This window comes from Pseudoalteromonas sp. TB25 (assembly GCF_000497995.1).
Taxonomy (GTDB): Bacteria; Pseudomonadota; Gammaproteobacteria; order Enterobacterales; family Alteromonadaceae; genus Pseudoalteromonas; species Pseudoalteromonas distincta.
In genome coordinates this window covers 1-46,376 of sequence record NZ_AUTI01000317.1, presented here as the reverse complement: position 1 = coordinate 46,376, position 46,376 = coordinate 1, and the positions used below count along the sequence as shown (strand labels likewise).

The 46,376-nt window shown below is 40.0% G+C and carries 38 protein-coding genes, 2 pseudogenes and 1 riboswitch; of the genes and pseudogenes, 21 read left to right on the top strand and 19 right to left on the bottom strand.

What is annotated here, in order from left to right:
* The 4 genes from L652_RS0111980 to L652_RS0111965 form a co-directional block, all read left to right on the top strand.
* Positions 1-1,642: assimilatory sulfite reductase (NADPH) flavoprotein subunit (locus tag L652_RS0111980; protein ID WP_024603471.1), on the top strand; the 1,642-nt coding region annotated here is incomplete at its 5' end.
* Positions 1,643-1,703: 61 nt separating this feature from the next.
* Positions 1,704-3,401, top strand: a complete 1,698-nt coding sequence (cysI, locus tag L652_RS0111975) for an assimilatory sulfite reductase (NADPH) hemoprotein subunit (protein WP_024594733.1) — start codon at positions 1,704-1,706, stop codon at positions 3,399-3,401.
* A gap of 43 nt (positions 3,402-3,444) precedes the next feature.
* The gene (locus L652_RS0111970; protein ID WP_024594734.1) at positions 3,445-4,185 is read left to right on the top strand and encodes a phosphoadenylyl-sulfate reductase; all 741 of its coding nucleotides are present in this window, start codon (positions 3,445-3,447) and stop codon (positions 4,183-4,185) included.
* Positions 4,186-4,328: 143 nt separating this feature from the next.
* The gene (locus L652_RS0111965; RefSeq protein WP_024594735.1) at positions 4,329-4,877 is read left to right on the top strand and encodes a DUF4124 domain-containing protein; all 549 of its coding nucleotides are present in this window, start codon (positions 4,329-4,331) and stop codon (positions 4,875-4,877) included.
* On the opposite strand, the gene L652_RS1000000125720 is transcribed toward L652_RS0111965, so the two are convergent.
* The 4 genes and pseudogenes from L652_RS1000000125720 to L652_RS0111945 all read right to left on the bottom strand — a co-directional run bounded on the left by L652_RS1000000125720 (position 4,878) and on the right by L652_RS0111945 (position 9,137).
* The gene (locus L652_RS1000000125720; protein WP_024594736.1) at positions 4,878-5,132 is read right to left on the bottom strand and encodes a hypothetical protein; all 255 of its coding nucleotides are present in this window, start codon (positions 5,130-5,132) and stop codon (positions 4,878-4,880) included.
* A gap of 137 nt (positions 5,133-5,269) precedes the next feature.
* Positions 5,270-8,018: pseudogene (gene acnA, locus L652_RS01000000123750) on the bottom strand (aconitate hydratase AcnA).
* Between the two features lie 205 nt (positions 8,019-8,223).
* Positions 8,224-8,652 carry a hypothetical protein gene (locus L652_RS0111950; RefSeq protein ID WP_024596965.1) on the bottom strand — a complete coding sequence of 143 codons (429 nt, stop codon included), beginning with the start codon at positions 8,650-8,652 and terminating at the stop codon, positions 8,224-8,226.
* Between the two features lie 101 nt (positions 8,653-8,753).
* Positions 8,754-9,137: an RNA-binding S4 domain-containing protein gene (locus tag L652_RS0111945; protein ID WP_024596966.1), complete on the bottom strand. Its 384-nt coding sequence runs from the start codon at positions 9,135-9,137 to the stop codon at positions 8,754-8,756.
* 256 nt (positions 9,138-9,393) lie between these two features.
* Between L652_RS0111945 and L652_RS0111940 the strand changes: the two genes are divergently transcribed.
* Both L652_RS0111940 and L652_RS0111935 read left to right on the top strand, forming a co-directional pair.
* Positions 9,394-9,681, top strand: coding sequence for a hypothetical protein (locus tag L652_RS0111940; protein WP_024596967.1), 288 nt, complete (start codon positions 9,394-9,396; stop codon positions 9,679-9,681).
* Positions 9,682-9,736: 55 nt separating this feature from the next.
* Entirely contained in the window at positions 9,737-10,402 is a 666-nt protein-coding gene (locus L652_RS0111935; RefSeq protein WP_024596968.1) for a hypothetical protein, read from the top strand.
* 9 nt (positions 10,403-10,411) lie between these two features.
* Here L652_RS0111935 and L652_RS0111930 read toward each other — a convergent pair whose 3' ends face one another.
* From L652_RS0111930 to glnA, 5 genes are all read right to left on the bottom strand, one after another.
* On the bottom strand, positions 10,412-10,870 hold the full coding sequence (locus L652_RS0111930; protein WP_010554789.1) for a cyclic nucleotide-binding domain-containing protein: 459 nt from the start codon (positions 10,868-10,870) through the stop codon (positions 10,412-10,414).
* Positions 10,871-10,899: 29 nt separating this feature from the next.
* Positions 10,900-12,285 (bottom strand): nitrogen regulation protein NR(I), encoded by a 1,386-nt coding sequence (gene ntrC / locus L652_RS0111925; protein WP_024596969.1) that lies wholly within the window; start codon positions 12,283-12,285, stop codon positions 10,900-10,902.
* 14 nt (positions 12,286-12,299) lie between these two features.
* The gene (gene glnL, locus L652_RS0111920) at positions 12,300-13,343 is read right to left on the bottom strand and encodes a nitrogen regulation protein NR(II) (RefSeq protein WP_024603470.1); all 1,044 of its coding nucleotides are present in this window, start codon (positions 13,341-13,343) and stop codon (positions 12,300-12,302) included.
* Between the two features lie 82 nt (positions 13,344-13,425).
* Entirely contained in the window at positions 13,426-13,947 is a 522-nt protein-coding gene (locus tag L652_RS0111915; protein ID WP_024596971.1) for a DUF4124 domain-containing protein, read from the bottom strand.
* Between the two features lie 113 nt (positions 13,948-14,060).
* Positions 14,061-15,467, bottom strand: coding sequence for a glutamate--ammonia ligase (glnA, locus tag L652_RS0111910; protein ID WP_010554792.1), 1,407 nt, complete (start codon positions 15,465-15,467; stop codon positions 14,061-14,063).
* A 507-nt stretch (positions 15,468-15,974) separates the two neighbouring features.
* Here glnA and typA point away from each other — a divergent pair.
* Both typA and L652_RS1000000124380 read left to right on the top strand, forming a co-directional pair.
* On the top strand, positions 15,975-17,798 hold the full coding sequence (typA, locus tag L652_RS0111905; RefSeq protein ID WP_024596972.1) for a translational GTPase TypA: 1,824 nt from the start codon (positions 15,975-15,977) through the stop codon (positions 17,796-17,798).
* 188 nt (positions 17,799-17,986) lie between these two features.
* Entirely contained in the window at positions 17,987-18,583 is a 597-nt protein-coding gene (locus L652_RS1000000124380; protein ID WP_024596973.1) for a hypothetical protein, read from the top strand.
* 281 nt (positions 18,584-18,864) lie between these two features.
* On the opposite strand, the gene L652_RS0111895 is transcribed toward L652_RS1000000124380, so the two are convergent.
* From L652_RS0111895 to L652_RS0111885, 3 genes are all read right to left on the bottom strand, one after another.
* Positions 18,865-19,593, bottom strand: a complete 729-nt coding sequence (locus tag L652_RS0111895) for a CBM9 family sugar-binding protein (protein WP_024596974.1) — start codon at positions 19,591-19,593, stop codon at positions 18,865-18,867.
* A 67-nt stretch (positions 19,594-19,660) separates the two neighbouring features.
* Entirely contained in the window at positions 19,661-20,740 is a 1,080-nt protein-coding gene (locus L652_RS0111890; RefSeq protein ID WP_024603469.1) for an MBL fold metallo-hydrolase, read from the bottom strand.
* Positions 20,741-20,814: 74 nt separating this feature from the next.
* A complete protein-coding gene (locus L652_RS0111885) occupies positions 20,815-21,471 on the bottom strand; it encodes a DUF2959 domain-containing protein (RefSeq protein ID WP_024597208.1) in 657 nt (218 codons plus the stop codon).
* Positions 21,472-21,558: 87 nt separating this feature from the next.
* Here L652_RS0111885 and L652_RS0111880 point away from each other — a divergent pair, with 87 nt between their 5' ends.
* Both L652_RS0111880 and dtd read left to right on the top strand, forming a co-directional pair.
* Entirely contained in the window at positions 21,559-22,464 is a 906-nt protein-coding gene (locus L652_RS0111880) for a virulence factor BrkB family protein (protein WP_007582159.1), read from the top strand.
* Positions 22,465-22,902, top strand: a complete 438-nt coding sequence (dtd, locus tag L652_RS0111875; RefSeq protein WP_024597209.1) for a D-aminoacyl-tRNA deacylase — start codon at positions 22,465-22,467, stop codon at positions 22,900-22,902.
* Here the strand turns inward: dtd and L652_RS01000000123745 are convergent.
* Positions 22,891-23,608 (bottom strand): annotated as a pseudogene (locus tag L652_RS01000000123745) (methyltransferase). The gene dtd and the pseudogene L652_RS01000000123745 overlap by 12 nt on opposite strands.
* A gap of 246 nt (positions 23,609-23,854) precedes the next feature.
* Here L652_RS01000000123745 and L652_RS0111865 point away from each other — a divergent pair.
* Positions 23,855-24,748, top strand: coding sequence for a bifunctional GNAT family N-acetyltransferase/hotdog fold thioesterase (locus L652_RS0111865; RefSeq protein ID WP_002961136.1), 894 nt, complete (start codon positions 23,855-23,857; stop codon positions 24,746-24,748).
* Between the two features lie 72 nt (positions 24,749-24,820).
* On the opposite strand, the gene L652_RS0111860 is transcribed toward L652_RS0111865, so the two are convergent.
* The 5 genes from L652_RS0111860 to dapA all read right to left on the bottom strand — a co-directional run bounded on the left by L652_RS0111860 (position 24,821) and on the right by dapA (position 30,204).
* On the bottom strand, positions 24,821-25,858 hold the full coding sequence (locus tag L652_RS0111860) for a phospholipase A (RefSeq protein ID WP_024597211.1): 1,038 nt from the start codon (positions 25,856-25,858) through the stop codon (positions 24,821-24,823).
* A gap of 373 nt (positions 25,859-26,231) precedes the next feature.
* Positions 26,232-27,353, bottom strand: coding sequence for a succinylglutamate desuccinylase/aspartoacylase family protein (locus tag L652_RS0111855; protein ID WP_024597212.1), 1,122 nt, complete (start codon positions 27,351-27,353; stop codon positions 26,232-26,234).
* Positions 27,354-27,358: 5 nt separating this feature from the next.
* Positions 27,359-28,564 (bottom strand): PLP-dependent decarboxylase, encoded by a 1,206-nt coding sequence (locus tag L652_RS0111850; protein ID WP_024597213.1) that lies wholly within the window; start codon positions 28,562-28,564, stop codon positions 27,359-27,361.
* A complete protein-coding gene (locus L652_RS0111845; protein WP_002958799.1) occupies positions 28,564-29,304 on the bottom strand; it encodes a 2,3,4,5-tetrahydropyridine-2,6-dicarboxylate N-succinyltransferase in 741 nt (246 codons plus the stop codon). The genes L652_RS0111850 and L652_RS0111845 overlap by 1 nt, the downstream gene beginning before the upstream one ends.
* A 15-nt stretch (positions 29,305-29,319) precedes the next feature.
* Positions 29,320-30,204, bottom strand: coding sequence for a 4-hydroxy-tetrahydrodipicolinate synthase (gene dapA / locus L652_RS0111840; protein WP_002958800.1), 885 nt, complete (start codon positions 30,202-30,204; stop codon positions 29,320-29,322).
* Positions 30,205-30,394: 190 nt separating this feature from the next.
* Positions 30,395-30,595: riboswitch (Lysine riboswitch) on the bottom strand.
* Between the two features lie 191 nt (positions 30,596-30,786).
* Here dapA and L652_RS0111835 point away from each other — a divergent pair.
* From L652_RS0111835 to L652_RS0111810, 6 genes are all read left to right on the top strand, one after another.
* Positions 30,787-31,485, top strand: coding sequence for a DNA-3-methyladenine glycosylase I (locus tag L652_RS0111835; protein ID WP_024597214.1), 699 nt, complete (start codon positions 30,787-30,789; stop codon positions 31,483-31,485).
* An 8-nt stretch (positions 31,486-31,493) separates the two neighbouring features.
* Complete coding sequence (locus L652_RS0111830) at positions 31,494-32,885, top strand: YdiU family protein (RefSeq protein ID WP_024603468.1); 1,392 nt, start codon at positions 31,494-31,496, stop codon at positions 32,883-32,885.
* Between the two features lie 396 nt (positions 32,886-33,281).
* A complete protein-coding gene (locus tag L652_RS0111825; protein ID WP_024597215.1) occupies positions 33,282-34,337 on the top strand; it encodes an OmpA family protein in 1,056 nt (351 codons plus the stop codon).
* A gap of 292 nt (positions 34,338-34,629) precedes the next feature.
* On the top strand, positions 34,630-37,227 hold the full coding sequence (gene acnB / locus L652_RS0111820) for a bifunctional aconitate hydratase 2/2-methylisocitrate dehydratase (RefSeq protein WP_024597216.1): 2,598 nt from the start codon (positions 34,630-34,632) through the stop codon (positions 37,225-37,227).
* 200 nt (positions 37,228-37,427) lie between these two features.
* Complete coding sequence (locus L652_RS0111815) at positions 37,428-38,060, top strand: 2OG-Fe dioxygenase family protein (RefSeq protein WP_007579988.1); 633 nt, start codon at positions 37,428-37,430, stop codon at positions 38,058-38,060.
* Positions 38,061-38,069: 9 nt separating this feature from the next.
* Positions 38,070-39,305, top strand: coding sequence for a cysteine desulfurase-like protein (locus L652_RS0111810; RefSeq protein WP_024603467.1), 1,236 nt, complete (start codon positions 38,070-38,072; stop codon positions 39,303-39,305).
* A gap of 20 nt (positions 39,306-39,325) precedes the next feature.
* On the opposite strand, the gene L652_RS0111805 is transcribed toward L652_RS0111810, so the two are convergent.
* On the bottom strand, positions 39,326-40,030 hold the full coding sequence (locus L652_RS0111805; protein WP_024597217.1) for a 2OG-Fe(II) oxygenase: 705 nt from the start codon (positions 40,028-40,030) through the stop codon (positions 39,326-39,328).
* Between the two features lie 33 nt (positions 40,031-40,063).
* Between L652_RS0111805 and L652_RS0111800 the strand changes: the two genes are divergently transcribed.
* The 4 genes from L652_RS0111800 to L652_RS0111785 form a co-directional block, all read left to right on the top strand.
* A complete protein-coding gene (locus tag L652_RS0111800; RefSeq protein WP_024597218.1) occupies positions 40,064-40,462 on the top strand; it encodes an acyl-CoA thioesterase in 399 nt (132 codons plus the stop codon).
* Positions 40,463-40,825: 363 nt separating this feature from the next.
* Positions 40,826-41,800, top strand: a complete 975-nt coding sequence (locus tag L652_RS0111795) for an aldose epimerase family protein (RefSeq protein WP_024597219.1) — start codon at positions 40,826-40,828, stop codon at positions 41,798-41,800.
* Between the two features lie 187 nt (positions 41,801-41,987).
* A complete protein-coding gene (locus tag L652_RS0111790) occupies positions 41,988-44,735 on the top strand; it encodes a TonB-dependent receptor (RefSeq protein ID WP_024597220.1) in 2,748 nt (915 codons plus the stop codon).
* Positions 44,736-44,927: 192 nt separating this feature from the next.
* The coding region (locus L652_RS0111785; RefSeq protein ID WP_024603466.1) for a tryptophan halogenase family protein at positions 44,928-46,376 on the top strand (1,449 nt) is incomplete at its 3' end.

The window sequence follows — 46,376 nt, the reverse complement described above, 5'->3', positions numbered from 1 at the left end:
TGCAGGAGATGCTGCAGCGCTAACTATTTTATATGGTTCGCAAACGGGTAACGCAAAAGGCGTAGCAAGCAAAATGAAAGAGCAGGCTGAGTCGCGCGGCTTAGCGGTTAAATTGGTTAGCATGTCAGATTACAAACCAACAGCCCTGAAAAAAGAAAAGTTTTTAACCATCGTTGTATCTACTTACGGTGAAGGTGAGCCACCAGAAGACGCAGAAACACTCTATGAATTTTTAGCAACTAAAAAAGCACCAAAACTAGACGATGTAAAAATAGCCGTTATTGGTTTAGGTGATTCTAGCTATGAGTTTTTCTGCCAAACAGCAAAAGACTTTGAAGAGCGTTTAAATAAACTAGGTGCACAGACCATATATCAACGTGCTGATTTAGATGTAGATTATGAAGAAGAAGCTGCAACATGGATTGCGGGCGCAATTGACGCATTCGAACCTGATTTAAAAGCGCAACAAGAGGCCGCTGGTGGTCAAGTTGTATCAATGCCATTTGGCGCACCAACTTCTGCAGCAAGCCAATATACAAAACAAAATCCATTTGAAGCAGAGCTATTAACTGTTCAAAAAATTACCGGTCGCGACTCAACTAAAGATGTACGCCATGTTGAAATTTCGCTTGAAGGTTCTGACATTACTTACACGCCAGGTGATTCATTAGGTGTGTACTTTTTAAATGACGATGTATTAGTTGATGAAGTACTTACACTTACTCAAATAGATGCAACAAGCATTGTAAAAGTAGGTGATGAAGAGCTAAGCGTACGCGATGCACTTATTGAAAAACTAGAGCTGACTCAGTCATACCCTGGTTTTGTAGAAAAATATGCAACTGCTACGGGCACGCCAGAGCTGCTTAAACTAGTTGAAGATAAAACTGCAATGCGCGCATACATTGAGCCTCGTCAAATATTTGATGTGATTCGCCAAAACCCAGCAAAGCTTGATGCGCAAACATTAGTAGATTGCTTACGTAAACTACAAGCGCGTTTGTACTCAATTGCATCTAGCCAAAGCGAAGTTGAAGACGAAGTACATTTAACACTAGCTCTAGTGCAGTTTGATGCATTTGATAGCGAGCATTTAGGTGGCTGTACTGGTTACTTAACTCGTCGTGCTGAAGAAGGTTGTAAAGTTAAAGTATTTAGCGAACACAACGATAATTTCCGCCTACCTACTAACGATGATACACCTGTGATCATGGTTGGCCCAGGTACCGGTATTGCGCCGTTCCGTGCATTTTTACAAGAGCGTGATTCGCGTGAAGCACAAGGCAAAAACTGGTTGTTTTTTGGTAACCCACATTTTACTCAAGATTTTTTATACCAAGTAGAAATACAGGGTTATTTAAAATCGGGTTTACTTAACAAAGTAGATGTAGCATTTAGCCGCGACCAAGCCGAAAAAGTATACGTACAAGACAAATTACGCAGTAACAGTAAAGACGTGTTTGAATGGTTAGAAGCTGGCGCTCACTTTTATATTTGTGGCGATGCAAATCGTATGGCAAAAGATGTACACAACGCCTTGCTTGATATCGTTAAAGAAAACACAGGTAAGAGTAACGAAGACGCAGAGCAATACTTAAAAGATTTGCGTAGCGCAAACCGCTATCAGAAAGACGTGTATTAATCACGTTTCTTATTTTATTTAACAGCTAACAGCCGTCACTGTAACAAATTTAGGATTTAAAATGAGCGAACAAGATAAAAACGTAAAACTTTCTGATAACGAACGTTTGAAAAGAGAAAGTAACTTTTTACGTGGCACCATAGAAAAAGATTTAAAAGATGAAATTACTGGTGGTTTTACTGCCGACAACTTTCAGCTAATTCGTTTTCATGGCATGTACCAACAAGATGACCGCGATATACGTGGTGAGCGTGCTAAGCAAAAGCTAGAGCCGCTACATAATGTAATGTTACGTGCGCGTATGCCTGGCGGTATTATTAAGCCAGAGCAGTGGCTAGCAATCGATAAGTTTGCAGATGACAAAACAAGCTACGGCAGTATTCGTTTAACAACGCGTCAAACGTTTCAGTTTCATGGTGTGCTAAAGCCTAATATTAAAGGCATGCACCAAATGCTTGATAGCGTAGGTATAGACTCTATTGCTACAGCGGGTGACGTTAACCGTAATGTGCTTTGTACTACTAACCCAGTTGAGTCTGAGTTACATCAAGAAGCTTACGACTGGGCTGCAAAAATTTCTGAGCATTTATTACCAAAAACGAAAGCGTATGCCGAAATTTGGTTAAATGGCGAAAAAGCAGAAACCACAGAAGAGCCAATTTTAGGGTCTAATTACTTACCGCGTAAATTTAAAACAACGGTAACTATTCCACCTAACAACGAAGTTGATGTGCATGCGAATGACTTAAACTTTGTGGCAATTGCTGATAACGGCAAGCTTGTTGGTTTTAACGTATTAGTGGGCGGTGGCCTTGCCATGACGCACGGCGATACAGCAACTTATCCGCGTAAGGCTGATGACTTTGGCTTTATTACGCTAGAAGATACCTTAAAAATTGCAGAGCATGTTGTATCTGTGCAGCGCGATTGGGGTAATCGTTCAAACCGTAAAAATGCAAAAACTAAATACACACTAGACCGTGTAGGTGTTGATGTATTTAAAGCAGAAGTAGAAAAACGCTCAGGCGTTACGTTTGCACCAAGTCGTCCGTTTGAGTTTACTCACCGAGGCGATCGCATTGGTTGGGTTGAAGGCATTGATGGTAAGCATCACTTAACGCTATTCATTCAAAGTGGTCGTATTTTAGACTACCCAGGCAAACCGCTTAAAACAGGTTGTCGTAAAATTGCAGAAGTTCACCAAGGTGACATGCGTATGACGGCAAACCAAAACTTAATTATTGCTGGCGTACCTGCAGATCAAAAAGCCGTGATTGAAGAAATTGCACGTAGCCATGGCTTAATTGACGACACAGATTCGCAGCAACGTAAAAACTCTATGGCGTGTGTTTCGCTGCCAACGTGCCCACTTGCAATGGCCGAAGCAGAGCGTTACTTACCAAGCCTAGTAGAAAAAACTGAAGCATTACTTGCTAAGCACGGTATACCAGATGACAGCATTATTATGCGCGTTGTTGGTTGCCCGAACGGCTGTGGCCGCGCAATGCTAGCCGAAGCTGGTTTAGTGGGTAAAGGCCCAGGTAAGTACAACGTTTACCTAGGTGGTAATTTAGAAGGCACACGTATTCCTAAATTGTACCTTGAGAACGTAGGCGAAGACGTTTACTTAGAAGCATTCGATAAGCTAATTGGCCAATGGGCAAGCGAGCGCAATGACGGTGAGTGTTTTGGTGACTTTGTTATACGCAAAGGCATTGTTGCTGAAGTAAAAGTATCAGTAACCGATTTTCACGCTTAATTAAATACCAGCGCTTTGGCGCTGGTGAGGTTTGGAATTTACCATGAGTGAATTTAAAAACATTTTACAGCTAGATAAACAAAGCCAAACGGCTATGTTAGCTGATGCTAATGGTTTACTAGCGAATATGAGCGCAGAACAGCGCGTTGCATGGGCGCTTGATAACTTGCCTAATACGGCTTTTTTATCATCTAGCTTTGGTATTCAAGCGGCAGTAATGCTGCATTTAATGACCTCACAACGTCCAGATATTCCTGTTGTATTAACCGATACCGGCTATTTATTTCCTGAAACGTATCAGTTTATTGAGCAAATGAGTGAGCGTTTATCACTTAACTTAAAGGTGTATAGAGCGCCGCTTAGCCCAGCATGGCAAGAGGCTAAATTTGGTAAACTATGGGAGCAAGGCGAAGACGGCATTAAGCAATATAATCAGCTTAATAAAGTAGAGCCGATGACCCGTGCGTTAAAAGAAATAGAAGCAGGCACGTGGTTTAGTGGTCTGCGCCGCGATCAATCATCTACACGTGCTGATAAACAGTTTGTAGAAATTAGCCGTGGTACCGTTAAAGTGTACCCGATTATTGAATGGTCTAACCGCGACGTGTATCAGTATCTTACTAAGCACGATTTACCTTACCACCCATTATGGGAGCAAGGTTATGTGTCGATGGGTGACGTACATACAACACGTAAGTTAGAACCAGGAATGACTGAGGAAGAAACCCGCTTTTTTGGTTTAAACCGAGAATGTGGACTACACATGGATGGTGATGGTATTTAACGCCACTACAGTGTAGTTAAATTGCAAATAAAAACGCAGCTTCGGCTGCGTTTTTATTTTTTTATTAGGGTACAAAAAATTGCCTAATTAAGTATTTTTTATTAGACTCAAGGCATTAAAGGATTAATTAAAGCAGGAACGCTATGAAATACTTTACCTACTTAGCTATATCAATCATGGCTATTGCAGTCATCTCTTTGTTTTATATAAAAAAGCCCGATGGTCAAACATGGCTTTCTGCATCATCAATTAGCAGTGAATCTCAGCAAATTAAAGAAAAAATGGTCGCGCTATCTAGCAATACTTTGGACCAAGCAGTGCAGGGCGTTAAGCAAGCTGGCGATAAAATTGCGAGCAGTATTTCTGATGAACCAATGCCTGAAAGTACCACCTCAAGCAGCAAAATTTTTAAGTGGCAAGATGAAACAGGCCAATGGCACTTTTCTGATACACCTAACCCGCATGCAAAAAGTATTGAAGTAAAACTCGATCCTAAAGATATTACTGTTATTGCAGCAGAAGACACGTCTATTTTAAATACCTCTCCAAGTACAAATACAATGTCGGCTGCACCAGAGGGGATCAGTATTTTGAACCCAGACTCTGTTAAAAAGCTATTTAATGATGCCGAAAATGTAAAAGACAAACTAGAAAAACGTAATAAAGAAATTAATAATTTAAGTGCACTCTAATTATTTAGAGTGCGTGCTTTTATGGTTTTTTAAATAACGTTTTTCGGCTTCCATCAATAATACGGTTAAATATATTTTAGTGGGAAGTGACAGCAGCACGCCTACAGCAATGCATGCCGCGGCTATAATTATTCCTTTAATACCATGATTAACAGTGAAGTAACTCGACGCAATTAAAGTGTGGCCAGTCACAATGAGGCACAACCCAAGCACTATTGATGTTTTAAGCAGCCTAATTATCATTATTTGCGACATAGTTACCTCACTAAGAGTTACCTTAGTGTAGGCATGCTTTAAAGGCTTAGCATTGATTTAAGACAACAAACAGCACACATAAAAAAGCCCAGCTTATTACTAAACTGGGCTTTTAAATGTATTAACTACTGTTTTTATTAGTCGAGCATATTACGCAGTACATATTGTAAAATACCGCCGTGTTTGTAGTAATCCCACTCTTTAGGGGTATCAATACGTACATCAGCACTCAAGGTTACTTTTTTACCTTCGGCATTTGTAGCAATAACGGTTACTTCATCGGTTTTATCGTACAGGCCATCAATATCAAATTGTTCTTGCCCTGTTAACCCATGTGACTCGTAGCTTTCACCTTCTTTAAATTGCAGAGGTAATACACCCATACCAATTAAGTTAGAGCGATGAATTCGCTCATAGCTTTGTGCTACAACCGCTTTAACGCCTAGTAAAAGTGAGCCTTTGGCCGCCCAGTCACGAGATGAACCCGTACCGTATTCTTTACCCGCTAAAATAATGAGAGGCGTATTATTTTTTTGATACTCCATAGCTGCATCGTAAATGCTTGCTAAATCGTTTTCTGGTTGTGTACGTGTTACACCGCCCTCAGTACCCGGGGCAAGTAAGTTTTTAAGACGTACATTGGCAAACGTGCCGCGCATCATTACTTCGTGATTACCACGGCGTGAGCCATACGAGTTAAATTGCGATTTTTCTACACCTTTCTCTTGCAAGTATAAACCTGCTGGCGCTTCTGCTTTAATAGCACCTGCTGGAGAAATATGGTCAGTAGTTACTGAATCCCCAAGCTTAGCTAAACAACGTGCGCCCTCAATCGTTGGAATACCCGGAGGTTCTACTTTCATACCATCAAAAAATGGTGCTTTTTTAATGTAGGTAGATGCGTCATCCCAATCATAAAGTTTGCCATCAGGTATTTGAATTTGCTGCCAGCGGCTATCGCCTTCGTAAACGTTAGCGTAGCTTTTTTCAAACATTTCTTTAGTTACTGTTTCTTTAACTAGGTCGCTCACTTCTTTAACGCTTGGCCAGATGTTTTTAAGGTAAATATCGTTACCATTAGCATCTTGCGCAAGGGGTTCGTTGTATACGTCAATGTCGGTTCTGCCGGCAATGGCATAGGCTACAACAAGTGGAGGTGAGGCTAAAAAGTTCATTTTCACATCTTGGTGAATACGCCCTTCAAAGTTACGGTTACCCGATAAAATAGAGCTAACCACTAATTTATGCTTTTGAATCGCATCTGATATTTCAGTCGCTAGTGGACCTGAGTTGCCAATACACGTAGTACAGCCATAGCCTACCAAGTTAAATCCTAGGCTTTCTAGGTCGTCCATCAAGCCTGCTTTTTCTAGGTAGTCGGTAACTACTTTAGAGCCTGGTGCAAGGGATGTTTTAACCCAAGGTTTTACATTAATGCCTAATTGCTTCGCTTTTTTAGCGACTAAGCCTGCGGCTAAAATAACACTTGGATTAGAGGTATTGGTACAGCTGGTAATTGCGGCAATAACACAAGCGCCATCATTTAGCTCAAACTCTTGGCCTTTAAATTTAACTTTAGCGGCACCCATAAACTGTGCTTCGTCTACTGGCTCATCTGGATTTGTTGTTGGGCCTTCACTTTCAATACGAGCTTGCTCTTCATCGCTTTTATCGCGACGAGCCATACGCTCATCTTGAAAGCCTTTTAAATGCTCGCCAATTACTTCACCCGCTTTATTTAGGGCAATTCTATCTTGTGGACGTTTAGGGCCTGCAAGGCTTGGTACAACATCGTCTAATTTAAGTTCGAGTGTATCGGTGTAGCTCGCTTCGTCGCCATCGTTACGCCATAAACCTTGGTGTTTAGCATAATCTTCAATTACCTTTAGGTGTTTTTCGTCGCGGTTTGTTAAGCGAAGGTAGTTAATGGTTTCATCATCAATCGGGAAAATACCACACGTAGCGCCGTATTCTGGTGCCATATTCGCTATGGTTGCTCTATCGGCAAGTGGTAGGTCGGCAAGGCCGTCACCATAAAACTCTACAAATTTACCCACTACACCATGGTTACGCAGTATTTCGGTTACTGTTAATACTAAATCGGTTGCGGTTGTACCTTCAGGTAATCTGCCGCTTAGCTTCATACCGACTACTTGTGGAATCAATAAACTAATTGGCTGACCAAGCATAGCCGCTTCGGCTTCAATACCGCCTACGCCCCAACCAAGTACACCTAAGCCATTAATCATGGTTGTATGAGAGTCGGTACCTACGAGAGNGAGTGTCTGGGTAAGCGAATTTTTTGCCATCGCGCTCTTCATTAAAAACAACACGGGCTAAATACTCTAAATTCACTTGGTGAACAATACCGGTTGCTGGTGGCACTACTTTTAAATTATCAAAAGCGGTTTGTCCCCAGCGTAAAAATTCGTAACGTTCTTTATTTCGGTCATATTCAAGCTTGGCATTTAAATCAAATGCACCATCATTACCATAACCATCTACTTGTACCGAATGGTCAATAACAAGTTCAGCTGGCGATAACGGATTTATTTTTGCAGGATCGCCACCTAGTTTTTCCATTGCGTCACGCATCGCGGCTAAATCAACAATAGCGGGTACACCGGTGAAATCTTGCATAACTACGCGAGCTGGAGTAAAGGCAACTTCAGATGCAGGTTTTGCTTGAGGATCCCAATTAAGGAGGGCTTGAATGTCTTGTTCTTTAATATTTGCGCCGTCTTCGTTTCGAAGAAGGTTTTCAAGTAATACTTTTAAGGAGAAGGGCAATCGTTTCGCTTTGTCGCCAAGTCCTTTTAGAGAATGAATATGATATTGCTCACCGTTTATTGTGAGCTGATGTTGGGTATCGAAACTATTATTCATTATTTGCCCCTTTATGAATTATAAAAATATTTTGAAGAGTGACCTCTGTAGTACTTGAGTTGCAAAGTGCATACCAATGTAAAAAGCCGTCTTTAGAGAACGAATTTTATACAATTATTATAGTAGAGATGATGCTGAAAAATTTAATTTCAAGAGATGATTTGAAAGACGAGGTAAGGTCAAAAGTTATTTTGACCTTTATTAATTACTGTAACCAACCTTGTTGCTTAGCTTTAATACTTAAATAAAGTAGAGCAATGGCAATTATGATTACAAAAACAGGCATAAATACAGCACTTGCGCCAAGCAGCTCAATACTGTTTATAACTACAAAGTTATAGTACTGCTGTAGTAAAATAGCACCGAGCGACAGTGCAAAAGTAGGTATTGCAAGAGAGTTTTTAGTAAGTAGAAACAGACAACCCAAAGTGCTTCCAAATACAGCTATAGCAAAGGCAATAGTTGACCAAATAGGAACGTTAGAGTAGGCAGCTTGTTGATCTAGCGGTAGTTTACCTATCATTTCGGGTGTCATCATCATGTGCATAGCAAATGCAATAACGCCAAGTAAGTTCCATACAAGTGCCGCCCATACAGCGGGTTTAAACCAGGTGGCTGGTGTGTTTTGTGACATATTATTACCTTGTTTTTATTATTATTAGCTAGGTAATTAAAGAGCAAAAAGGCCAACTATACAAGGTGGCCTTTTTATATAAAAAGAGGTTTTTTAAATACTTAACCAAATGAAATAGGACGACGACCTGTTTTATCGTCAACTTTTGGCTTTTTAGTGCGCTTGCGCTTAGCTTTAGCTGGCTGATTTGTTGGTTGTGGTGCAGCTTGCTTTGATTCTGCTTGAGTTTGTGCAGCAGGTTTTTCTGCAGGAACTGCATCTTCACTTAACGCAAGTTGAAAAAACTCACCATCGAATTCTAGTACATCGCCACTGTATAATTTTTTCCGCTTTATTGTACAAATTTCATGGTTAACACCCACATAGCCTTCAGTGATTAGGTTTTTAGCTTGGCCGCCACCTTCAACTAAGTTTAATACTTTTAATAATTTACAAAGCTCAATCGGCTCTTCTTCTAACTCTATTTCTATATATTCTTCGTTCATATTTGCTCTCGGTGGGGTAACGCACAGGCTTTAGTATAAAGGCTTACAGCGACTTTTGCACCAAAGCAAGTAACTTTAGATAGCTGTAATACACAATTAGTTATGAAAGTTTTTAGGTATTTTATCTGTCTTTAAAAAAACTGAAGCAATTAAAAGTTAAGCTTCGTTGCAATCTTTTTTACGTATGGCTCGCTAATTGCTAAAACTCTGGCGGATTAATCAATGTGTAATGAATACATATAAAACGGAGTAGAAAATGGGCGTAAGATTAGCAATGAAAAAAGAGCTAATGGGCTTAGATAATTCAGATATGTTGACCGCAGATGATGTTAGGTCACATCTTACTAATCAAGTAAAAGAGCAAAAGGAAAATGCTGAACGTGGTTTTTCTGTGATTTCAAAATTTAACGATCACCATAGTCGTTTAGTGAGTGGCGATATGAAAAAAAAATCGGTACTTGAATTTCAACGCCATCGTTTATTTAAAGAAGTTTTATATACTCGCAAAAGTGTGGATGCTTGGTTGGATAGCCAAACAAATTAAATTGCTATAAATAGTTACCTTTAATAGACTACAAGCGTAATCAAAAGGGGTAACTATGAAAAATGGAATTTTAATGTGTGTGTTGGCATTACCATTAGCTGCGTGTCAACAACCTACCGTGTATGTATTTAGTGAAAACTTGCAAGATGAACAGAGCAATCAGCTCGATGCTGCGCTAAAAGCACAATCGCTCCCTTATGAATATGTAGAGCTGGCAATCCCACCTGACTTTGGTGAAGCCACATTACTCTTATCAAGTGATAAGATTTATTCTAAAGAAACTGAGCAACTTGCGGCTATAATGCAGGGGCTAGGTTACGAGCCACAAGTTAACTATACAACGCGTTCAAATCATTTTTATGGTGATGGCAACATAGGTTTTTATTTAAAAAATGTAGTGGCGGGTACAACCTTTGTTATGCCTAAAAGGTTACGAACAACTCAATGCAGCGAAGACAAGTACAATGATTTACTTGTCACATTTACAGATAAATATGCTGACTTTACCTTACCCAGTGGCGCTGTTGTAAGGTTAGGTTGGGAGTTTTCATATGGTTACGTTGTCATTTATTACAAAAATTATTCGCAAACATACAGTCACTCACAACCACTTGTAAATACCCCCTTTGGTGCCAAGCCTTCAGATACTTACACTTTTACTGCGCACGTTAATAAGCCCAGTTGGCTTGATTGCTCATTGCAAATTGTTTATATGGATTGAGTGATAGAGTTAACCGTGAGTTTCTATATGTTCACTAAGTTTTGCAATACGCAAACTCATACCTTCTATAATTCGGTCTTTAATTTTTTCACGGATAACATTAGGTAAGCGGGTGAGTGCTTCAGGGGTAATAGCAAGAACTATGCTGTCGGTTTTAGCGCGAGCGCTAGTACTACGCTCTCGGTTATTTATAAAGGCACCTTCACCTATAAATTCACCGGGCTCTATAGTGCCAAGTTCTAGCAAATGATTATGTTTAAATACTAATAACGCGCCGCTAAGTACAATGTACAAACGTTTGTCGTTATCGTATTGCTTAAATAAAAATTGATGCTGGCTTACTAAATACAACAGGCCGAACGACTCTAATAAGACTTGGCGCTCGCTGAGCGTAAATTCCTTAAAAAAGTGCAGCCTGTTTATAATTTCCATTTGTTTAAACAAAGGAATATGTTCGATTAGCTTCATCAATAACCAAATGTGTTAAAAGCGTTTAATCAGCTAATATTGCGCTCTTTTAATTTTCGGGTCAACGTGTTGCGTCCCCAACCAATTTTTATAGCAGCATCTTGCTTATGACCAGAACAATTAGCCAAGGCGGTTTTAATTAAACGAGTTTCTAGCTGGGCTTGAATGTCAGGCCAAATATTTTCTTTGCCTTGTTTAAGCTCTTGATTAAGCCATTGCTGAAACGCATCTAGCCAATCACCTTCTTCTTGGGTCGGCGAAGCATCCAGAATCTCCGGCGGTAAGTCTTGCTCGCTTACAAGCTCACCGGGTGCCATAACTGTAAGCCAGCGACACGTGTTTTCTAATTGGCGCACATTGCCTGGCCAATTAAATAAACGTAATTGCTCAGTCGCTTTAGGGCTCAGCACTTTGCTTTCTACTTGTAGTTCTTTAGCACTTTTATGTAAAAAGTGCTGCGATAAGCTTTCTATATCTTCAGTGCGCTCTCGAAGAGCGGGTAAACGTAGGCGCACAACATTAAGACGATGAAATAAATCATCCCTAAACTTGCCCTGTTTAACTAAATCTTCAAGGTTTTGGTGAGTAGCCGCAATAATACGGACATCTACTTTTATACTTTGATGGCCACCAACGCGATAAAATTCACCATCGGCAAGTACGCGCAATAAACGTGTTTGTACATCAAGTGGCATATCACCAATTTCATCTAAAAACAGTGTGCCGCCATTGGCTTGCTCAAAGCGGCCTTTACGTACGCTATCTGCGCCCGTAAATGCGCCTTTTTCGTGGCCAAATAACTCTGACTCAACAAGCTCTTTTGGAATGGCTGCCATGTTAAGTGCAATAAATTGATTTTCTTTACGTGGACTATGATTGTGCAGCGCACTGGCGACAAGTTCTTTACCTGTGCCAGATTCTCCATTTATTAATACGCTCATGCTAGAAGCCGATAGTTTACCTATCGCTCTAAACACTTCTTGCATTGCGGGCGCTTCACCAATTATGTGAGCACTTTTAGGTGGAGCTTGCTTTCGTTTAGTTTTTTTAGTGGAGTTTGCTCTGCATGCGCTTTCGACGAGAGCTACTGCTTCGTTTAAATCAAACGGCTTAGCTAGGTATTCAAAAGCACCTTTTTGGAATGCATTAACTGCTGAGTCTAAATCAGAATGGGCGGTCATTATAATAACCGGCAACCCAGGGTTTTGCTCTGCGATAAGTTCAAGCAACGCCATACCATCCATGCCTGGCATTCTAACGTCAGAAACTAAAACAGTAGGTTGGCTAAACTTTAGTGCGCTTAGTACATCTTGCGCATTAGCAAAGCTCTCCGTGTTAAACCCTGAACGGGTTAGTGCCTTTTCAAGTACAAAGCGAATTGAGGCATCATCATCTACAAGCCAAACTGTTTTCATGCAAACTCCAAACATTAATCTGCAAAGGGCAGATAGATATTAAATTCAGTATGTCCAGGCCAGCTATCGCATTCTATATAGCCATCATGTTGATCTATCAGCGTTTGCGCTATTGAGAGTCCTAATCCAGAGCCACCTTCTTTATTGGTGATCATAGGGTAGAACAGTGTTTCGCGTACACTGGGATCAATTCCTGGTCCGTTATCAGATATTTGGATCAACAAGGCTTTTTTAGGTGCTTTACCTGGGCGACGATGCTGATGATTAATGCGGGTTTTTATTGTTATTTCACCGCCATCTACAAGCGCCTGTTGGGCATTTCGTACAATGTTTAATACTACTTGCTGAACTTTGCCTTGATCAATGTATACATCAGGAATACTTGGGTCGTAATCTTTAACCAAGCTAATGTTAGAACAATTATCTAACGTACTTAGCCTTGCAACTGATTCAAGTGATTGATGTATGTTGCCATACGATTTTTGTGGAAGTTGATTGGGCCCCAAAAGCCTATCTACTAATTCACGTAATCGGTCGGCTTGCTCAATGATGAGCTCAGCACATTGATCTCTTTCTTGTTGATCAACCTCATACTGCAATAACTGCGCCGCTCCGCGAATCCCACCTAAAGGATTTTTAATTTCGTGCGCTAAGCCTCTAATTAGGTTTCGGGCAGCTTGGTATTGATGCATTTGATTAGACGCTTGGTCGTGCTTAATTTCGTCATCGGTTTGGCGCCACTCAAATAAAATATAAAGCGAGCCANCTACTTTCGCATGGCGAGAATCGCTAAAAACCACGTCAGCTCTATGCTGCTGGCAATCTACACCTTCAACTAGTGAGTATTGTTTAATACGCTCTAAATCGATTGAATGGTAGTTAAAAAGGCTATCAAAAGGTTGATCTAATAGGCGTTTATTACCAAGGCCAAGCAGTTCACTGGTACTGTTATTGGCATATATTACAATAAAGTTTTTATCAAGTAATATGATAGCGGTTGTTTGATTTTGCCAAATGGCATCGAGTAGCTCAGGGCTAAAGTTTTTATTATTAATCATAGCTGCACCATTTTAGTGCGTTGATGTTTGCAAGCAAGTTATACGGTAAAATACACTGCTGCACGTTGAGTAATACCCCAATTTAATTACTTAGGCTTAGCCCTTTTCGGTGCATAAAAAATATACAGGGCTCGCTTGTAGCAATAACTTGGTTTTTACTATTAAAAAGCTTTAATTGTAGTGTGTGCTGACCACGTTCTACATCCCTTATTGCAAAGGTTGAGCTGTCACTGGCAGGGCCGTGTGCTTTACCATCAATAAAAAGTTGTATAGTAAAACCAGTTTCAAAGCGTGGTTTTATTCGGCTAGTAACATAAACAGTGCCGGTATTTTCACGAATAGTCTGGTTATGATCAGGTGAGGAAATGGCAATACTAAAGGCCGCTTGTTGAGGCTGGGGTTGCTCGTCAAAAATGTCAGTATTTGTTGCAGGTATATTAAGATCTTGGCTGGTAAGCTTTACCTCTTTAGCACCTTTATGAGGGGTGTCTGAGAACACTAATACGCCATTTTTATCTTTCCAAGCGTATATTTTTGTTTCACCGGCATAACTATAATTACTTAATCCTAAAGTAATTAATAGTAATAAAATCTTGTTATTCACTCTGCAGCCCTGCATTTTTATCGGTAACTTAACTTTAGTGGAGATTGACTAATTTTACCATTAAAAAAGCCCGCAAAGCGGGCTTGAGAACACACATATTTTTTACAGCTTAATTAACAGCTGTAGTACATTTCAAACTCAACTGGGTGAGTTGTCATGTTAAGCTTTTCAACTTCTTTAGACTTAAGTTCGATGTAAGCATCGATTAAGTCGTCAGTGAATACGCCACCTTGAGTTAAGAATTCACGGTCTGCGCTAAGTGCAGATAGTGCTTCGTCAAGTGATGCTGCAACAGTTGGAATTTCTGCTGCTTCTTCAGCTGGTAAGTCGTATAAATCTTTATCCATAGCATCGCCAGGGTGGATCTTGTTTTTGATACCATCAAGGCCAGCCATAAGCATTGCTGAGAAAGCAAGGTATGGGTTAGCTGTTGGATCCGGGAAGCGTACTTCAATACGACGACCTTTTTCAGATGGAACCACTGGGATACGGATTGATGCAGAGCGGTTACGTGCAGAGTATGCAAGCATAACTGGTGCTTCAAAACCTGGTACTAAACGTTTGTACGAGTTAGTAGATGCGTTTGCAAAAGCGTTAATTGCTTTAGCATGCTTAATGATACCGCCAATGTAGTAAAGTGCATCTTCAGAAAGACCGCCGTACTTATCGCCAGCAAAAAGGTTAACACCGTCTTTAGCTAAAGACTGGTGACAATGCATACCAGAACCGTTATCACCAACAACTGGCTTAGGCATAAACGTTGCTGTTTTACCATATAAGTGAGCCATGTTATGGATAACATATTTCATTTCTTGGATTTCATCCGCTTTTAATACCATTGTATTAAAGCGAGTAGCGATTTCGTTTTGACCTGCTGTTGCTACTTCGTGGTGATGTGCTTCTACTACTTGGCCCATTTCTTCTAGAACTAGACACGTAGCTGAACGCCAATCTTGGAAGTCATCAACAGGAGCAACTGGGAAGTAACCGCCTTTAACACCTGGACGGTGACCAGTGTTGCCATCTGCATATTCTTTATCTGAGTTCCAAGCAGCTTGCTTAGAATCAATTTTGTACATAGAACCAGACATATCTGATTTGTATTTAACATCGTCAAATACGAAGAACTCTGGCTCAGGGCCAAATAAAACAGTGTCTGCAATGCCTGTAGAACGCATGTAATCTTCAGCGCGCTTAGCAACAGAACGCGGGTCGCGCTCATAACCTTGTAATGTAGATGGCTCTACTACGTCACAACGTAAAATTAATGTAGCTTCTTCAGTGAAAGGGTCTAATTTGATTGACTCAGGAACTGGCATTAATACCATGTCTGATTCGTTTATGCCTTTCCAGCCTGCAATTGAAGAGCCGTCGAACATTTTACCGTCTTCAAAAAAGTCTTCATCAACTTGGTGATGAGGAATAGAAACATGCTGTTCTTTACCCTTAGTGTCAGTAAAGCGTAAATCAATGAACTTAACGTCATTTTCTTTAATAAAATCTAAAACCGATTGTGACATGTGTCCTCCAACTATTGGGTTTTGTTATTGCTGCATAATTGCTTTGATATTTACTAAGCTGTTTTTGTGCCATTATTGTAACTGGCTGTTTATAAATTAAAAAAATATCATTGCATCAAAATGGAATATATAAACGCACTGCTTTGGTGCGTAAATATTCCATTTCGGTGCAAAATTTACAGAGCGTAATTTGTTGTTAATTTAATCAGCTGGAATTAGCATAACCTAAATGCAAAAGAGTAACAAAAAGATCGGAAAAATAGTCAAAAAGAGGTTTTTTTGAAAAATAATTGAAATTTAATTCATATAATTGTCATATAAAAAACAGATACTTAGTAAAAGTATTGAGAAAGTTTTAAAATATGTATTGGATAAACTTTCATCCATGTCATTAATGAGGGATAATATGCGCCCTTTTAAATCCTATGCTGGGACATCTCGCGAAAGCGTGGATGAGTGCGTAGATCTTGCAGGATCATTGAGAATTTAATTTCTCTGAGTAAATATATGAGCATCGAAAAGTTAAGAAATATAGCGATTATCGCGCACGTTGACCACGGTAAAACAACTCTGGTTGACAAACTACTTGAGCAATCAGGTACATTAGAAACACGCGGCGGTAACGAAGAGCGCGTGATGGACTCAAACGACATTGAGAAAGAACGTGGTATTACCATTTTGGCTAAAAACACAGCCATTTCTTGGAACGACTACCATATCAATATCGTAGATACCCCGGGACACGCCGATTTCGGTGGTGAAGTTGAACGCGTACTTTCGATGGCTGACTCAGTATTATTACTTGTTGATGCTCAAGAAGGTCCAATGCCACAAACGCGTTTCGTTACGCAAAAGGCATTCGCGCAAGGCTTAAAGCCAATCGTAGTTATCAATAAAATTGATAAGCCAGGTTCACGTCCTGATTGGGTTATGGATCAAATCTTTGATTTATTCGACAACCTTGGCGCAACTGACGAACAGTTAGACTTTAAAGTAATCTACGCTTCAGCTATCAACGGCTGGGCAACGCTAGATTTAGACGAACCATCTGAAAACATGGAACCTATGTTCAAGATGATCGTTGAAGAAGTATCACCACCGGATGCAGATCCTGAAGGTGACTTCCAAATGCAAATTTCTCAACTAGATTACAACTCTTATGTTGGTGTAGTTGGTATTGGTCGTATTAAACGTGGTTCTGTTGCTCCTAACCAACAAGTTACTATTATCAGTGCTGATGGCACTACACGTAATGGTAAAATTGGCGCAGTACAAAGCTACCTAGGTCTTGAACGTATCGAAACTGATAGAGCTTACGCTGGTAACATCGTAACTGTAACAGGTATTGGTGAGCTTAAGATTTCTGACACAGTTTGTTTCCCAGGAAACGTTGAAGCATTACCACCACTAAGTGTTGATGAGCCAACTGTAACAATGACATTCTCTGTAAATAACTCACCTTTCTGTGGTAAAGAAGGTAAGTTTGTAACGTCACGTAACATCCGTGAGCGTTTAGACAAAGAATTAGTACACAACGTAGCACTTCGCGTTGAAGATACTGCTAGCCCAGATAGCTTCCGTGTTTCTGGTCGTGGTGAATTACACCTAGGTATCTTAATCGAAAACATGCGTCGTGAAGGTTACGAGCTTTCAGTTTCTCGTCCAGAAGTTATCTTACGTACTGTTGATGGCGTTCTAGAAGAACCGTTTGAAACAGTAACTATTGACTGTCAAGACGAGCACCAGGGTTCTGTTATGGAACAAGTTGGCCTACGTAAAGGTGAACTTACTAACATGACTCCAGATGGCAAAGGCCGTATGCGTTTAGATTTCATGATCCCTAGCCGTGGTTTAATTGGTTTCCAAACTGATTTCATGACGCTTACTTCGGGTTCTGGTCTTATGTACCATACGTTCGATCATTACGGTCCTCACAAAGGTGGCGACATCGGTGTTCGTAAGAACGGCGTAATGATTGCAAACGCAACGGGTAAAGCACTTACTAACGCATTATTTAACTTACAAGAACGCGGCCGTTTATTCATCGGTCACGGTGTTGAAGTATACGAAGGTATGGTTATCGGTATTCATAACCGTGATAACGACCTTACAGTTAACGCCCTTAAAGGCAAGCAGTTAACTAACGTACGTGCATCTGGTACTGATGAAGCGCAAACGCTTTCTCCACACCTTAACTACTCACTTGAGCAAGCGCTTGAGTTCATCGATGATGACGAGCTAGTTGAAGTTACTCCACTAAACATTCGTATCCGTAAGCGCCACCTTACTGAAAACGAACGTAAACGTGCGGGTCGTGCACCTAAGTCATAATCTATTAATTTAGAATAATGATTTTAAAAGCCGCTGTATTGAAAAATACAGCGGCTTTTTGTGTTTTGGGGTTGGTAAATTTTGGTTTCGAAAATCTTTGGCAATTATATAATGAATGTCGATAACTCTTTTTATTAGGTAGATGATTTTTTTAGTAACATGCGTACTATTTCACTGGAGCAAGTGTGATGAGTTCAATTAATGTAAAGTTTGAATCACGTTCAGCCAAAGATAATTTTAGAGTCGCTACTACTAGCTATGAGTTAGCTAGGCGAGCAAGTGAAGAATGGGAAATCGAGCATCACTGTATAACAGGAATCGTGTTCACCGCATTTTCAATCGAGGCAATGCTTAATCATTTTGGAAGAATTTTATTCAATGACTGGGATGCTAATAAATTAAATAGAAATGCATCACACAAAAAATTATTTCGAGAAGTAAATCTACCAAATTATCTAGGAACAAAAGTATATCAAACTGCCAATAATTGTTTTGTACTTAGAGACTTGCTAGCTCACGGAAAAACAATTGAAGAAACTATCATTATTGATGTTCCCAATGATATTGGCAGAGATAAAGTTGTTCATAAAGTAACTTCAATACGAAGTAAGGCACATAGAAATACTAATTGCGAAGTATTAGAAACATTCATCGAAACTGCAAAAAACATAGAAAAAGATATTCAAGACAATGGGTTTTATCCGAACCAGACGCATTTACCAAAAAAAGATAGAGAGAAACTATTAGAATGCCCTTTAAGTGTAAGTGGAATACATACGTGGTGACACAGCAAGCAACCGGAATATTGTTACTAAACCAATTTCTTATCATGTGTATTGTTTCGCTTTTTCTTCTCCTTTTCCTCTAAAAGCGCAGCGCCTCTTAGCCTCTTTGTGAATAATTTACTTAAAGATTTTTTGCACAAGGAGAAGGGAATGAGCAGTGAAAGAGAGAGCTGAAACAGCCGATAATGCAAAGTACCAGTATTTGTTGGTGGGATTTTTTTGCGTTGGGTTTCGCTTCGCTCAACCCAACACACGTGTTCAATTATTTTATTGGTAGTTACTTACTTTTTAGGGAGTAGAGTGATTTTGCCAAATACATCTGCATCTATAAAGCCACGATTTCTGTCGCCGTTTACTGGCTGTACTTCGTGTGAGCCCATAAAGTGTTCGCGCACGTCGCTGCCATCGTTATCGCAATACGCTAGCATAAAGCCGATTACTTGCTTTTCGCTAAGTGTAATTGGGGTATTTTTAGCACCTTCTTTATAATCATTAGGGTAGAGTTTTATCGCTACTTCCCACGTGATGTTAAAAGGTGCGGTGGTGTTACGCTTCCAGTTACTGACTAGGTGGTCGGTATATAAATGGGCTTTTTTATCAGGGCCGTAATCGGCAGCTTGGTTATCAAGGCCAATATGATACGCCAAAGCGGTGTGATTAAATTGGTGGTTTCCGCCCGATGCATCGCTATCAATAAATACTTCAAGCGCATCGTCATCCCAATATTTATAGGTTGGATCTGCGTGTGTATCTATTAAAACATCATCCACAATATCGGCTTGTAGGTATAAATAGTTTTGATCCCACAATAAACGATAACGCCCTTTAAAGTCGGCATCGTTTGTTGGCAGTGTGCCATCCATTAAATAAGGCATGTCGTGCCAAGTGGCTTTATCCCACGCACTTTCTGATACGCCATCAATAGTAATTGGAGTTGATGTATGTTCAACATCAATGGCCATTGCAGGCGTGCTTAATAAAAAGCTTAAGGCGAGTGCTAATTTTTTCATTAATTTCTCAATTTTATTGTGGATTTGTCTTAATGTAATAACAATCTTAAAACAGCTAAGTAAATAGTTACAGTGAAATACTTTCGCCTTCGTTTAAAATATACAGCGGTGTTTTAGCATCCATATTTTTAACCATGTGTAATAAACGTAGCAAAGCAGAGTGGCTAGTATGGTCGCCCATTTTCCAACTTGAGTTACCGTATCCCCACGGTATCATTACTTTGCAGTTAAGCTCTTGTGCTGCGTTAAGCGCGTCTTCTGGTGTAGTGTGAACGTAGCGATAAAATTTGCCACTTTCTTTACTGTAGTAAGATGCGATTGGTATTAAGCACACATCTATATCGCCATATTTTTGCTGTATATCTTTAAAGTGTTTTGAGTAGCCCGTATCGCCTGCAAAAAATAAGGTACTGCCGTTTTGTTCAAGCAGCCAGCCATTCCATAAGTCTTTATTGTTGTCTTCGTAAATAAATGGCACTAATACACGAGCGCTAAAATGATGAGCTGGCACGGCATTAATAGCTAAATCGTCAATATTGGTTGTTGAGTACCACGGCATTTCGCTAATATTAAAACCGCCGGTGGGGAAGTTGTCGGCCATACCGAGTGGTGTTAAATAGCGAGGTTCATTGCCAATGCTTTGTATGTCGGCCTTATTAAAATGATCGTAATGAATATGCGAATATATTACCGCATCAATGTTTTTTAGTTCTTGTTCACTAGGCCAAGCGCCTGCTTTACGATAAATGCCACCGCCGAGTTTAAAGCCAAGTGCGACTGGAGAATCAAACTGATTTTTTACCGGATCAAACAGCACACTTTGACCATTTGGGGTGTTAATTACAAAACTAGCGTGACCAAGCCAGCGCACAGTATAGCCGGTGCTAAGTTGTGGTTTAGTTTGCTGGCCTTGATACTGGCAGTTTTCACTGCCGGTTTTGCATAGTAAGTCTGGGTGGGCTGGGTAGCAGTTTTCAGTGCAGGTGGTGGGATATGTTTTTTCACCTGTGTATAAATTTTTATAACGACCGTTCTTATCATTAATAACAACAACCGAGTCGGGGTTGGTTATACGATTAATATTATTAGGTGCACCGCAGGCAGTTAGTATACATAAGAGCATTGTTGCGATTAAAAAGCTTTTCATTATAAATCCCTTTTAGCATTCCCTTTAATATAAAAAAGCCTGCAATTAAGCAGGCTTGTTAAAGTAACAAATGATTAGCCTGCGCTATTCATTTGTTCAATAAATTTGTTTGAATCGGCAATCGATTTGTTCATGTCGTTCATCAACAATTGAATATCGCGCTTAAGGTTAGTGAATTCACCTTTAATAGCCGATACCGCTTGTGCATTTAAGTTATGCTTTAAGTATAAAACGTTATCATGAAGCGAGGTTAATACTGGCTCCATTTTACTCTCTGCGCTGCGCATTGAGCGTAATAGCTGATCAAATTGACGCTTAGTCGCGGCTAGCTTTTTGCTGCTTTCACGCTTAAGTGATGCGCTTTTGTATTGCTCCAACTCATCGCCCCACTCATCAAATAGCGCTTCTGCTACGTCTTCTACTTTATTGATGTTAGTTGATACTTCGTTAGCGGCATTTAAGCTCGACTCATAATCGTCGTTTAACTGATTATAAGTGTCTTGTAATTCGCCACCATTAAAATCGATTAGAGTCGTTAAGCGCTCTAGTGCCGATTTAAATTCTTCTTGTGACTCTTCTTGAGAGTCTTTGGTTTCTTCTACGCGGTCAATAAGAATATCGCGTTTGTGAACACCCACTTTTTCCATTGCAGAGTAATAAGCTGATTGGCAGCCAGTTAAAGTAAGTGTTACTACAAGCATTGAAACACTGAGTAATGTTTGTTTTTTCATTTGAATTCCTGTTTACGTGCGTTAGTGCTGTAAATTATGGCGCTGATTGTTATTATAATCAAAACTATATAAGCACAAGTCAATTGTATGAATGATAAGCTCTCACATTACAAACAGCAAGTTAAGTCCTTTATACGCCAGCAACCTGGTTGGTGGATGCAGTATTTTAATCGTTGTATAGACGATCAAATAACGGTTAATGCAGGTTACCTTGCTTACGTGACACTTCTGTCGTTAGTGCCATTAATTGCGGTGGGTGTTGCTATATTTTCGGCTTTTCCGGGCTTTGAATCTACTCGCATGGAAATTGAGAGCTTTTTGTTTACCAACTTTGTCCCTACTTCTACCGATGTTATTAGAGAGCACATTAGCTCCTTTGCGGGCAATGCCAACCAAATGACGGCAGTAGGTATTGGCTTTTTAGCTGCAATAGCCTTACTGTTAATACGCAATGTAGATGCCACATTAAACCGAATTTGGCGAATTAAGAAAAAACGCCCAATGATGATCTCATTTGCTGTGTACTGGATGGTTTTGAGCTTAGGGCCTATGTTGCTCGGAGCTAGTATTGGTGTTACCTCTTACATTGTATCGTTGGTATCGTTTGCAGATCAGGGTATTCCTGGGTTTAGCGGATTTTTGTTAAAGTTATTGCCGTACGGGATTTCGATGGTGGGCTTTATTATGCTCTACACCTTAGTGCCTAATACGCGTGTATCGTTCAGAGCGGCAATACCTGGCGCTTTTTTTGCGGCACTTTTATTTGAGCTGACTAAAAAAGGGTTTGCACTTTATATTAGCCATTTTCCTTCGTACGAAGTTATTTACGGCGCAGTAGCAACCATTCCTATTTTGTTTGTATGGGTGTATTTATCGTGGGTCGTTGTTTTGCTTGGCGCTGAATTTACTGCGTGTATTAGCCCAAATGATATTCCAGAAACACCAGAACTTGAACTAGAAGATGATGAACCAGCAGTAAAGGACACAGTTTAAATGCAAGGTTTAATACAACGCGTAAAGCATGCCAAAGTAGAAATTAACAACCAAGTAGTAGGTGAAATTAGCCAAGGTATATTGTTGTTGCTGGGCGTTGAAAAACACGACGATACGCAAACGGCCGATAAGCTTTTACACAAGGTAAGTAATTATCGTATTTTTACTGACGAAAACGACAAAATGAACTTAAGCCTTAAAGATATTAAAGGTGAGTTACTGGTGGTTTCGCAATTTACGCTAGCGGCTGATACTAAAAAGGGTATGCGCCCTAGCTTTTCATCTGCGGCAACGCCAAGCCAAGCTAATGAGCTTTACGAGTACTTTGTTGCTCAAGCTAAAGAGTTGGGGCTTACAATAGCCACCGGTGAGTTTGGTGCCGATATGCAAGTAAGCTTGTGTAACGATGGGCCCGTTACGTTTAACTTATCTGTTTAAGTTTTTGGTTACCACGACAATATGATTTACATAGCCCGTAATTTTTTGCGGGCTAACATTACAACCAAATACATCGAGTAATAGCTGTTGAAGTTGCTTTAATTGCGACTCATGCTGCGATAAAAAGTTAATAAATAGCACACCGTTGTTATTTAAAGCCGAGTAAATTTTTTTATAAAATGCCTCTTCAAATAAAAATCGAGGTGCATCTATCTGGCTAAACAAATCTAAAATAATCCAATCAATATTTTGCGCACTTTTTAAAATCTGTTGCGCATCGGCGCAAAGCAGTTGCTCATTTTTATTTGACGAAAAAAATTGGGTATAGCAATCAATAATATCGGCGTTTTTTTCAACCGATGTTATTTGTGCTTTAGGGTATTTGTATTGTAAATAATTACGAATTGCTCCGCCGCCGAGGCCTAGTTCTAACACTTTTTGTGGCGGNCGGCTTAAGAGCCTGCCAATGCTTACCTAGGCATAATAAATGTGGAAAAAGTAATAAATCCGGGTTATTTAAATCAATAACAGATTGAAGAGTGTCGTTAATCAGTAACCAGCGTAACGGCTCGTGCTCACGTACTTGAATGTGATCGCCACTGCATTTATGCCAATAGATTAACTGACCAATGCTGTGGCTATTTTCAATAAATTGATCGCCCAGCAAACCCGTCAGTGAATTTATATAATTGATTTTTTCCATCATATTCTCAGCATAAACTAGCAACGTTAAAGCGCAATGGCCTTTGCCATTATTTTTTACGTTATTTTACAGCCATCACCAAAGTCGTATTTGCAGTTTTTTTAAGATGGAGTATGGTATTTGCCATAAATAATACCAACGGACTTAATTATTTAAGCTTTTTAGTTTGGTAGATAATCAATACTATTAGTATAGCGCCGTAGCCTTTTTTGACTTTTATTTACGGCCTATATAACAACAGGAGTATGTATGTTTCAGGTAAGCACCCCACAAAGTAGCGAAGATTGGCAAGCGTATTACCAATTGCGTTGGCAAGTATTACGCGCGCCTTGGGGCGAGCCTCGTGGCTCTGAACAAGACGATATGGAACAAGACTCTGAGCACCGCTTTATAAAAAATAAAGAAGGCGAAGTGCTAGGTGTAGCACGTTTGCACTTTAACAATCATGAGCAAGCACAAGTGCGCTATATGGCGGTTGCAGAGGGTAATCGTAACCAGCATATTGGTAGTCGCTTACTGCACGAGCTTGAAAAAATTGCATGGGTTCAAAACGCAGGCGAGCTTGTATTGTTTGCACGCGAACGAGCGCTTGAGTTTTATAAACGCCACGGTTACGAATTAAAAGAAAAAGCGCACTTAGCGTATGGCGATGTTCAACACTTTAAAATGGTAAAGCAAAAACCGTCTGAGCCAGGTTGGTTTCGTCACCCTAATTGGACGCAAGTACTACAAAATACGTGGCGTGAGTCTATTCCAATTAGTGACGCGATGGGTATTAAGGTAGAAAGCTATACCGATTGGCAATTTACAACCAGCGCCGACCTAGACGCTAACTTAAACCTACATAACACTATGTTTGCAGGTTCTATTTATAGCTTGGCCACGCTAACAGGTTGGGGCGCTACGTACTTAGCACTTAAAGAAGCTGGGCTTGAAGGTAATATTGTATTAGCCGATGCTAACATTAAGTACTTAAAACCGCTTACTACCGACCCACGTGGTTGTGTTGATATACAAACCTGTAAGGGCAAGTTAAGCGATTTAGAAACCGATGGTAAAGCAAGTTACGTAGTGCCAGTAACTATTTACGATGGTGATAACGTGGTTGCAGAATTTGAAGGGCAGTTTGTAGTAAAAAAATAACTGTTTAGCTGTTCAAAACACAAAAAAGCCAAGCAATACTTGGCTTTTTTGTGCGTAAAACTTAGGGAAGTATTACAGCAAATCGGTTAATAATATACCGACACCAATACGTTCTACATCCGCATTGTAATCAATTAAGCTTTCGCCATAACCGTTAAAGTATTGTGCATAACCACGAACGCGACCCCATAACGGAAATGACCAGTCGAGCTGAATTGCACCACGATTATCTGAATTTAAATTGTTACGCGTCATAAAGCTAAATTCATGGTCATGAAAACGATACGCGCCGCTAAATTCAAAGTAACCCATGTATTTGTATATGTCAGGGTTGTCGTCGCCATTGGCTTCTAAAATATCTTCTTTTTCGTCCTCAGCTATGCGATACCAAGGTTTAAAGCTAAAAACAAAGCCTCTATTTTCCCAAATAAAGTCTGCATAAATACGGTTCCACGAACGTGAGTTTGGTTGGCTTCGACCATTTGACTGATGCGAGATACCTAATGCGATTGCCATTTCGTCGCCCCATAATACGTTTTCTGGGTCGAGGTAATTAATCCAAAATATCTCTGGTTCGTAGTTTGTTTCACGAAATGGAGACGAAATTTCTGAGTTATAAATTTGCCAATATGATTGCAGTGTAAAGCCAAAAAATATGGCTTGGTCTTTATCCGAAAAATCATCGTAAAGAGGCACTTTTATCGATAGCTGATATTTGGCTTCTAGATTGTCGAGCGGTTCGCCGTCGCTATCATCTGTTAGTGCATCAAAACCATCAAAAGGGCGATCGTTTGGGTGTGATACGTACGAAAGCGGTAAAATATAGTTACGCTTATGTGGCGTAATTACATTTCTATTTTTTTTACCTACTTCTTCACGGGCTTGGCGTTTATCAAGCGCGGTAAGTTGTTTATTTTCTTCAAGAGCTGAACACTTTTTACGAAGGTCGTCTAATGTCTGTTTACCATCTCCGCCAATTACCTCATTTAAAATACACTGTTTTACAAGCTCGATGTCGTTGTCTTGCTCGTTTGTAGCAACTTCTTCTTCTTGTGCGAAGGTAGCGGTACTAATTAAAGCAGAAAGAGTTATCCAGTGGCGCCAGCTCATTGTAATTCCTTGTGAGTTTGGGTTGTTGTATGCGTTAATTTAATTATAACGTCTTTTTACATATGTAACGGTGAACTTTTACTGAATTTGTATTCATAACAAGGTCCATACGTATACAAAGTAAATATAGATCAAAAGAAAAGCGGCCTAAGCCGCTTTTCTAATGCAAATTAACTACTTTAGTTAATTTATACCAATTTTGTTAAAAACATGATCATTCTAGCGTATTAAATAACTCACTAACTACGTTAAAAATTATTTATATAGAACAACTATGTACCATAATTTTAGCCTTGTTATTAAGCTATTTCCTTATCGCTATAATAGATCACTAATGTAATTGGTATTACTCTCACGCAATGAGAAGGGTGAGCTAAAGCTCAAATATGTTAGTAAAAAACTTATAAAGCTCGGTACCTTGATTAACACTCGCTGAGGCAAAGTGCAAAATAGCAATTGCATCGCAATCAAGAGTAAGTGTTTGCAATGGTTGCTCACTTAAGTAGCGCTCCATGCGTAAAATATTGGCAATAGGCTCACCGGCTTTAATGTGCCCGCCAAGTGGGGCTAAGTATTCAACCATGCCGCCAATAGGGGCGTAATAGGCAAAGTAGTCATCTAAATTACATGCATAACGAGTCATATTAACTGGCGTATGCGGTGCGTTTTGTAATACGCCTTTGTGATTTAAGTAACTTAAAATGCTGTTTGCATCGTTTAATGCTTCTTTTAAGTCTATTTTTTCTTGGCTGCCTAGCTCTACAGTAAATGCTTCTACAGGTATTGATAATTCACGACCTTGTCCGCTAAGTGCATCACTTAAATGCCACCATGGGCAAAAGTTAGCTTCATCCATAGCGCCGTCAAAATCACTAGAAATAAGCAATACATGCTCAATATTAAAGTAACGTGCGCTGTCGGTTGCATAGGTTGGGCAGTACAGATGCTTGCTTGAAATAGGGCCTGTGTGTAAATCGAGTACTATATCAGCCTGATGAGCGAGCTTTTGTAAGTTAAGCGCAATGCGTTTACCCGTATTGAGTAAATAAGCAGGGCCGTTAAGTTTGCTGTTTACTTCGTCAATAAGTGCCTTTTTGAAGTTACTTTTTAATGTGGCGTCGTCATACTGAGTATGATTTTGTGCAAACTGTGCTACTAAATTTTTATTGTAGTGATACATGCGATTCCAATTAGTGCCCGTAATCGGATCGAACCTGCCAAGGGTAAACTCGCCAGATTTTTGATTACAACCAATCGGATTGGCATAAGGTACAAGGGTAATATCGCCACTAAGGTTTAAGTTTTTTAACTGCTCAAGCAGCTGAAAAATAACTGCGTTACCTTGCACTTCAGCGCCATGCATATTGGCCTGAATGTAAACACTTGGCCCTGTGCCATCGCCTTTTAAACGATACACAGGAATTGTAAGTGGTAAGCCGTTTGCAACTTCCCCTACTACAATGTTCTCTTGGCTAATGTGTGTTGTATTACTCATACTTGTTACCTTAAATAATGGCTGGCATTTTCGGCTTGGCGAACACAGGTAAGTGTACCGTTTTGCAAGGTGTACTCAGCAGCTAGCTCATGGCATAAAAAATACGGCATACTTTCGGTAAAGCCGTAAGCACCGCATTGGCTAAACACTAGCCAGTCGTGCTCATTTAAATCGCTTGGTAAGTTATGTTCACCCAAGCAATCAAGCGCTGTACAAAGTGGGCCATATAAAGTGACCGCTTGAGTTTTAGCACTGGATTCACGCAGTAATGCAGCAGGAAAGTCCTGGCTGGTAACAGCAGGGCGTAATAAGTGATTTATACCGCCGCTTAAAATTACTTGTTCTTGATTGTAGTTTTGTTTGCGCTCTACTACTGGGTTTGCGTAATGACCGCATTCGCCAACGGCATAGCGACCAAGTTCCATCCATAATTCTTCTACACCCGCATCATTTTTAATTTTAGCTAGCGCAGCAATTAAGTCATCCCAATCAAGTGTTGCTTCGTTTTGTGTATAAGGAATACCTAAACCGCCGCCTAAATCGAGAATTTTAAGGCTAATATTTAAATCGCTGGCAAGTTGGCTAAGAGGTGCAATCATTTGTGACCACAAGTCGCTTAGTTTTTGAGTGCTAAGCATGTTGCCCCACTGAAAAATATGCAGGCCGTCAAATTTAAGCGCAGGGTAGTCAGCTACATTGAGTGCTTGCCACTCATTACAACCCAAACCAAACGGCGTAAGGCTGTCGCCGCCCAGTGGGTTTTTTTCACCTTCAGGCCAGCGTAATTGTACACGCAGTAATACTTGTAACTGCGTATTTTGTAGTTGCGCTTGTTGGTTTAACCAACGTACTTGATTGAGGCTTTCTGCTACGAATATACGCACGCCGCGCTCAATAAAGTGTTTTATTTGTTTAGGGCTTTTTGCAGGCCCTGTGTTGAGCACGCGCTGCGAGCTAATACCTTGTGCTAGTACTTGCTCAAGCTCACCTTTACTTGCTACGTCAAAATTAAAGCCAGCACTGTCTAAGCTTTGAATAATTTTAGACAGTGGGTTTGCTTTTACCGCGTACCACAGCTTTACATCGGTTTGCGCAACTAAACGCGCAAGATGCGTGTTTAGTTGATCTAGGTCGTAAACAAAAAAAGGTGTATCAAGTTGTTGTGTAATAGTATTTACAGCGGTTTTGATAGGCGTGCTCAAAAAGCTCATTATCGTAAAACCTCTTCAAGCAATAACGATGCATCGCTTTTCTCGTCGCGGTATTTAACTATTAACGCACACGACATGCTTAGGCCTTGCTCGCGCGCCCATTCGTTTGATGCAGGGCGAGAGCCCGGTATTACAATCGCGTACTCTGGGATTGGCTCGCCTTTATCTAGTTGGCGCTCGTTTACGCAGTCGTATACTGGAATAGTTGCTGATAAACGCACGCCAGGGGCAAGTACTGCGCCTTTTTTAATGACTACGCCTTCAACAATAATACAGCCTGCACCAATAAATGCGTCATCTTCAACCACTACTGGGCTTGCACCAATTGGCTCAAGTACACCACCAAGCTGAACTGCAGCACTTAAATGTACGTTTTTACCTACTTGTGCACAAGAACCCACCAATGCGTGGCTATCTACCATTGTGCCTTCGTCGATATATGCGCCAATGTTTACATACGCTGGTGGCATAATAATCGTGCCTTTAGCAACATAAGCACCACGGCGAACACTTGAGCCACCTGGTACCATACGGACGCCATCATCAGTACTAAATTCTTGCGGAGCTAGGTTATGTTTATCAACAAAGCCGCCTGCAAATTCAGTATTAGTGCCATTTTTGAAGGCTTCTAAAATGCCTTGCTTTACTTCTACGTTAGCTTGCCATTGGCCGCTTTCGTTTTGTGATGCAGCGCGTACTGCGCCCGATTCTAAATTATTTAATAGTTCTAACCAGCTCATTATAAAAACCTGTATTTAATGCCAAGATAAAATGGTGTTGTTTGCAGTTGTAATGCAATCGGTTTGAGTTAACTCAAGATGTGTTAAAGGTGGACGAAGTTGCGGGCTGCTTAAGCGGCCTTGCAAATGCATCAGTACCTTTACGGGAATAGGGTTTGCGACAGCAAATAGGCTATTAATAGCGCTTGACCACTGGGCAAATAAATTAGGGTGTTGACCACTTAAACTGCGCTTAACAAACTCGTGAGTTTGTTCAGGCCATGCGTTTGCAGCTACCGACACCAAACCTTTTGCGCCAGCTTGAGCAAAATAAGGCATTAGCGCATCGTCGCCACTAAAAATAGCTAAATTAGGCGCCGCTTGGCGGTAAGCTTCAAACTGAGCAATACTGCCGCTCGCTTCTTTTAACGCCCATAAATTTTTATTGTTTTGTAAGTTTTGAATTGTTGCCGCTGGGATGCTAACAGCGCTTCGACCGGGTACGTTATAAAGCATACATGGATGAGCGCTTGCATTTAGTAGGCTTTCAAACCAATGAGTTTGACCTATAGCGCCAGGCTTTGCATAAAGCGGTGAGCCAAGTAAAAAGCTATGAATTGGGAGTGTATTACAGTAGTTAACCCACTCAATTTGTTGCTTTAAGTTACTACCGCCCACAGCTACCATGAGTGGTACTGTTGGTTTTAGCTGGCATACGTGCTCAACAATGGCTTGTTGCTCTTTTAGCGTTAGTGCTAAACCTTCGCCCGTACTGCCAAGTAGCAAAATACCGTTATGTGCCGCTTCTTGATCGCTAACCAACTTAGTTAACGTGTTGTAGTCAACATCGCCGTGTTGATCAAATGGCGTTACGAGCGCGGTCCACAGTGAGTAGTCGTTTAAATTGAAGTTGTTGATCATCTCTCACGAACTTATAATTTGTACCAATTTTATTAAAAACGTGATCATTTTAGCGATAACTAATTTAATGCAATTGGTATTATTCGAAGAGTTAAAAAGCTTTATGGAAGGAGCCGCATTAACGTCGTTCGAACTAATAATTCGAAGAGCGAATGGGCTTAAAATAATAGGGCGCACGGCCTTAATATTTAAGACCAGAAGCTCTCCACCAAACTAACAAGTTGCTTTTTATAAGCAGCTATTGGTGACAGTCGCTAGGGTTCAACCTAGTCGCCCGAAATAAACACCTCGCAAAAGTGGTTACTTCTCGGCGTTAATTCCCCTCACGTATGCTTGCTGGAGTTTGCGCTCCTAACATACGCTACCTGAATAACGCACCTCTTCTAGCCCTTTGCACCTGTTTGTAGAGTAAAACTTACAAACCTGTGCAATTTAAATAGGGTAATTACGGCGATTAAAGCATTTTAGCCGTCTAGGTGTCAAGCGACTAAATACAGATTAATTCATCGAAAAGAGGGGTGGTTACGTATTAGGTGCTTTTCTCGTACACTAGCAATATAAGTAGTGAGGTATTTAATTAGTATGGAAAAATTTAGCGATATTTATAAGCGAGCGGTAGAGCGAAAAGGCTCTGAAAAAATGCTTAAGTTATTACTTGCAAAACCGCTATCTAAAAAACAACTAAGCACGTTAAGTGACGACGATTGGCTTGAAGAATTTACTCGAAAAGTATTTCAAAGCGGCTTTTATTGGTCAGTCATAAATAATAAGTGGGCAGGCTTTAGAGAGGTTTTTTGGGATTTTAGCGTTGATAAGTTATTAATGATGCCACCAGATATGCTGGAACAAAAAGCAACGGATGAGCGCATTGTTCGTAACTATAAAAAAGTAAAAACAATTACCGAAAATGCTTACATGATCCACGAAATAGCAGGGGAACATGGCAGTTTTAGCCAGTTTATCGCTAATTGGCCGACAGACGATATTATTGGTTTGTGGGCATATTTAAAAAAGCATGGTTCGCGTTTAGGCGGAAATACAGGGCCTTATGCGCTGCGAGCACTTGGTAAAGATACATTTTTACTATCACGCGATGTAGAGAATTATTTGCGTGCCCATAAAATTATAGACGGCGGCTTACAAACTAAAAAGTCACTAAATGCAGCCCAAGCTTTTTTTAACGAAATGCAAGAGCAAAGTGGCTTAAGTATGCAAGAGTTAAGCTTAATTGTTGCTTATGGCGTAGGTGACAACCGTGTTGGTATAAGTCAGCAACAATAGGAATTACCATGAAATTAGTGCCAAGATACACAGATGTTGCAGAAAACTTCGCGATAGAAGATTTCCCTGCAAGTGTCGCCTCTCCTCAGTTATTGCTGTGGAACGAGAGTTTAGCAAAACAATTTAATATTAACGTTGCGGCTGATTTGTGTGCCAGCACTTTTAGCGGTAACGAAAAACAGGCGATTCCTGCAGTAGCACTTGGTTACTCTGGGCACCAATTTGGACATTTTTCACCACGCTTAGGCGATGGACGAGCGCACTTACTGGGCGCTATTAGGGATGATGAAAACCAGTTATGGGATATTCAATTAAAAGGCTCTGGTGCTACTCCTTACTCAAGAGGTGGGGATGGACGTTGTGCTCTTGGTCCTGCTATTCGTGAATACGTAATGAGCGAAGCAATGCATGCACTGGGAGTTAAAACCACACGCTGCTTAGCGGTTGTTGGTAGTGGTGAAACGGTTTATCGTAATCCGCCACAAGCAGNNNCAACGAGTCATATTCGTGTTGGCTCGTTTCAATATTTAGCGACGCAAGGCGATGTTGAAGGGCTTAAAAATTTAGCCGATTTAGCTATAGAGCGACACTACCCAGAAATAACCGATACAGGTTCGCAGCGATACTTAGCATTTTTAGGCGCTGTGATTAAAAACCAAGTTAAGCTAGTTGTGAGCTGGATGCGTGTTGGCTTTATTCACGGAGTAATGAATACAGATAATACGCTAGTTAGCGGAGAGACTATTGATTACGGCCCGTGTGCCATGATGAATAGCTTTGATTTTGATACCGTATTTAGCTCTATAGACAAACAAGGCCGCTATGCATTCGGTAATCAACCTAATATAGCTAACTGGAACTGCGCACGCTTAGCTGAGAGTTTAATACCGCTTATTAGCGATGATGACGAGCAAGCAGTTTTATTAATGACGCCATTTATTAATAGTTTTGCTGAGCAGTTTAATGCTGAGTTTACAGCTATGTGGGCACAAAAACTGGGTTTAACTGAATCTAGCGATAGTAGTGGCGAGTTAATAGCAGAGCTGTTAACGCTATTAAAAGATAATCAGCTCGACTACACCAATACCTTTGATGCGCTTACTGAATCCTTAAAAGGAGAAAAAAGCGTACCTGAGTCGCTAATTGAATGGAGAGCTAGGTGGGTAAGTTTAACTGACGATAATAGTTATGAAGTAATGAGAGCGGCAAATCCTCGTGTAATACCGCGTAATCATGTGATCGAAGAAATAATTGCACAATATAACGCTACAGGATCCAGCGAGTTGCTACAGCGCTTTATAAAAATAGCCAGCAATCCATATTCTAACAGTGAAGAGTTATCAGAATTTTGCTCTCCACCGACGAATGATAATGACTACCAGACTTTTTGTGGTACTTAATACTTAACTTTAAATATAACCGCATGATTAAAAAGAGTCATTTTTTAATCAAACATGCGCATATATCTAGGGGAATGTTAATTCTGGTGGTATTATGCGCCGAATTAAAGCCAAGCAATGTTTCTTTGCATTTACATTTATAAGTGCATTTAATTTAATTGCTCTTACATTCCTTGCTAAGTACTAATTTACAAAAAACTACTATATTTATTTTTCAATAAAGTTTTAATTTCGCCTATAGTAAGTGGATGTGTGTTGTGACTGGGCATAGAAAAAAGTTATAAACTTTATTTTTCGTTAAGTATTGATTAACAAAGGCTCAGTTAGTCTATATAAAACTGATTGAGCTAGTATCGATTAGCTACAATTTAAAATTGTTCAAATGGGAAGAAAACAATGAAATTAAAATCACTTACAATTGCAATCGCGTTGGCTGCAACTAGCGCATCTACATTCGCTGCTGATAAAGAAGAAGGTTTCTACATTGGCGCATTTGGCGACTACTATGACGCATCTTGGAAAAACATGCGTGCTCAAGCTGGTCTTGACGTAAATGAATCAACTGGCTGGGGTGTTGAAGCCGGTTACCGTTTCAGTGATTACTGGAGCGCACGTCTTGAATATGCAGATATGGATTTTAATGCTTTTGATAAAGTTGCTGGCAACCGCAACAGTATTGATGGCGAGCGTTACGGTATTGATGCTCTTTACCATTTAAATGGTGGTCCTTTCTATGGTCTTTTCGGTATTAAAGAAATGGACGTAGTAGATGACAACACATTCTTAAATGCAGGTGTTGGTTACCAACATTTCATTACAGATGGCTTATTTGTAAATGCTGAAACAGCTGTATACCAAGGTCTTGACCGTGGTTACACAGATGTAGGCGCTAAAATTGGTATTAACTACTTATTCGGCCAAAATTCAGCTCCTGTAGAGCCAGTTAAACCAGCTCCAGAAATTGTTGAAGTAGCTGTAGCTCCTACAGATAGCGACAACGACAACATTGCTGATGCAGATGATAAGTGTGCTAACACACCTATGACTGATGCAGTTGATGGCACTGGTTGTACTTTATATGAAGATAAAGAAGTAACTGTAAGCTTATTAGTGACTTTCCCTAACAATGCTTCAGCAGTATCTACTCAGTACTTAAACGATATTGAAAAAGTATCTGCATTCTTAAAAGAGTACCCAGATACAACAGTACTTTTAGAAGGTCACACTTCTTCTGTAGGTAAAGCAACTTACAACAAATGGTTATCTAAAAAACGTGCTGATGCAGTAGCTAAGCAATTAGTTTCTGATGGCATTGCTAAAGACCGTATTACTACAGTTGGTTTAGGTGAAGAGCGTCTTAAAAATGATGCAAACACTAAAGCTGCAAACGCAGAAAACCGTCGTGTAGAAGCGCATATCAAAACTATCAAAAACGTTAAAGTTTTACGTTAATTAAATAGTTTGTAATAAAAACCCAGCCAAGTGCTGGGTTTTTTTATGCCTGTAATAAATTAATATTGGTTAATGGTAATGATTCTTACTTAACAAGTATTCATGAAAATAGTTTTTACTACAACCACTATTCATAGTATTTATAATCGGTATAATCAGTTGCGTAACTGGATGGATTTTCATCTATCCATAAAAGCTTTATAATTACGCGTTAGAATACTATAAGTATTGGGTAACTTATTTGCGCTTGAAGCGCTACCGGATACTTTCACGTCACCAAGAGGGCAATATTGTGCTACAAGAATATCGTAAACACGTAGAAGAACGTGCCGCGTTAGGTATCGTACCAGCGCCATTAGATGCTCAGCAAACTGCTGATCTTATTGAATTAATCAAAAATCCACCTGCAGGTGAAGAAGAATTCATTTTAGATTTGTTCATTCAGCGTATACCAGCAGGTGTTGATGATGCTGCTTATATTAAAGCGGGCTTCTTAGCAGCTGTAGCTAAAGGTGAAACTAATTCTCCACTTGTTTCTAAAGAAAAAGCGGCAGAATTATTAGGTACAATGTTGGGCGGTTACAATATTGCACCAATGATTGACCTACTTGATGACGAAACACTTGCACCAATCGTAGTTAAAGGCCTTTCAAATACATTACTTATGTTTGATGCGTTCTACGATGTAGAAGAAAAAGCAAAAGCAGGTAATACATTCGCTAAGCAAATTATAGAGTCTTGGGCAAATGCAGAATGGTTTACTAATAAGCCAGCTGTTGCTGAAAAGATCTCAGTTACTGTATTTAAAGTAACTGGCGAAACAAATACTGATGACTTGTCTCCTGCACCAGATGCATGGTCTCGTCCAGATATCCCACTTCATGCTTTAGCAATGCTAAAAATTGAACGCGATGGTATTACACCTGATAAAGCGGGCGAAGTAGGTCCAATTACTCAGATTGAAGAATTAAAAACTAAAGGTTTACCACTTGCTTACGTAGGTGATGTTGTTGGTACGGGTTCTTCTCGTAAGTCTGCAACTAACTCTGTACTTTGGTTTATGGGCGATGATATCCCATTCGTACCAAACAAGCGTGTTGGCGGTGTATGTCTAGGTAATAAAATTGCTCCAATCTTCTTCAATACAATGGAAGATTCAGGCGCATTACCAATCGAATTAAATGTTGATGAGCTTAACATGGGCGAGCAAATCGACATTTATCCGTACGAAGGTGTTGTTAAGCAACATGGTACTGATAAAGTGATTTCTACTTTTGAGCTTAAATCTGATGTGATTTTAGATGAAGTTCGTGCAGGTGGTCGTATTCCACTAATTATCGGTCGTGGTTTAACTGACAAAGCGCGTACATCTCTTGGCTTAGGTGCAACTGATACATTTAAAGTACCAACAGCAACAGAAGTTTCTGATAAAGGCTTCACACTAGCGCAAAAAATGGTTGGTAAAGCATGTAACGTTGCAGGTATTCGCCCAGGTCAGTACTGTGAGCCTAAAATGACAACTGTTGGTTCGCAAGATACAACAGGTCCTATGACACGTGATGAACTTAAAGATCTAGCATGTTTAGGTTTCTCTGCAGATTTAACAATGCAGTCATTCTGTCATACATCAGCTTATCCTAAGCCTATCGATGTAAGCACTCACCATACGCTTCCTGATTTCATCATGAACCGTGGCGGTGTTTCACTTCGTCCAGGTGATGGTATTATTCACTCATGGTTAAACCGTATGTTATTACCAGATACCGTAGGTACTGGTGGTGATTCACATACACGTTTCCCATTAGGTATTTCATTCCCAGCAGGTTCGGGTGCAGTAGCATTCGCAGCAGCAACTGGTGTTATGCCACTTGATATGCCTGAATCTATTTTGGTTCGTTTTAAAGGCGAAATGCAACCAGGCATCACTTTACGTGACCTTGTTCATGCAATCCCTTACTACGGTATCAAACAAGGTTTATTAACAGTTGAGAAAAAAGGTAAAATTAACGAATTCTCTGGTCGCGTACTAGAAATTGAAGGCGTTGAGCACCTAACTGTTGAGCAAGCGTTTGAATTATCAGATGCATCTGCAGAGCGTTCGGCAGCAGGTTGTACTGTTAAGTTATCTAAAGAGTCTATCTCTGAATACCTAGAATCAAACATTGTTATGCTTAAGTGGATGATTTCTGAAGGTTACGGCGATGTACGTACGATTGAACGTCGTATTACTGCAATGCAAGATTGGTTAGCTAACCCAGAACTAATGGAAGCTGACGCTGATGCAGAGTACAAGCATATCGTTGAAATTGATTTAGCTGAGATTAAAGAACCTGTTCTTTGTGCTCCAAATGACCCAGATGATGCGCGTCTTCTTTCTGATGTTGCTGGCGAGAAAATTGATGAAGTATTCATCGGTTCTTGTATGACTAACATTGGTCACTTCCGTGCTGCTGGTAAGTTGCTTGATGGCTTTAAAGGTCAACTTCCAACTCAGCTTTGGGTTGCTCCACCTACTAAGATGGACAAAGACCAACTTACAGAAGAAGGTTACTACGGTATTTTTGGTCGTGTTGGCGCACGTATCGAAACTCCAGGTTGTTCACTATGTATGGGTAACCAAGCACGTGTTGCAGATAAAGCAACGGTTGTGTCTACCTCTACACGTAACTTCCCTAACCGTTTAGGTAATGGCGCAAACGTATTCTTAGCATCATCTGAGCTTGCTGCAATTGCTGCAATCATTGGTAAATTACCAACAGTTGCTGAGTACCAAGAATATGCTGCGAAGATCAATGCAACGGCGTCAGATACATACCGTTACTTGAACTTCCACCGTATGCCTGCTTACACTAAAAAAGCAGACAACGTGATTATTCAACAAGCTGTATAATTTTTAGAGTTTGTTTAAAAACCCGCTTAGGCGGGTTTTTTATTGGCTAAAATAAATATTAGATAGTTCATGCTTCTTTTTTTATATTATTGTATTAAATCTAGTCTTAAGTTGCTTTTAAAGTAAGTAATCGCGCAAAAATTCCTATCAAAATGCATTAAAATCCTCATCAATATTCTCATTATTTTAGGCGAGATTTTATGACAGCATTAAACAACCAGAATTTACTGCAACTACGTTTTGTTAACCAAGCAAATATTGATTTGGTTAAGCCTTCTTTTGATAACCTGCCTGCAAATCCTTATGCAGATGGTGCCTTTCGTAAACGTCGTTACTCAGTAGTTAAAATGCAAAATGGTGAAATAAAGTTACAACAAACCAAAGCATTTGTTCAAGATGATTCAATTAATACTTTTCAAGGTAATGTAGAGCGTACTTACGAAAACCTAGAGCAAAGTTTACTTGAGTCAGAAGGCATGAAAAGCATTGTAAATGAGTTTCGCCAACTTACCGGTATTGATGAGCAGCGTGATATTGAAATTCATCAGTTCCGTATGCTTGCAATTAACAGCGATACGCCGGCAGCGCCAGAAGGCGTACATCAAGATGGTTTTGATCATGTATGTATATGCGGCGTTTCTCATGAAAACTTAGAAGGCGGCGAGCTACTTGTATACGAAAACAAGCAAGCTGAGCCTTGTTTTAAAATGGAAATAAAAGACGGCATGTTTGCATTAATAAACGACCGTCAAGTGTGGCATAACGCAACACCTATGAACAAAATTGATGCTAGCAAACCAGGTTACCTGGATTGTTTTGTATTAACGTCTTAAGGAATAAGCATGAACATAACGCAATTACGTGAGCAGTTTCCTGCATTAATGCAAAACGTTGATGGTAAATCGCCAATATTTTTAGACGGACCAGGTGGCTCGCAGGTACCAACATCGGTGCTTAATGCGATGACTGCTTATTTAGGTCGTTATAATTCGAATTTAGGTGGCGCGTTTTTTTCTAGTGATAAAACGGTTGAGTTGATGGCTAATGCGCGCCAAGCCGCCGCTGACTTACTTAATGCACCTAGCTCACAACAAATTGTGTTTGGTCCAAACATGACCAGCCTAACATTTAGCTTTAGCCGTGCTATTTCACGCGACTGGCAGGCTGGCGATGAAATAATTGTAACCAATGCCGATCATTTCTCAAATGTATCGTCGTGGCAGCAAGCTGCAGAAGATAAAGACGTAAAGGTAAATACAGCGCTTATTAATGAAGCTGATTGCAGCTTAGATATGGTGCAATTTGAAAGCTTATTAAACAGCAACACTAAGCTTGTAGCGGTAACTTACGCTTCAAATACCACAGGTTCAATTAATAATATTAAACGTATTGTTGAGCTTGCTCACGCTGTAGGCGCACTTGTTTATGTTGATGCCGTACATTACGCACCGCACGAACTTGTTGACGTGCAAGCGCTTGATTGCGACTTTTTAGCCTGCTCTGCATATAAGTTTTTTGGCCCGCATTTAGGTATGGTTTATGGTAAAAAAGAACATTTAGACGGGTTCACACCTTACAAAGTTGAGCCAGCTAAAGACGTAGCACCAGGCCGCTGGGAAACCGGCACACAAAGCTTTGAAGCCATGGCGGGTTTTATCGCAGCTGTTGATTACATTGCAGCAATTAGCGAACTTGACGATAGTCACTCACGCCGCGAAAAGTTAAGCATAGCTTTTGCTAAAACTAAACAACACGAAATGGCGCTTAGTGAGCACTTTTTAACGCGCTTGGTAAACTACCCACGCATTAAGTTGTTTGGTATTGATGACTTTGATCGCTTAAATGAGCGTACACCTACTTTTGCTTTAATTTTTGAAGGGCTTGAGCCACGCGCCGTTTCAGAATTTTTAGGTAAGCAGCATATTTGTGTGTGGGATGGTAATTTTTACGCGCAAGGTTTGTGCAAGCAATTAGATGTGCTTGATAAAGGCGGTGTAGTGCGCATTGGTTGTATGCACTACAACACGATTGAAGAGCTAGATCAGTTGTTTAATTTATTTGATGAACTGCTCGGTTAAATAATACTGATTTTGGTGCGCTAACTCTTTGGCGCACCATATATTTGTTCTGCACGATTAAACAACACCCACGATGTTAAAATATACTTATCGTTTGATACTGGCTTATTACCTCTGTGGGTATGTGTAAAGTAGCCAGGAGCTATTACCATAGTGCCTTTTTTAGGTGCTATTTTACGATTTTGATAGTAAAACTCCGTTTCACCGCCTTCATCAACATCGTTTAAATAAAACATAAATAACAACACGCGATGCAAAGCTTCATTGTGCTGTAGCTGCGGGTAAACTTCACTATGCCAGTAAGGGTAGCCACCTTTGTTTACTTCATATTTTTGCGCTTGAATATTACCAAGTCTAAAAATTTGCTGAACTAGCAAAGGTAATTGCGGTTTACCCACTTCTTCAAAATTTTCTTGGGTTAAATCGACAACGTCGCCTGTTTTTGGGTGATAGACCTTTAAGCCAAATGCCCCAATCATCATAAAAATATGCTCTTCAACATACTTAAAAACATGCTGTGCAGTCGTTTGTTGTATATGTTTTAATTGTTGTGCATATTCGGGGTGATTATTTAAGTGTAGGTCGTGGCTGTCTTTTTTCTTTAAGTCGACACCGCCCGATGTTACCCCTTGTCTTACATGCGGGCTTTGCGCGAATGTGGAAATAAATTCATCGCAAAACTCATCGCTTAATGCGTTATTAATAACGCGTATAAAGTCCGTCATGGTTTACCTTTATATAATTATTATTGGATTTTTATGTTTATTGAAAAAGTGATGCCGCGCTTTAGCGAAACAGATGCACTCGGACACATCAACAATACCGTACTCCCTGTATGGTTTGAAGTCGCGCGTGGACCTATTTTTAAGTTTTTTACACCGGACTTAAATCCACATGATTGGAAATTGATTATCGCCAAAGTTGAAGTGTCGTTTGTGGGCGAATTATTTTATGGCCACGAAGTGACCGTAAAAACCTCTGTAGAGCATATAGGGATTAGTTCTTTTACACTTAGGCAAGAAGCATGGCAACACGATAAATGCTGCGCAATAGGAAAAGCTGTGATGGTGAGGTACGATTTTATTGCTAAATCAAAGCAAGCGCTTAGCATTGACGAAAAAGCGGCGCTTAACGAGCATATTTACCAAGGGAGTTAACCTTACAAAGCTTATATTTTATATAAGCTCATGCTGAGCTGGATTAGTGTAAATAAATAATGGCAGCTGTAATACCTATCCTCAATAATACTTAATCAATTTGAGGGATTAAATCTGACGATAACTGCGTTAAAAATTTCTGATATAGAACAATTAAATAACGAAATTTTTGCCTTGTTATCAACACGATTTTCTTTCCTCAAAATAGATCACTTAATTAAGTGAAGAGGTATAAATTTTTGTCGAGAAATTTTAACGCATTTAGATTGAGTTACAGGCTTCAGTTATATACTATTTATAATATATATTGTTGCGCCGTTATAACAGGAAATGTTAATTCGGTAATTTGATTGGAGTATGCGTGTGACATCTATTGCCAGTGACCAACCTTTACAAGTTATTCAGCTTAGTGATGGTCAAAATTTAATAGCTGAAATTTTGCCATTTGGCGCAATAATAAAAAGCATTAAATTTAAAAAACAAGAAATGACGCTTAGCGTCGATGACCCTCAATACTATCTTGAAAACCCATTTTACTTAGGCGCTACAGTAGGTCGATACGCTAATCGTATTGCAAAAGGGCGTTTTAGCTTATCTGGTACGCAGTATCAACTAGAGGCAAATAACGGTCCTAATAGCCTACATGGCGGTGTTAAAGGTTTTAATAAAGTACTTTGGCAAGTAACCAAACAAACTGAAAGTGAAGTTGAGCTTTATTATTGCTCGCCCGACGGCGAACAAGGTTTCCCCGGTGAGTTGCAGGTTTGGCAAACTATTAGCGCTAAAAACGGCGAGCTTACTCTGCACTTTAAAGCGATAACGAATAAAGAAACGCTCGTTAACTTTACCAACCATTGCTATTTTAATCTTGATGGCAGTGAGTCAATTAATGAGCATTTCGTTCAAATTAATACCGATCGTTACCTTCCTATTGATACAACTAGTATTCCACTTAATGAAGCCGCTTTAGTTTGCGGTACCTGCTTTGACTTTACTAAGCCAGCTCAAGTTGGTGAGGCCTTAAGCGCCGTTCATCCTCAGCTAGAAGCTGGAAATGGCTTTGATCACTGCTATATTTTTAATGATGACAGCAGCTTAAAGACGATGGCTACATTAACTTCGCCACACACGAACGTTAGTTTAACCCTTAAAAGTACGCAGCCAGGCATGCAGCTTTATACCGCAAACTTTGTTGGTTCGCCTTTTAAAGCACGGCAAGCTTTGTGTTTTGAAGCGCAAAATTGGCCAGATGCGCCAAATCGTGAAAATTTTCCAAAGGCTAATTTATTGCCAGCAGAGAAATACGAACAGGTTATTATTTACGCTTTTTCTGAGTGAATACAGCTCTTTAATGTTAATTAAAAGAAAATCAAAAGAAAATATACGGTAATTAAATGCTATCCATAATTAAGGAAAAGGTTGCACTTTTTGCCGGTTTAAAGTATTTATAATATAAATAGTATTTGAAACTATACGCACTACCACAACGACACAACGACTACACACAATCAGGAGTTTTTAAAAAATGATAATTAACAATAAGTTATCGTTCAACAAGAAAACCGCGCTCAGTATTGCTATCACTAGTATATTGGCAAGCGGAAGCGTTGCAGCTCAAGGCGCTGAAGGCAATACGCCTACAGTAGTAAATGAAGATGTTGAAGTTATCGCAGTAACGGGTATCCGCAGCAGCTTACGTTCATCAATGTTAGATAAAAAAGCATCTAATGTTGTTACAGACGGGATTAAAGCAGAAGATCTTGGTAAATTTCCTGATTTAAACGTAGCAGAGTCTCTGCAACGTATTACAGGTGTAGCAATTGACCGCAGTGGTGGTGAAGGCCAAGCGGTAACTATTCGTGGTTTTGGTCCACAATTTAATACTGTACTTGTTAATGGTCGTCAAATTGCGACAGACAGTGCAGGTCGTGAATTTAATTTTGATGTATTAGCGGCAGATCAAATCACCGGTGCTGATATTTATAAAAGTAATACAGCAACGCTTCAAGAAGGCGGCATTGGTGGTACGGTTAACGTAACTACAGCACGCCCTTTTGATTTTGGTGGTTTACATATTTTAGGTTCAGTTAAAGGTATGTACGAAAGCCTTTCTGAAGAAGTATCTCCATCAACATCATTTTTAATAAGTAATACGTTTAACGATGACAAGCTAGGTGTGCTTTTTGCCATCACTAATCAACAACGTAAACTTCAAAATAACCAAATTTTAACGGCAGGTTGGCGCGGTGGCCAAACAATATCTAACCCAACTGATGGTGTATTGTTTGAAAATGCCTACATTCCACGTAACTGGGACCAAGTAGTTGATGAGCAAGACCGTGAACGTACAAACGCAAGTTTAGTACTTCAATATGCACCATCTGACGATGTTACGATTACGGTTGATGGAATGATTTCAAAATTTGAAGTTGATTCGTCAGTGCGTGATTTAGCATCTTGGTTCGAACCAGACCGTGTAGGCAGCGCAACAATTGATGCTGAAACGGGTACGCTTTTAACTTTCTCTCAAGAAGTTGGCTTAGGCGCACCAAGTGGCGACCCTGCAAGCGACTTTGTATCACATACACGTAACTCACGTGACGTAACTAATAAAGCATTTGGTATTAATGTAGATTGGCAAGTAAACGAGTCACTAAAAGCAAAATTTGATGTATCTCGCTCAACAGCTGAAAACGACCGTGCAGGTAATGATCGTTTTAACGTAGTGGGTATTATTAACAGCTATACTTTTGACGGTACAGGCAGCATTCCTACCGTACAGCATGATGGCTTTGAAAATGGTTCATTGCCAGATCCAAGCCTAGCGCGTCTTCACTACAACGAAATTGGTAATCAATTTACTGATGAAGATGAAATCACTGAAGTAAAAGCCGATTTTGAATACGTGCCAGATAAAGGCCCAGTAGAGCGTATTAACTTTGGTGCTTATCGCCAAGAGCGTGAAAAATCTAGCTTCCAAATTTTTGGTAGCCAATGTCAATTTTGTGGTTACGGTACACAAGCACCGCTTGATGAAATTGATTTTGAAGCATACACAGCGAGTAATTACTTCCCTGGTTTGATCGATACATTTTATAGCTACGATGGCGATAAAATGCTTGATTACTTAGCCGATCAAGGTTTCCCAGTAGAGCCAACGCTACAAAATAACCGTTACACAATTAACGAAGACATCACTAGTTTATACATGGACTTTACGCTTGGTTTTGATTTAGCTGATATGCCAGTAACCGTTAATATGGGTGCTCGTTACTCAGAAACTGATATTGAAGTTGCTGCAATACAAAGCTTTATTAGCGATGTAGTTCCAACTTCAGATGCAACATTGTTTGCTAACGTATTTGGCCCTGCGACTAATATTGAACAAGGTACTAGCTACTCAAACTTACTACCGTCTTTCAACGTTAAGCTTGAGCTACAAGATAATATGATTTTACGTTTTGCCGCGTACGATAGTATTACTCGTCCAACTATGTCTCAGTTATCTCCTGCGACAAACTTTAACGAACCACGTCGTCAAAACTTAACGGCAAGTGGTGGCAATCCAGCACTTAAACCATTCCAATCAGAAAACTGGGATATCTCTTACGAGTGGTACTACAACGATGCTAACTTATTTAGCTTTGCAGTATTTAGTAAAGAAGTTGACGACTTTATTGTTACGTTAACGGGTGCAGAAACATACGAAATGTCTGACCGTTCAGGTCCTGATTTTGCGTGTACTACATGTACAGACCAAACAGATGACGAACTTATTGGTAGCTCAGAAGTTTACACTGTAAGCCGTCCTCAAAATGGTGAGTCTGCAACCGTAACAGGCTTCGAAGTGGGTGTTACTCACATGTTTGAAAATGGCTTTGGCTTTATTGCCAATGCGACTGTTGTGAATAGCGACATTAGTGTAGGTGATGATACAACTCAAACATTTGCACTTGAAGGTTTGGGCGATTCACAAAACTTAGTATTGTTTTATGAGCAAGACAACTGGCAAGCACGTGTTGCATTTAACAACCGTGAAGGCTTTTTACGCTTAGTTGATAACGGCTTCAATGGTGAACCAGTGAACGTAGAAACGTACGGCCAGTGGGATATTAGTGCAAGCTACGATATTAACGAAAACTTCACTATTTTTGCAGAAGGCATCAATATCACTGAAGAAGAGTTAGTACAAACAGGTCGTTTTGCTAACCAAATTTATTCAGTGGAAGATAATGGCTCACGTTACGCGTTTGGTATTCGCGGATCGTTTTAATTAATGTTTGAGGCGAACTTCTCGCCTCTTGTTTCATTGCAGTACATTAGTGCTAATACCAATTAGGTTAATTTAACAGTAATGTATATTAGTTAACCTAATTGGCTAAAATGAAGCCACATTAAATCCAAATGCCCTACCGGGCATTTGTTGTATAAAACGTTATCAAAGATACTCAAAGAGTAGTCCATTATGAATAAAACAATAAAAACAATCGCAGTAATTGGTGGCGGCACAGCAGGATGGTTGAGCGCTGCAATTATAGCTTCGTATCACCAAGGTAAAAATGGTGATGGCTTAAAAGTGATGTTGGTTGAATCGTCAGATATTCCAACAATTGGTGTAGGTGAAGGTACCTGGCCCACGATGAAAAACACACTTCAGCAAATAGGTTTGCGTGAAGTTGATGTATTTAAAGCCTGTAACGCTACCTTTAAGCAAGGTGGTAAATTTGTAAATTGGACGCACGGCAACAACGACTTTTACTACCATCCATTTACTGTACCGCTAGGCTACGGCCGCATAGATTTAGCCCCTTATTTAGATAATGTTGAAGACTTTGCACAGCAAACTAATTTTCAACATGATATTTGCGAAGCAAGCTTAGCCCCAAGAGGTATAGCGCAAGGTGAATATCAAGGTAACTGTAATTACGCTTATCACTTAGATGCCGGCGCTTTTGCAGAAATGCTTAAACAACATTGTAAAAGTAAGCTTGGTGTAGAGCATATTATTGGTACTGTTGATCAGGTAAAACTTGATGACGATGGTGCAATAAATGAGCTTACTCTAAAAGATCAAACCCGCATTATAAGCGCCGATTTATTTATAGACTGTACTGGTTTTTCATCATTGTTATTAGGCCAAGCGCTCAACGTACCGTTTAAAAAAATGGACCACGTGCTATTTAACGACAGCGCACTGGCGATGCAAGTCCCTTACGATGAAAACGATGACTCCTTAGCCAGCCATACCATAGCAACAGCGCAAAACGCTGGATGGATTTGGGATATAGGTTTAACGCATCGCCGTGGTGTAGGGCATGTATATTCAAGCAAATTTTTATCAGACGATGAAGCAGAGCAAAACTTACGAAACTATTTAGGCGATGCAGCAAACGGTTTAACTGCCCGTAAAATTAGCTTTGAGTCGGGCTACCGTGAGAAGTTTTGGCATAAAAACTGTGTTGCAGTGGGTATGTCAGCAGGGTTTGTAGAGCCGCTTGAAGCAACCGCTATTATGCTTGTTGAAATTTCAGCACGCTTTGTAGCAGAGCACATGCCAGCAGATACACAAGTAATGCCTATAGTAGCTAAACGCTTTAACGAGCAGATGGATTACCGCTGGCAGCGTATTATCGACTTTTTAAAGCTGCATTACATGCTAACCAAGCGCCCAGAACCTTACTGGCAAGCACATGTACAGCCCAATACTATTCCACAAACCCTGCAAGAAGATTTACTGCTTTGGGGAAGCCGTGGCCCGCTTATTCAAGATTTTCATGGCGCATTAGAGTTATTCCCAGCCGCCAGCTACCAGTACGTTTTATATGGTATGGGCTTCAAACCAGACTTTACTAAACAGGCTTATTTGTATTCACAAGACGCGCAAGCCAAACAAATAATTGAACGTAACAGCCAG

Coding starts and splice junctions, on each gene's coding strand:
- cysI (WP_024594733.1), top strand. CDS start 1,704: ATGAGCGAACAAGATAAAAACGTAAAACTTTCTGATAACGAACGTTTG.
- L652_RS0111970 (WP_024594734.1), top strand. CDS start 3,445: ATGAGTGAATTTAAAAACATTTTACAGCTAGATAAACAAAGCCAAACG.
- L652_RS0111965 (WP_024594735.1), top strand. CDS start 4,329: ATGAAATACTTTACCTACTTAGCTATATCAATCATGGCTATTGCAGTC.
- L652_RS1000000125720 (WP_024594736.1), bottom strand. CDS start 5,132: ATGTCGCAAATAATGATAATTAGGCTGCTTAAAACATCAATAGTGCTT.
- L652_RS0111950 (WP_024596965.1), bottom strand. CDS start 8,652: ATGTCACAAAACACACCAGCCACCTGGTTTAAACCCGCTGTATGGGCG.
- L652_RS0111945 (WP_024596966.1), bottom strand. CDS start 9,137: ATGAACGAAGAATATATAGAAATAGAGTTAGAAGAAGAGCCGATTGAG.
- L652_RS0111940 (WP_024596967.1), top strand. CDS start 9,394: ATGGGCGTAAGATTAGCAATGAAAAAAGAGCTAATGGGCTTAGATAAT.
- L652_RS0111935 (WP_024596968.1), top strand. CDS start 9,737: ATGAAAAATGGAATTTTAATGTGTGTGTTGGCATTACCATTAGCTGCG.
- L652_RS0111930 (WP_010554789.1), bottom strand. CDS start 10,870: ATGAAGCTAATCGAACATATTCCTTTGTTTAAACAAATGGAAATTATA.
- ntrC (WP_024596969.1), bottom strand. CDS start 12,285: ATGAAAACAGTTTGGCTTGTAGATGATGATGCCTCAATTCGCTTTGTA.
- glnA (WP_010554792.1), bottom strand. CDS start 15,467: ATGTCACAATCGGTTTTAGATTTTATTAAAGAAAATGACGTTAAGTTC.
- typA (WP_024596972.1), top strand. CDS start 15,975: ATGAGCATCGAAAAGTTAAGAAATATAGCGATTATCGCGCACGTTGAC.
- L652_RS1000000124380 (WP_024596973.1), top strand. CDS start 17,987: ATGAGTTCAATTAATGTAAAGTTTGAATCACGTTCAGCCAAAGATAAT.
- L652_RS0111895 (WP_024596974.1), bottom strand. CDS start 19,593: ATGAAAAAATTAGCACTCGCCTTAAGCTTTTTATTAAGCACGCCTGCA.
- L652_RS0111890 (WP_024603469.1), bottom strand. CDS start 20,740: ATGAAAAGCTTTTTAATCGCAACAATGCTCTTATGTATACTAACTGCC.
- L652_RS0111885 (WP_024597208.1), bottom strand. CDS start 21,471: ATGAAAAAACAAACATTACTCAGTGTTTCAATGCTTGTAGTAACACTT.
- L652_RS0111880 (WP_007582159.1), top strand. CDS start 21,559: ATGAATGATAAGCTCTCACATTACAAACAGCAAGTTAAGTCCTTTATA.
- dtd (WP_024597209.1), top strand. CDS start 22,465: ATGCAAGGTTTAATACAACGCGTAAAGCATGCCAAAGTAGAAATTAAC.
- L652_RS0111865 (WP_002961136.1), top strand. CDS start 23,855: ATGTTTCAGGTAAGCACCCCACAAAGTAGCGAAGATTGGCAAGCGTAT.
- L652_RS0111860 (WP_024597211.1), bottom strand. CDS start 25,858: ATGAGCTGGCGCCACTGGATAACTCTTTCTGCTTTAATTAGTACCGCT.
- L652_RS0111855 (WP_024597212.1), bottom strand. CDS start 27,353: ATGAGTAATACAACACACATTAGCCAAGAGAACATTGTAGTAGGGGAA.
- L652_RS0111850 (WP_024597213.1), bottom strand. CDS start 28,564: ATGAGCTTTTTGAGCACGCCTATCAAAACCGCTGTAAATACTATTACA.
- L652_RS0111845 (WP_002958799.1), bottom strand. CDS start 29,304: ATGAGCTGGTTAGAACTATTAAATAATTTAGAATCGGGCGCAGTACGC.
- dapA (WP_002958800.1), bottom strand. CDS start 30,204: ATGATCAACAACTTCAATTTAAACGACTACTCACTGTGGACCGCGCTC.
- L652_RS0111835 (WP_024597214.1), top strand. CDS start 30,787: ATGGAAAAATTTAGCGATATTTATAAGCGAGCGGTAGAGCGAAAAGGC.
- L652_RS0111825 (WP_024597215.1), top strand. CDS start 33,282: ATGAAATTAAAATCACTTACAATTGCAATCGCGTTGGCTGCAACTAGC.
- L652_RS0111815 (WP_007579988.1), top strand. CDS start 37,428: ATGACAGCATTAAACAACCAGAATTTACTGCAACTACGTTTTGTTAAC.
- L652_RS0111810 (WP_024603467.1), top strand. CDS start 38,070: ATGAACATAACGCAATTACGTGAGCAGTTTCCTGCATTAATGCAAAAC.
- L652_RS0111805 (WP_024597217.1), bottom strand. CDS start 40,030: ATGACGGACTTTATACGCGTTATTAATAACGCATTAAGCGATGAGTTT.
- L652_RS0111800 (WP_024597218.1), top strand. CDS start 40,064: ATGTTTATTGAAAAAGTGATGCCGCGCTTTAGCGAAACAGATGCACTC.
- L652_RS0111790 (WP_024597220.1), top strand. CDS start 41,988: ATGATAATTAACAATAAGTTATCGTTCAACAAGAAAACCGCGCTCAGT.